Source organism: Sphingobacterium sp. lm-10 (genome assembly GCF_023554555.1).
Classification (GTDB): domain Bacteria; phylum Bacteroidota; class Bacteroidia; order Sphingobacteriales; family Sphingobacteriaceae; genus Sphingobacterium.
Genome location: NZ_JAMJWC010000002.1, coordinates 576,717 through 633,745, shown reverse-complemented (window position 1 = coordinate 633,745; position 57,029 = coordinate 576,717). Strand labels below are relative to the sequence as shown.

At 43.2% G+C, this 57,029-nt stretch carries 65 protein-coding genes and 1 riboswitch (1 of these 66 only partly in view); of the genes, 16 read left to right on the top strand and 49 right to left on the bottom strand.

The genetic code is table 11. The features are described 5' to 3' along the window. The 28 genes from M8998_RS12800 to rplC all read right to left on the bottom strand — a co-directional run. Positions 1–243 carry the beginning of a DNA-directed RNA polymerase subunit alpha gene (locus M8998_RS12800; RefSeq protein WP_249993472.1) on the bottom strand. The gene continues 750 nt to the left of window position 1, outside the view, so the window shows 243 of its 993 coding nt (coding positions 1–243); its start codon is at positions 241–243; its stop codon lies off the left edge, out of view. Positions 244–329: 86 nt separating this feature from the next. After that, positions 330–938 carry a 30S ribosomal protein S4 gene (gene rpsD / locus M8998_RS12795; RefSeq protein WP_249993470.1) on the bottom strand — a complete coding sequence of 203 codons (609 nt, stop codon included), beginning with the start codon at positions 936–938 and terminating at the stop codon, positions 330–332. Between the two features lie 67 nt (positions 939–1,005). Then, entirely contained in the window at positions 1,006–1,395 is a 390-nt protein-coding gene (gene rpsK, locus M8998_RS12790; protein ID WP_249993467.1) for a 30S ribosomal protein S11, read from the bottom strand. Positions 1,396–1,405: 10 nt separating this feature from the next. Then, a complete protein-coding gene (rpsM, locus tag M8998_RS12785) occupies positions 1,406–1,783 on the bottom strand; it encodes a 30S ribosomal protein S13 (protein WP_249993465.1) in 378 nt (125 codons plus the stop codon). Between the two features lie 26 nt (positions 1,784–1,809). Next, the gene (gene ykgO / locus M8998_RS12780; RefSeq protein ID WP_082784980.1) at positions 1,810–1,926 is read right to left on the bottom strand and encodes a type B 50S ribosomal protein L36; all 117 of its coding nucleotides are present in this window, start codon (positions 1,924–1,926) and stop codon (positions 1,810–1,812) included. A gap of 47 nt (positions 1,927–1,973) precedes the next feature. Next, the gene (gene infA / locus M8998_RS12775; protein ID WP_002997456.1) at positions 1,974–2,192 is read right to left on the bottom strand and encodes a translation initiation factor IF-1; all 219 of its coding nucleotides are present in this window, start codon (positions 2,190–2,192) and stop codon (positions 1,974–1,976) included. 75 nt (positions 2,193–2,267) lie between these two features. Continuing rightward, a complete protein-coding gene (gene map / locus M8998_RS12770) occupies positions 2,268–3,050 on the bottom strand; it encodes a type I methionyl aminopeptidase (RefSeq protein WP_249993462.1) in 783 nt (260 codons plus the stop codon). Positions 3,051–3,058: 8 nt separating this feature from the next. Further along, positions 3,059–4,402: a preprotein translocase subunit SecY gene (secY, locus tag M8998_RS12765; protein WP_066754781.1), complete on the bottom strand. Its 1,344-nt coding sequence runs from the start codon at positions 4,400–4,402 to the stop codon at positions 3,059–3,061. Positions 4,403–4,483: 81 nt separating this feature from the next. Then, positions 4,484–4,930, bottom strand: coding sequence for a 50S ribosomal protein L15 (rplO, locus tag M8998_RS12760; protein ID WP_249993460.1), 447 nt, complete (start codon positions 4,928–4,930; stop codon positions 4,484–4,486). 118 nt (positions 4,931–5,048) lie between these two features. Further along, the gene (gene rpmD / locus M8998_RS12755; protein WP_249993458.1) at positions 5,049–5,228 is read right to left on the bottom strand and encodes a 50S ribosomal protein L30; all 180 of its coding nucleotides are present in this window, start codon (positions 5,226–5,228) and stop codon (positions 5,049–5,051) included. Between the two features lie 4 nt (positions 5,229–5,232). After that, entirely contained in the window at positions 5,233–5,751 is a 519-nt protein-coding gene (gene rpsE / locus M8998_RS12750; protein ID WP_249993455.1) for a 30S ribosomal protein S5, read from the bottom strand. Between the two features lie 12 nt (positions 5,752–5,763). Further along, positions 5,764–6,117: a 50S ribosomal protein L18 gene (rplR, locus tag M8998_RS12745; RefSeq protein WP_249993453.1), complete on the bottom strand. Its 354-nt coding sequence runs from the start codon at positions 6,115–6,117 to the stop codon at positions 5,764–5,766. Positions 6,118–6,122: 5 nt separating this feature from the next. Beyond that, on the bottom strand, positions 6,123–6,677 hold the full coding sequence (gene rplF, locus M8998_RS12740) for a 50S ribosomal protein L6 (protein ID WP_249993451.1): 555 nt from the start codon (positions 6,675–6,677) through the stop codon (positions 6,123–6,125). 20 nt (positions 6,678–6,697) lie between these two features. Beyond that, the gene (rpsH, locus tag M8998_RS12735) at positions 6,698–7,096 is read right to left on the bottom strand and encodes a 30S ribosomal protein S8 (protein WP_284040427.1); all 399 of its coding nucleotides are present in this window, start codon (positions 7,094–7,096) and stop codon (positions 6,698–6,700) included. A gap of 139 nt (positions 7,097–7,235) precedes the next feature. Next, positions 7,236–7,505, bottom strand: a complete 270-nt coding sequence (rpsN, locus tag M8998_RS12730; protein WP_066754762.1) for a 30S ribosomal protein S14 — start codon at positions 7,503–7,505, stop codon at positions 7,236–7,238. Next, positions 7,498–8,067 carry a 50S ribosomal protein L5 gene (rplE, locus tag M8998_RS12725; protein WP_249993449.1) on the bottom strand — a complete coding sequence of 190 codons (570 nt, stop codon included), beginning with the start codon at positions 8,065–8,067 and terminating at the stop codon, positions 7,498–7,500. Before rplE ends, rpsN begins: the two co-directional genes overlap by 8 nt. Beyond that, complete coding sequence (gene rplX / locus M8998_RS12720) at positions 8,067–8,411, bottom strand: 50S ribosomal protein L24 (RefSeq protein ID WP_284040425.1); 345 nt, start codon at positions 8,409–8,411, stop codon at positions 8,067–8,069. The genes rplE and rplX overlap by 1 nt, the downstream gene beginning before the upstream one ends. Positions 8,412–8,413: 2 nt before the next feature. After that, positions 8,414–8,782 carry a 50S ribosomal protein L14 gene (rplN, locus tag M8998_RS12715; RefSeq protein WP_066754756.1) on the bottom strand — a complete coding sequence of 123 codons (369 nt, stop codon included), beginning with the start codon at positions 8,780–8,782 and terminating at the stop codon, positions 8,414–8,416. Then, a complete protein-coding gene (rpsQ, locus tag M8998_RS12710) occupies positions 8,782–9,036 on the bottom strand; it encodes a 30S ribosomal protein S17 (protein ID WP_066754754.1) in 255 nt (84 codons plus the stop codon). Before rpsQ ends, rplN begins: the two co-directional genes overlap by 1 nt. A gap of 13 nt (positions 9,037–9,049) precedes the next feature. Then, positions 9,050–9,271 (bottom strand): 50S ribosomal protein L29, encoded by a 222-nt coding sequence (gene rpmC / locus M8998_RS12705; RefSeq protein ID WP_249994135.1) that lies wholly within the window; start codon positions 9,269–9,271, stop codon positions 9,050–9,052. A gap of 90 nt (positions 9,272–9,361) precedes the next feature. Then, positions 9,362–9,784, bottom strand: a complete 423-nt coding sequence (gene rplP / locus M8998_RS12700; RefSeq protein WP_116776328.1) for a 50S ribosomal protein L16 — start codon at positions 9,782–9,784, stop codon at positions 9,362–9,364. A gap of 63 nt (positions 9,785–9,847) precedes the next feature. Then, positions 9,848–10,645: a 30S ribosomal protein S3 gene (rpsC, locus tag M8998_RS12695; RefSeq protein WP_249993447.1), complete on the bottom strand. Its 798-nt coding sequence runs from the start codon at positions 10,643–10,645 to the stop codon at positions 9,848–9,850. Between the two features lie 13 nt (positions 10,646–10,658). Next, on the bottom strand, positions 10,659–11,090 hold the full coding sequence (rplV, locus tag M8998_RS12690; RefSeq protein WP_284040420.1) for a 50S ribosomal protein L22: 432 nt from the start codon (positions 11,088–11,090) through the stop codon (positions 10,659–10,661). A 6-nt stretch (positions 11,091–11,096) separates the two neighbouring features. Next, entirely contained in the window at positions 11,097–11,363 is a 267-nt protein-coding gene (gene rpsS, locus M8998_RS12685) for a 30S ribosomal protein S19 (RefSeq protein ID WP_002997495.1), read from the bottom strand. Further along, positions 11,363–12,190, bottom strand: coding sequence for a 50S ribosomal protein L2 (gene rplB, locus M8998_RS12680; RefSeq protein ID WP_249993445.1), 828 nt, complete (start codon positions 12,188–12,190; stop codon positions 11,363–11,365). The genes rpsS and rplB overlap by 1 nt, the downstream gene beginning before the upstream one ends. Positions 12,191–12,196: 6 nt before the next feature. Then, on the bottom strand, positions 12,197–12,487 hold the full coding sequence (rplW, locus tag M8998_RS12675) for a 50S ribosomal protein L23 (protein WP_249993443.1): 291 nt from the start codon (positions 12,485–12,487) through the stop codon (positions 12,197–12,199). A gap of 2 nt (positions 12,488–12,489) precedes the next feature. Beyond that, positions 12,490–13,119: a 50S ribosomal protein L4 gene (rplD, locus tag M8998_RS12670; RefSeq protein WP_249993441.1), complete on the bottom strand. Its 630-nt coding sequence runs from the start codon at positions 13,117–13,119 to the stop codon at positions 12,490–12,492. Positions 13,120–13,125: 6 nt separating this feature from the next. Continuing rightward, a complete protein-coding gene (rplC, locus tag M8998_RS12665; protein WP_249993439.1) occupies positions 13,126–13,743 on the bottom strand; it encodes a 50S ribosomal protein L3 in 618 nt (205 codons plus the stop codon). Between the two features lie 298 nt (positions 13,744–14,041). On the opposite strand from rplC, the gene M8998_RS12660 reads away from it, so the two are divergent. After that, on the top strand, positions 14,042–14,509 hold the full coding sequence (locus M8998_RS12660; RefSeq protein WP_249993437.1) for a DinB family protein: 468 nt from the start codon (positions 14,042–14,044) through the stop codon (positions 14,507–14,509). 81 nt (positions 14,510–14,590) lie between these two features. Here the strand turns inward: M8998_RS12660 and M8998_RS12655 are convergent, their stop codons facing one another. The 9 genes from M8998_RS12655 to M8998_RS12615 form a co-directional block, all read right to left on the bottom strand. Next, the gene (locus M8998_RS12655; protein WP_249993435.1) at positions 14,591–15,559 is read right to left on the bottom strand and encodes a helix-turn-helix transcriptional regulator; all 969 of its coding nucleotides are present in this window, start codon (positions 15,557–15,559) and stop codon (positions 14,591–14,593) included. 353 nt (positions 15,560–15,912) lie between these two features. Next, positions 15,913–16,272 carry a CoA-binding protein gene (locus M8998_RS12650; RefSeq protein WP_249993433.1) on the bottom strand — a complete coding sequence of 120 codons (360 nt, stop codon included), beginning with the start codon at positions 16,270–16,272 and terminating at the stop codon, positions 15,913–15,915. Positions 16,273–16,289: 17 nt separating this feature from the next. Next, positions 16,290–17,465, bottom strand: a complete 1,176-nt coding sequence (locus M8998_RS12645) for a serine hydrolase domain-containing protein (protein WP_249993431.1) — start codon at positions 17,463–17,465, stop codon at positions 16,290–16,292. Between the two features lie 78 nt (positions 17,466–17,543). Further along, on the bottom strand, positions 17,544–19,253 hold the full coding sequence (locus tag M8998_RS12640) for a dihydrolipoyl dehydrogenase family protein (RefSeq protein WP_249993430.1): 1,710 nt from the start codon (positions 19,251–19,253) through the stop codon (positions 17,544–17,546). Between the two features lie 45 nt (positions 19,254–19,298). Then, positions 19,299–20,294 carry a pyruvate dehydrogenase (acetyl-transferring) E1 component subunit alpha gene (gene pdhA, locus M8998_RS12635; protein WP_249993427.1) on the bottom strand — a complete coding sequence of 332 codons (996 nt, stop codon included), beginning with the start codon at positions 20,292–20,294 and terminating at the stop codon, positions 19,299–19,301. Positions 20,295–20,383: 89 nt separating this feature from the next. After that, the gene (gene hisS, locus M8998_RS12630) at positions 20,384–21,784 is read right to left on the bottom strand and encodes a histidine--tRNA ligase (protein WP_249993425.1); all 1,401 of its coding nucleotides are present in this window, start codon (positions 21,782–21,784) and stop codon (positions 20,384–20,386) included. Between the two features lie 61 nt (positions 21,785–21,845). Beyond that, positions 21,846–22,583: a ribonuclease III gene (gene rnc / locus M8998_RS12625; RefSeq protein WP_249993423.1), complete on the bottom strand. Its 738-nt coding sequence runs from the start codon at positions 22,581–22,583 to the stop codon at positions 21,846–21,848. Between the two features lie 82 nt (positions 22,584–22,665). Then, positions 22,666–23,919: a beta-ketoacyl-ACP synthase II gene (gene fabF / locus M8998_RS12620; RefSeq protein WP_249993421.1), complete on the bottom strand. Its 1,254-nt coding sequence runs from the start codon at positions 23,917–23,919 to the stop codon at positions 22,666–22,668. Positions 23,920–23,945: 26 nt separating this feature from the next. Further along, positions 23,946–24,182: an acyl carrier protein gene (locus M8998_RS12615; RefSeq protein ID WP_066754720.1), complete on the bottom strand. Its 237-nt coding sequence runs from the start codon at positions 24,180–24,182 to the stop codon at positions 23,946–23,948. Positions 24,183–24,466: 284 nt separating this feature from the next. Here M8998_RS12615 and M8998_RS12610 point away from each other — a divergent pair, with 284 nt between their 5' ends. The 6 genes from M8998_RS12610 to M8998_RS12585 all read left to right on the top strand — a co-directional run bounded on the left by M8998_RS12610 (position 24,467) and on the right by M8998_RS12585 (position 32,166). Then, on the top strand, positions 24,467–24,967 hold the full coding sequence (locus M8998_RS12610) for an IPExxxVDY family protein (RefSeq protein WP_249993419.1): 501 nt from the start codon (positions 24,467–24,469) through the stop codon (positions 24,965–24,967). Between the two features lie 114 nt (positions 24,968–25,081). Next, on the top strand, positions 25,082–26,515 hold the full coding sequence (gene pyk / locus M8998_RS12605; RefSeq protein WP_249993417.1) for a pyruvate kinase: 1,434 nt from the start codon (positions 25,082–25,084) through the stop codon (positions 26,513–26,515). A 169-nt stretch (positions 26,516–26,684) separates the two neighbouring features. Next, entirely contained in the window at positions 26,685–28,562 is a 1,878-nt protein-coding gene (locus M8998_RS12600; RefSeq protein ID WP_249993414.1) for a sensor histidine kinase, read from the top strand. 26 nt (positions 28,563–28,588) lie between these two features. Further along, a complete protein-coding gene (locus tag M8998_RS12595) occupies positions 28,589–29,278 on the top strand; it encodes a response regulator transcription factor (RefSeq protein ID WP_249993412.1) in 690 nt (229 codons plus the stop codon). Between the two features lie 66 nt (positions 29,279–29,344). Beyond that, positions 29,345–29,461: riboswitch (SAM riboswitch) on the top strand. 72 nt (positions 29,462–29,533) lie between these two features. Next, entirely contained in the window at positions 29,534–31,846 is a 2,313-nt protein-coding gene (gene metE / locus M8998_RS12590) for a 5-methyltetrahydropteroyltriglutamate--homocysteine S-methyltransferase (RefSeq protein ID WP_249993410.1), read from the top strand. 161 nt (positions 31,847–32,007) lie between these two features. Next, positions 32,008–32,166, top strand: coding sequence for a hypothetical protein (locus M8998_RS12585; protein ID WP_249993408.1), 159 nt, complete (start codon positions 32,008–32,010; stop codon positions 32,164–32,166). A 94-nt stretch (positions 32,167–32,260) separates the two neighbouring features. On the opposite strand, the gene M8998_RS12580 is transcribed toward M8998_RS12585, so the two are convergent. Continuing rightward, positions 32,261–34,987, bottom strand: coding sequence for a cation-transporting P-type ATPase (locus tag M8998_RS12580; protein WP_249993407.1), 2,727 nt, complete (start codon positions 34,985–34,987; stop codon positions 32,261–32,263). A gap of 184 nt (positions 34,988–35,171) precedes the next feature. Between M8998_RS12580 and mtgA the strand changes: the two genes are divergently transcribed. Further along, positions 35,172–35,900 (top strand): monofunctional biosynthetic peptidoglycan transglycosylase, encoded by a 729-nt coding sequence (gene mtgA, locus M8998_RS12575; protein ID WP_249993405.1) that lies wholly within the window; start codon positions 35,172–35,174, stop codon positions 35,898–35,900. A gap of 68 nt (positions 35,901–35,968) precedes the next feature. Here mtgA and M8998_RS12570 read toward each other — a convergent pair whose 3' ends face one another. From M8998_RS12570 to M8998_RS12535, 8 genes are all read right to left on the bottom strand, one after another. Next, on the bottom strand, positions 35,969–37,297 hold the full coding sequence (locus tag M8998_RS12570; RefSeq protein WP_249993403.1) for a DUF5125 domain-containing protein: 1,329 nt from the start codon (positions 37,295–37,297) through the stop codon (positions 35,969–35,971). 8 nt (positions 37,298–37,305) lie between these two features. Continuing rightward, positions 37,306–38,790: an endo-1,6-beta-glucanase gene (locus tag M8998_RS12565; RefSeq protein ID WP_249993401.1), complete on the bottom strand. Its 1,485-nt coding sequence runs from the start codon at positions 38,788–38,790 to the stop codon at positions 37,306–37,308. 18 nt (positions 38,791–38,808) lie between these two features. Beyond that, on the bottom strand, positions 38,809–40,329 hold the full coding sequence (locus M8998_RS12560; RefSeq protein WP_249993398.1) for a RagB/SusD family nutrient uptake outer membrane protein: 1,521 nt from the start codon (positions 40,327–40,329) through the stop codon (positions 38,809–38,811). A gap of 11 nt (positions 40,330–40,340) precedes the next feature. Next, positions 40,341–43,313, bottom strand: a complete 2,973-nt coding sequence (locus M8998_RS12555) for a SusC/RagA family TonB-linked outer membrane protein (protein ID WP_249993396.1) — start codon at positions 43,311–43,313, stop codon at positions 40,341–40,343. A gap of 209 nt (positions 43,314–43,522) precedes the next feature. Next, positions 43,523–45,157, bottom strand: a complete 1,635-nt coding sequence (gene susR / locus M8998_RS12550) for a SusR family glycan utilization regulator (protein ID WP_249993394.1) — start codon at positions 45,155–45,157, stop codon at positions 43,523–43,525. Positions 45,158–45,159: 2 nt separating this feature from the next. Then, entirely contained in the window at positions 45,160–46,539 is a 1,380-nt protein-coding gene (locus M8998_RS12545; RefSeq protein WP_249993392.1) for an MBL fold metallo-hydrolase, read from the bottom strand. A gap of 17 nt (positions 46,540–46,556) precedes the next feature. Next, a complete protein-coding gene (locus tag M8998_RS12540) occupies positions 46,557–47,354 on the bottom strand; it encodes a sulfite exporter TauE/SafE family protein (protein WP_249993390.1) in 798 nt (265 codons plus the stop codon). Positions 47,355–47,444: 90 nt separating this feature from the next. Next, on the bottom strand, positions 47,445–47,855 hold the full coding sequence (locus tag M8998_RS12535; RefSeq protein ID WP_249993388.1) for an RNA-binding S4 domain-containing protein: 411 nt from the start codon (positions 47,853–47,855) through the stop codon (positions 47,445–47,447). Positions 47,856–48,121: 266 nt separating this feature from the next. Here M8998_RS12535 and M8998_RS12530 point away from each other — a divergent pair, with 266 nt between their 5' ends. From M8998_RS12530 to M8998_RS12510, 5 genes are read left to right on the top strand one after another with little or no spacing between them, the layout of a single operon-like run. Further along, positions 48,122–48,940, top strand: a complete 819-nt coding sequence (locus tag M8998_RS12530; protein ID WP_249993386.1) for a 2,3,4,5-tetrahydropyridine-2,6-dicarboxylate N-succinyltransferase — start codon at positions 48,122–48,124, stop codon at positions 48,938–48,940. Between the two features lie 7 nt (positions 48,941–48,947). Further along, positions 48,948–49,535, top strand: coding sequence for an L-threonylcarbamoyladenylate synthase (locus tag M8998_RS12525; protein WP_249993385.1), 588 nt, complete (start codon positions 48,948–48,950; stop codon positions 49,533–49,535). A gap of 22 nt (positions 49,536–49,557) precedes the next feature. Further along, positions 49,558–50,040, top strand: coding sequence for a DUF4920 domain-containing protein (locus M8998_RS12520; RefSeq protein ID WP_249993383.1), 483 nt, complete (start codon positions 49,558–49,560; stop codon positions 50,038–50,040). A gap of 3 nt (positions 50,041–50,043) precedes the next feature. After that, positions 50,044–50,886: a dihydropteroate synthase gene (folP, locus tag M8998_RS12515; protein WP_249993381.1), complete on the top strand. Its 843-nt coding sequence runs from the start codon at positions 50,044–50,046 to the stop codon at positions 50,884–50,886. Positions 50,887–50,917: 31 nt separating this feature from the next. Then, positions 50,918–51,634 (top strand): 3-ketoacyl-ACP reductase, encoded by a 717-nt coding sequence (locus M8998_RS12510; protein WP_249993371.1) that lies wholly within the window; start codon positions 50,918–50,920, stop codon positions 51,632–51,634. Positions 51,635–51,679: 45 nt separating this feature from the next. Here M8998_RS12510 and M8998_RS12505 read toward each other — a convergent pair whose 3' ends face one another. From M8998_RS12505 to M8998_RS12495, 3 genes are all read right to left on the bottom strand, one after another. Continuing rightward, positions 51,680–52,792 (bottom strand): toxic anion resistance protein, encoded by a 1,113-nt coding sequence (locus M8998_RS12505; protein ID WP_249993369.1) that lies wholly within the window; start codon positions 52,790–52,792, stop codon positions 51,680–51,682. Positions 52,793–52,804: 12 nt separating this feature from the next. Continuing rightward, positions 52,805–53,587, bottom strand: coding sequence for a hypothetical protein (locus tag M8998_RS12500; RefSeq protein WP_249993367.1), 783 nt, complete (start codon positions 53,585–53,587; stop codon positions 52,805–52,807). Positions 53,588–53,777: 190 nt separating this feature from the next. Continuing rightward, on the bottom strand, positions 53,778–54,152 hold the full coding sequence (locus M8998_RS12495; RefSeq protein ID WP_066754661.1) for a DUF3127 domain-containing protein: 375 nt from the start codon (positions 54,150–54,152) through the stop codon (positions 53,778–53,780). A 70-nt stretch (positions 54,153–54,222) separates the two neighbouring features. Here M8998_RS12495 and M8998_RS12490 point away from each other — a divergent pair, with 70 nt between their 5' ends. The 3 genes from M8998_RS12490 (at position 54,223) to M8998_RS12480 (ending at position 56,937) form a co-directional block, all read left to right on the top strand. Further along, entirely contained in the window at positions 54,223–55,380 is a 1,158-nt protein-coding gene (locus M8998_RS12490; protein WP_249994131.1) for a THUMP domain-containing class I SAM-dependent RNA methyltransferase, read from the top strand. Positions 55,381–55,482: 102 nt separating this feature from the next. Then, the gene (locus tag M8998_RS12485; RefSeq protein WP_249993365.1) at positions 55,483–56,127 is read left to right on the top strand and encodes an HD domain-containing protein; all 645 of its coding nucleotides are present in this window, start codon (positions 55,483–55,485) and stop codon (positions 56,125–56,127) included. A gap of 51 nt (positions 56,128–56,178) precedes the next feature. After that, a complete protein-coding gene (locus M8998_RS12480; protein WP_249993363.1) occupies positions 56,179–56,937 on the top strand; it encodes a glycerophosphodiester phosphodiesterase in 759 nt (252 codons plus the stop codon). Positions 56,938–57,029: the final 92 nt, after the last annotated feature.

The following is a 57,029-nucleotide window of genomic DNA, read 5'->3' as shown; positions in this document are numbered from 1 at the left end:
TAAGATGATATCGGTAACGTCTTCAACAACGCCTTTGATCGTCGAAAATTCGTGCGAAACGCCTGAAAATCTTATTGACGTAATTGCATATCCTTCTAGTGAGGACAATAAAATACGGCGCAAAGCATTACCAATAGTTACACCAAAACCTGGTTCAAGTGGACGAAACTCAAAAGTACCATCAAAATCAGTCGATTTCTGCATGATTACCTTATCCGGTCTTTGAAATGCTAAAATTGCCATTTATCTGCTTTTAATTTTGTTACAAATTATATACTTATACAACAGCATTAGGATAGTGGTATTCACTATCCTAATGCTATCATTTCTTATTTAGAGTACAACTCTACGATTAAGTTCTCTTTGATATTTTCAGGGATATCCGATCTTTCTGGATAAGACATGAAAGTACCCTGTAAATCGTTTGCGCTCCACTCTAACCAACTGAATTTGTTGATTTTGTGACCAGCAACTGAATCCGTGATTGCTTCAACTGATTTTGAACGCTCACGTACAGCTACTACATCACCTGGACGTAAACTGTATGATGGAATGTTAACGACTTCGCCATTAACAGTAATGTGCTTGTGGGATACGAATTGACGTGCAGATGAACGTGTTGGCGCGATGCCTAAACGGTACACTACATTATCTAAACGCGCTTCCAAAAGTTTCAGGAAGTTTTCACCTGTAACCCCTTGTTTAGAGGAAGCTTTGACAAATAGGTTAGAGAATTGGCGCTCCAAAACTCCGTACGTGTATTTTGCCTTTTGTTTTTCTAACAACTGAATAGCGTATTCAGATTGTTTTCCTCTTCTTTTTGATGGTCCGTGCTGACCAGGAGGATAATTCTTTTTATCTAACGCTTTATCCGGGCCAAAAATAGGCTCTCTGAATTTACGTGCAATCTTGGACTTAGGTCCTGTATATCTTGCCATTTTCTTATCTGTTTGAAGTATCAATCAGCCTATAGCTGATGAATCTTATCTTAAACAATTCTATTAATTAAACTCTTCTACGTTTTGGAGGGCGACAACCATTGTGTGGAAGTGGCGTAACATCTTTAATAAGCGTTACATCGATACCCATCGTTTGTAGTGTACGGATAGCGGATTCGCGACCTGATCCAGGACCTTTTACGAAAACCTCTACTTTACGCAATCCCAAATCGTGTGCGACTTTACCGCAATCTTGAGCTGCTTGTGATGCCGCATAAGGTGTGTTCTTTTTAGAACCTCTGAAACCCATTTTACCGGCAGACGACCAAGAGATCGTTTGTCCTTGGTTGTTTGTTAAAGTTACGATAATGTTGTTAAAAGTAGCGCTAATATGGGCTTGACCCACTGGCTCCACAACAACAATACGCTTTTTAGTAACTTTTTTAGTTTTAGCCATTTCTTAATTCTTATTTAGTAGCTTTTTTCTTGTTTGCAACAGTCTTACGTTTACCTTTACGGGTACGAGAGTTGTTTTTAGTACGCTGACCACGAAGTGGTAAGTGCTTACGGTGACGAAGACCACGGTAACAACCGATATCCATCAGACGTTTGATGTTCAACTGCACCTCAGAGCGCAATGCACCTTCTACTTTAATCTCCTCGTTGATGATTGTACGGATAGTCGTCAATTGATCATCATCCCATTCTTGGACTTTTACGTCGTGACTGATGCCTGCTTTATCTAAGATATATTCAGACGTCGAACGACCAATCCCGAAAATGTACGTAAGGCCGATAACTCCTCTTTTGTTTTTAGGTAAATCTATACCTGATATCCTTGCCATATAATACTTTAGCGATTATGTTAATACTACCCTTGGCGTTGCTTGAACTTAGGGTTCTTTTTGTTGATTACAAATAGTTTTCCTTTGCGGCGGATCACCTTACAGTCCGCACTGCGTTTTTTAATTGATGCTCTAACTTTCATGTTTAATAAGATTTTTAAAAGCTGTAAAACCAAATGGGAATTACCCGCTATTTGTAACGGTAGGTAATCCTGCCTTTGGTTAAATCATATGGGGACATCTCCAATTTCACCTTATCCCCAGGCAAAATCTTGATATAATGCATCCGCATTTTGCCAGAAATATGGGCGATGATTTCATGCCCATTCTCCAACTCCACACGAAACATAGCGTTGGAAAGTGCTTCCCGGATAATTCCGTCTTGTTCTATTGAGGCTTGCTTAGCCATATATCCCTTGTAATTTACGTGTTAAAAGCCTGCACAAACAGGAGTGCAAAGATAAACAAAATAATTGAAAACCAATTACTTTTTACTCAAAACCTCTTCAATCTCCTGAAAGTCTAGCAGTACATCCGGACGCCCTTTTCGGATCGCCACCATTTGCTCAAAGTGAGCAGAAAGCTTTCCGTCGATCGTACTAACCGTCCATCCGTCGTCCCAAAATTTGATTCCTGCCTTTCCCGCATTGATCATGGGTTCAATACAGATCACCACGCCTTCTTCCAACTTAGATCCTGATCCTCGTCTTCCATAATTAGGCACCTCTGGTTTTTCATGCAATTCGAAGCCAACTCCATGCCCTACCAGTTCACGTACGATACCATATTTATAAGGAATCACGTGATCTTGCACAGCCGCAGAAATATCACCAACCCGCTTGCCCACTACCGCTTGCTCTACTCCTTTCACTAAAGCTGCTTTGGTTACATCCAGTAACTGCTGCGCTTCAGCGGAAATAGTGCCTACTGCAAATGTGTAAGCAGAATCACTAATAAACCCATTCAGATTCACGCCACCATCTACCGATACAATATCGCCCTCTTTCAAAATGTACTCGCTTGGAAAGCCATGCACAATCTGATCGTTGACAGAAATACATAAAGAGTAAGGGAAGCCTTGATAATTTAAAAAGGCTGGCGTGCCGCCATGATCCTTAATAAATTCGAAAGCAAGCTTATCAAGAGATAGTGTGGTAATACCTGGTTCGACACGACCGGCGATTTCAGCTAATAAATGCGAGAGTACCTTAGCGGACTCTCGCACTTGTTCAATTTCTTCGTCTGATTTCAGAAAGATCTTCGACATGTACTAACTTATAATGCCGACTGATCTACGCCCTCTACTGCAGCTGCTGAACGACCTTTTACACGGCCGGTTTTCATCAACCCGTCGTAATGACGCATCAATAAATGACTTTCAATCTGTTGCAATGTATCCAATACCACACCAACCAAGATCAATAATGACGTACCTCCGAAGAAGTGGGCAAATTGATTGTTGACGCCGAATAGCGCCGCAATAGCCGGCAGGATCGCAATAATTGCTACAAATACAGCACCTGGGAACGTGATATGCGAAATCACATTGTCAATGAAAAGATTGGTGTCGTGTCCTGGCTTAATGCCTGGGATAAAACCACCGTTCTTCTTCATATCTTCCGACATCTGCTGCGGATTCACCATGATTGCAGTATAAAAGAATGTGAATGCAATAATCAGGATGGCAAACACCATGTTGTACGTGAATGACGTATAATTACTCAATGACCGAAGGAATTCGGATTGAATATCCGGAAAGAACTGAATCAGCGACATTGGTAAAAACATGATGGCTTGTGCGAAGATGATCGGCATTACACCCGCTGCATTTACTTTCAACGGAATGTATTGTCTAACTCCACCCACCTGTTTGTTTCCAACGATTTTTTTAGCATACTGTACCGGGATTTTCCGCACACCTTGTACAACCAAGATGGTAAAGATCACCACAAACAATAATGCTACAAACTCGACCAATAAAGCAATCGGACCACCTTGGCCTCCCATACGGGATACCGTTTCTGCCGAGATACCGGCAGGAAGCTGGGCGATAATACCCGACATAATGATCAAGGAGATACCGTTTCCTATTCCTTTATCTGTAATCCGTTCACCTAACCACATGACAAATAACGTACCCGCTGTCAAAACAATCGCTGCCAAAATAGTGAACATCGGATCAGCAATCAATTTTGCATCAGGAGTAATTTGCGTTCTGACGTAAGCAATAGCCTGCACCACCGTAATTGCTACCGTTAGGTAACGGGTGATTTGGGTTAGTTTCTTACGGCCAGATTCTCCCTCTTTCTGCATTTTCTGAAAAGAAGGGACTGCTATTCCCAAAAGCTGCACAACAATGGATGCGGAGATGTACGGCATCACGCCTAACGCGAAAATGGCCGCGCTCGAGAATGCTCCCCCAGCAAACATGTTGATGATATCAAGTATGTCTGTCCCGTCTCTACCACTTCCTATCATCAATTGAGCTGGATTTACTCCAGGCAATACAACGTGACATCCTACACGGTAGATAAAAAGCAACAAGAAGGTATACAAGATACGCTTACGAAGCTCTTCAATCTTCCATATATTGGTTAATGTTGTGATTAGTTTATTCATATGTAAATATTCGATCGTTAATGGCCATATGGAATATCCAGAGATTTCAACCTAAGCTGAAGAATCTGGATATTTCATGAATTAAATTTTTTCGATAGAACCACCGGCTGCCTCAATAGCTTTTTGAGCGGCAGCGGAGAAAGCGTGTGCTTTCACCTCTATTTTCGCCGACAATTCACCACGACCTAGGATTTTCACTAAATCGTTTTTAGAAACAAGACCATGCGTTCTCAAGATTTCGAAATCTACTGAAGTTAGGTTATGCTTAGTAATTATTTCCTGTAATACATCCAAGTTTACACCTACGTATTCTACGCGGTTGATGTTTTTGAAACCTACTTTAGGAACACGACGTTGCAAAGGCATTTGTCCACCTTCGAAACCAATTTTCGTTTTGTGACCAGAACGAGAACCAGCACCTTTGTGACCACGTGTTGAAGTACCACCGCGTCCAGAACCTTGACCACGACCAATACGTTTTTTGTTTTTTGTGGATCCTTGAGCCGGTCTTAAATTACTTAAATTCATTTTTGTTAAAAATTGTGTTATGCCTTCGCTCTCACTAAACAGGCTATAACGATAAATACTAGATAATAAACTATAAATGGAAAGAACAGTGAGTTGTTCTTTCCATAGATGTCCTTACTTAGACGGTCTCTACTTTTACCAAGTGGTTGACCTTTCTTACCATACCGATGATAGACGGTGTGGCTTCGATTTCAACTGAGTGGTTGATTTTACGCAATCCCAATGCCTCAATTGTTTTCTTTTGGCGCTCGCTTCTGTCGATAACGCTCTTTATCTGGGTGATTTTAATTTTTGCCATGATATTAACCGTTAAATACTTTATTTAAATCGACTCCACGTTGTTGTGCTACTGTATACGCATCACGCATGCTACCCAAAGCTTCAATAGTTGCTTTTACCACGTTGTGTGGGTTGGATGAGCCTAATGATTTTGCTAATACGTCTGTAATACCAGCGCTCTCTAATACGGCACGCATAGCACCGCCAGCTAGTACTCCTGTACCACTTACTGCCGGTTTGATCAAAACAGATCCACCAGAGTATTTGCCCAATTGCTCGTGAGGTACAGTACCATGTATGATAGGAACTTTTACTAAGTTCTTTTTCGCGTCATCGATTCCTTTAGTAATCGCTTCTGTGACTTCTTTTGCTTTTCCTAGACCAAAACCTACGATGCCATTTTCATCACCTACAACAACGATAGCTGAGAAACTGAAGGTACGACCACCCTTAGTTACTTTCGCTACACGCTGAATGCTTACTAAGCGATCTTTCAATTCCATCTCGCTTGATTTTACTCTTTTAATATTGCTTGTTGCCATTTCTTCGTTTGATTAAAAGTCTAAACCGCCTTCGCGAGCACCCTCAGCCAATGACTTGATACGGCCATGGTACAAATACCCATTACGGTCAAACACTACTTTTTCTACACCTGCTGCTTTCGCTTTCTCAGCAACCATTGTACCTACGGCTTTGGACTGATCCACTTTGTTGCCTGTCGTAGCGAATTCTTTCGAAATGCTAGATGCAGACGCCAATGTTTTACCAGTGGTATCGTCGATTACTTGCGCGTAGATTGCTTTATTGCTTCTGAATACGGTCAAACGTGGACGTTCAGTTGTTCCGGTCAGGTGTTTTCTAATTCCTTTTTTGATTCTCGTTCTACGAGATAATTTACTTCCTGCCATCGTTATTATTTTTTAGCTGATTTACCTGCTTTTCTTCTTAACACTTCGCCAGCAAACTTGATACCTTTACCTTTGTACGGCTCTGGTTTGCGTAGGCTACGGATCTTAGCCGCTACTTGTCCGATCAATTGCTTGTCGATAGATTCCAACGTGATGGTTGGGTTCTTACCTTTATCGGCAGTAGTCGTTACTTTGATCTCACTTGGCAGTACGAAAACAATCTGGTGAGAGAAACCTAAAGTTAACTCTAGTGTGTTACCATTGGCATTGGCACGGTAACCCACACCAACCAATTCTTGTGTAGTTTTGTACCCTTCAGTAACACCAAAAACCATGTTGTTAATCAATGCGCGGTATAAACCATGCAATGCTTTGTGTCTTTTTTGTTCAGTAGGGCGAGTAATTACGATATTACCATCTTCTTGACCAACGGTAATGTCGCTGTCTACCTGCTGTAGTAATTCTCCTTTTGGCCCTTTAACTGATACCAGATTCTTATCTGATACAGATACCGTCACTCCCGCAGGAATGGCGATAGGCGCTTTTCCAATTCTTGACATTTCTTCGTGTTTTTCCTAGATTAATAAACGTAACATAAAACCTCACCACCTACGTTCTGAACGCGAGCTTCTTTATCTGTCATCACTCCTTTAGAAGTGGATAAGATGGCGATACCCAAACCGTTCAATACACGAGGCATGATGTCAACACTTGCATACTTTCTCAAACCAGGTTTACTCACACGTGTCAAAGTGCGAATAGCCGAGATTTTGCTAACTGGATGGTACTTCAAAGCTATTTTGATAGCTCCTTGAGGACCTTCCTCTACGAATTTGTAATTAGCAATGTAACCTTTATCAAAAAGAACTTTAGTGATCTCTTTTTTAAGGTTCGATGCAGGAATTTCAACAACCCTGTGGTTGGCCTTGATGGCATTCCTTACTCGTGTAAGGTAATCCGCTATTGGATCTGTATTCATTATATAATTAAAATTGTGACAACGGTTTCCAGTACTAACTCTAGCGCCGGACCTGTTATCGGTTCATAAAATTGCAAAGCAAATGCCCTGATAAGCTATTTATAAGCTTATCGGGGCAAAAGTAAAGATTTTTTTTAAATTACCAAGAGGCTTTTCTCACTCCCGGGATCTTGCCATCTAATGCCATCTCACGAAAAGTTACACGAGAGATACCAAATTGACGCATATATCCTCTAGGACGACCAGTCAATTTACAACGATTGTGCAAACGTACTGGAGAAGCATTCTTAGGCAATTTGTCCAATGCAGCGTAATCTCCGGCAGCTTTTAGCTCTGCGCGTTTATCAGCATACTTTGCGACTAACTTTTGACGCTTAATTTCGCGTGCTTTTACTCCTTCTCTAGCCATTGTTGTTGGTATTTTGATTTTTGAATGGTAAACCGAATTGTTTCAATAACTCCAATGCTTCGATATCATTGTTAGCAGAAGTCACGAAAGTGATGTCCATACCTTGGATCTTGTTGAGTTTATCAATGTTGATCTCCGGGAAAATGATCTGCTCGGTGATACCCAAGTTGTAGTTACCTCTACCGTCAAAACCTTTATCATTGATACCGCGGAAGTCACGGATACGAGGTAATGATACAGCGATCAAGCGGTCAAGGAATTCATACATATTGTTGTCACGTAGTGTTACGCGAGCACCAATAGGCATGCCTTTACGCAATTTGAAGTTGGAGATATCTTTCTTAGATTTAGTTGCTACTGCTTGCTGACCAGTAATCATTGTCAACTCTGCTAATGCATTGTCGATTAATTTCTTGTCTGCTGTGGCAGCACCTACACCCTGAGATACAACAATCTTCTGCAGCTTAGGAACTTGCATCACGCTTTTGTACTGAAATTTTTCTTTCAGCGAATTACGAATTTCATCCGCATATTTCGCTTTTAATCTTGGTGCGTAAGTCATTATTTAATTTCCTCCCCTGATTTTTTTGCGTAACGAACAATTTTACCTTCTTCATTGACCCGACGACCTACGCGAGTAGGCTCTCCTGTTTTAGGATCGATCAAAGTCAAGTTAGAGATATTGATGGCAGCTTCCTTCTCGATGATACCACCGTTAGGGCTTGCTGCGCTAGGTTTAGTGTGTTTTTTTACGATGTTAGCGCCTTCTACGACAGCTCTACCAGAGTCCACATTGATTTGTAATACCTTACCTTGAACACCTTTAGAGTTACCAGCGATAACTTTCACTAAATCTCCTTTTTTAAGTTTGATTTTGTGCGTAGTTGTTTTTTTCTTTTGTGCCATAATTATAAAACCTCCGGTGCTAGTGATACAATCTTCATGAACTGCTTCTCACGTAACTCTCTAGCAACTGGGCCAAAGATACGTGTGCCGCGTGGCTCATCGTTGTTGTTTAACAATACTGCAGCGTTATCGTCGAAACGAATGTAAGAACCATCTTTACGACGAATTTCTTTTTTCGTACGAACTACTACTGCTTTAGATACTGAACCCTTCTTCACATTTCCAGAGGGCATCGCGCTTTTTACGGTAACAACAACTTTATCACCGATAGATGCATAACGCTTACGCGTACCGCCTAACACACGGATTACTAAAACTTCTTTAGCTCCAGAGTTGTCGGCTACATTTAGTCTTGATTCCTGTTGTACCATTATTTAGCTCTTTCTAAAATTTCTACCAATCTCCAGTTCTTTGTTTTACTCAGCGGACGAGTTTCCATGATTAATACCGTGTCGCCGATACCGCAGGTATTTGTTTCGTCATGAGCTTTAAATTTAGTAGTTTTTTTCACGAACTTACCGTAGATAGGGTGTTTCACTTTACGTTCAACGGTTACTACGATAGACTTGTCCATCTTGTTGCTAACTACTAAGCCGATTCTTGTTTTTCTTAAATTTCTTTCCATTTCGACTTTTAATTTATGCCTCAGAGGCTGTTTCTTGTGTCTTCGCTTCGTTTTTACGCTTAGAGATCTCTGTAGAGATACGCGCAATATTTCTGCGAGCTGCTTTGATCACGTTAGGGTTTTCAACAGCAGAAACAGCATGTGCAAATTTCAATTTGTTAAGGGCAGCTTTCTCTTCTTTGAGTTGAGCTACTAGATCCTCTTTTGATAATTCTACGATTTCTGAATTTTTCATCATTTCTAATTTTACCGGGTTATCGCTGATTTATAGTGTGGCTTGTGGGTAACGGCCACAAGCCTGAATCGTTGACATTACCGATGATTATTATGCTTCTACGTAATCTCTACGTATCACAAACTTGGTTTGAACCGGTAATTTCTGAGCAGCTAGGCGTAACGCTTCTTTGGCAATTTCCAAAGATACACCTTCTGCTTCGAATAACATCCGGCCTGGGCGTACAACTGCCACCCAATACTCAGGAGCACCCTTACCTTTACCCATACGTACCTCTGCAGGTTTCTTGGTAACAGGCTTGTCAGGGAAAATGCGGATCCATACCTGACCCTCACGTTTCATGAAACGAGTCACGGCGATACGCGCAGCTTCGATCTGACGGCTAGTGATCCATGCTGGCTCCAATGATTTGATACCAAAAGATCCGAAAGCCAACTCTGCTCCACGAGTAGCGTTGCCTTTCATGCGGCCTTTCTGCATCTTTCTGAACTTCGTTCTTTTTGGCTGTAACATGTTCGTATTCTGTTTAAGTCTGCATCACGCAGACACTTACTTTAATCTAAATCAAATTATTAATTATCCTCTTTTAGCACCTGCGCCACCGCCGCGGTTGTTGTTGCCACCACGTCCGCCATCACGACGTCCGCCACGAGCACCACCACGATTGTCACGACGATCGCCAGCACCTTCGTTGCCGCCGCGTGTTTTGGTGTTAGCACCTTGTCCAATGTTTGGAGAAAGATCACGTTTACCATACACTTCGCCTTTACAGATCCACACTTTTACACCGATCTTACCGTAGGTAGTCAAGGCTTCAGCTAGTGCATAATCAATATCTGCACGTAACGTGTGTAGAGGAGTTCTTCCTTCTTTGTACTGCTCGGTACGCGCCATCTCAGCACCACCTAAACGACCAGAACACATAATCTTGATACCTTCGGCACCCATACGCATCGTAGCTGCAATCGTTGTCTTCATGGCGCGACGGAAAGAAATCCTTGCTTCCAATTGTTTAGCGACACCTTCGGCAACTAATTTCGCGTCAAGCTCCGGACGTTTGATCTCGAAAATGTTGATTTGAACATCCTTTTTAGTCAGTTTTTTCAACTCTTCTTTGATCTTATCCACTTCCTGACCACCTTTACCGATAACGATACCTGGACGTGCTGTATGGATCGTAACGGTGATGCGCTTAAGTGTTCTTTCAATCACCACTTTTGCTACGCCACCTTTGGCGATACGTACAGAAAGATATTTTCTGATTTTTTCGTCTTCAACTAATTTATCGGAATAGTTGTTGCCTCCGAACCAATTAGAATCCCATCCTTTGATGATTCCTAATCTGCTACCTATTGGATTTGCTTTTTGTCCCATTCTTGCTTATCAATTAGTTGTTAACGTTGTTTAAACTATCTACTACCAAAGTCACGTGATTCGAACGTTTACGAATTCTATATCCACGACCTTGTGGAGCTGGGCGCAATCTTTTCAATTGACGACCACCACCTACAGATACTTCTTTTACATACAAAGCGCTATCTTCTACTGTTGTACCTTCATTGCTAGTTTCCCAGTTTTTGATGGCCGACAATAATAGTTTTTCAACACGAATAGCAGCTTCTTTACCTGTATGTTTCAAGATGTAAAGAGCGTTTTCTACTTTCTCGCCGCGGATCAGATCCACTACCAAGCGCATTTTGCGCGGAGAGGTAGGGCAGTTCAACAATTTGGCAGTAGAAGCTCCTCCTACTTGAGCTTTTTCCTGCTCTTTGCGCTGTCTAATTAAGACAGATTTTTTGAGTTTTTTTGTTGCTTCCATTACCTATTATTTTTTCTTTTCTGCGTGGCCTCTGAATGTACGCGTAGGTGCAAACTCACCAAGCTTGTGACCAACCATATTTTCCGTTACATAGACAGGAATAAATTTATTCCCATTGTGCACTGCGAAGGTATGGCCCACAAAATCAGGTGAAATCATAGATCTACGAGACCAAGTTTTGATAACCGATTTTTTATTTGTTTCATTCATAGAAAGAACTTTTCTTTCTAAGTTGTGATCGATATAAGGACCTTTTTTAATTGAACGAGCCATTATTTTTTCCTTCTTTCAATGATGTAACGATTCGATGTTTTCTTTTTGTAGCGTGTTTTGTAACCTTTCGCTAACACACCCGTACGTGAGCGTGGGTGACCTCCAGATGAACGGCCTTCACCACCACCCATAGGGTGATCGACTGGGTTCATAGCTACACCACGAACGCGAGGACGACGACCTAACCAACGCTTACGACCTGCTTTACCTAATACCTCGTTTGAACGCTCGGCATTAGATACCGAACCGATCGTAGCAACACAAGTAGAAAGAATCATACGTGTCTCACCAGAAGGCAATTTGATAATTGCATATTTGCCGTCACGCGCAGATAGTTGTGCGTACGTACCAGCCGAACGAGCGATCGAACCGCCTTGACCTGGATTCAATTCAATGTTGTGGATGATTGAACCCAAAGGAATTTTTGCCAATGGCAATGTATTTCCAATTTCCGGGGCAACTGATTCACCTGCTACTACTGTCATGCCTACTGTTAAGCCAGCTGGAGCAATAATATAACGTTTCTCACCATCCGCGTAGTGCAACAAGGCAATACGTGCTGTACGATTTGGATCGTACTCGATAGTAGCTACATTTGCAGGGATATCTTTTTTATCGCGTTTGAAATCTATTAATCGGTATACTTTTTTATGTCCCCCACCGATATAACGCATAGTCATTTTACCGGATTGATTACGACCGCCTGATCTTTTGTTCGTTCCTACTGTTAACGACTTTTCAGGGACGTTAGTAGTCACATCAGAGTAGTCTGCACCAACTCTGAAACGTGTACCAGGGGTTACCGGTTTGAATCTTTTAACTGCCATTTCTTATTATAGTGTAGTGTAAAAGTCAATAGTATCGCCATCCTTCACTGTGATGACGGCTTTTTTGTACTTAGGAGCTCTTCCAGATACATTACCCGCTTTTGTAAAACGGCTTTTTGCTTTACCTGCTACTACCATCGTGTTTACACCGACAACAGTAACACCAAACATAGCCTCTACAGCTTCTTTGATCTGAATTTTGTTAGCTCTATGATCTACTTTGAAAGCATAACGGTTTTGTTTCTCCGTCCAGATGGAAGCTTTCTCAGTTAAGACTGGTTTTTTGATAATTTCCATAATTACTTAGCGAATGCCTCCTCCAAAGTTTTTACAGAATCTGCCGTCAACAATAGTTTCGTTGCGTTCAATACATCGTATGTATTCAACTCAGAAGCTACGATTACTTTTGCTTTCTTCAGGTTTCTGCTTGATAAATAAACATTGTTATTATATGCTGGCAATACCAATAAAGTCTTGTCATCAGCAATGTTCAACGCGTTTACTAAAGCCAAATAGTTTTTAGTTTTGATGGTATCGAAGTTCACTTCGTCCAACACCACTACGTTATTCTCTTGTGCTTTGTAGCTCAACGCTGATTTACGTGCCAATTGTTTCAATTTTTTGTTCAATTTGAAAGAATAGTCACGTGGTTGTGGACCGAATACACGACCACCACCATTAAACAATGGAGATTTGATAGAACCCGCACGGGCGCCACCAGTACCTTTTTGCTTGTGTAATTTACGCGTAGAACCAGCGATCTCATTACGTTGTTTTGATTTGTGTGTTCCCTGGCGTTGGTTCGCTAAGTACTGTTTCACATCCAAATAGATCGCATGGTCGCTAGGCTTAACACCGAATACCGACTCAGGAAGCTGCACCTTGGCACCTGTTTCTTTTCCTGATAAATTAAATACGTTAATTTCCATCTCTCTCTACTTGTCTACGATTACATAAGAACCTTTGGCTCCAGGAATGGAACCACTAACCACAATTAGGTTTTGCTCAGGGTAAACTTTCAATACCTGAAGGTTTTGAACTTTTACTCTCTCACCACCTGTACGACCCGCCATACGCATCCCTTTGAATACGCGTGAAGGCCATGATGAAGCTCCCAATGAACCTGGTGCACGTAGTCTGTTGTGCTGACCGTGAGTCGCACCACCTACACCACCAAAGCCATGACGCTTCATTACACCTTGAAAACCTTTACCTTTAGAAGTACCGACTACGTCGACAAACTCGCCTTCTGCAAATAAAGTTACATCAATAGTGTCTCCTAGTTGTTTCTCTTCCTCGAAGGTTTTGAATTCAACTAGTTTACGCTTAGGAGCCACTCCCGCTTTTGCGAAGTGTCCTTTTAGAGGAGCCGACGTATTCTTTTCCTTAGCATCATCATAGCCAAGTTGAATAGCAGAATAACCGTCCTTCTCTACCGTACGTATCTGCGTTACCACGCACGGCCCAGCCTCGATTACTGTACATGGGATATTCTTTCCCTCTGTACTGAACAGGCTGGTCATTCCTACTTTTTTACCAATAATTCCTGACATGTTATAAAATAAATTAATTAAACGTCCATCGAAGCAGTAGGGCTTCGCTCAAGACACACTTCTCCCATTTAGGGTTTGCAAAGGTATACATTTTGTTATAACTATCAAATAGTTAGTCTATTATTTTTTAAAAGTTATTTCATACACCTTATTTAATTCACTCACATATTAAAGAGCTGGTAAGACATATTTAGTTGATAAATGTAAAAAACGTTTTTACTCATGACATACTGTTGTCATTACATCAACCTATGTTTGTGACATAGATAATTATATATACACTATTAAAAATAACATCATGAGTACATCACTTATCTCTAAACACGATCTATTAAAGCATTGGCTAGGACATCGTAACTTGACCCGCCACGTATTGGAAAAGTTTCCAGAGGATCAATTATTCACTTTTAAGGTCGAAAAGATGCGTACTTTCGCTGACCTTGTCAAAGAATTATTAAGCTTGGCGGTACCGGGGCTACATGGTATCGTACATCAGGAGATTACTCCGTATGATCATGATTTGCCTTACGACAGTAAGGAAGCCTTGTTGCAGGCCTGGGATGAAGCGACGCCTCAAATTGAAAAGTTATTTTTGCAGATTCCAGAAGAACGCTTTCATGAAGACTACAACTTATTTGGTCAATACAACTTCCCAATTCTTCACAACATATTGTATTTTATCGACAACGAAGTACATCACCGCGGACAGGGTTTTGTGTATTTAAGATTATTAGGCATTGAACCGCCTTTTTTCTGGGAACGCTAGTAATATGCAATTGAACTAAAGGATATGCTACCATGGTAATTAACTGGATTGCCATGGTAGTACATCACTTGATTGAAAGCACTAAGTGTCATTACCCAGCTTTTTCAAGCTGGCATTGCATAAATCGCGAATCCTGTCGCGAAGTTGTACGGGTTCTATAATCTGTGCGCTGTCGGCAAACATCATAAACCAACGGGCAAACCCTTCCTCCGGCACGGTGGTTTCAAAATGCATTTCTACTTCACTGCCGACGACTTGTTCACTTAGGTACCCATAATGCTGACGATCCCAGTGCAGGTAATGTGCTATCGTACGATCTACCCGAATAGTGATATACGTTTTCGCCACTTCCTCTTTCTGTTCCAGAAAATAAGCCAATTCTCGATGCTGCGTGGAAAATCCTTCATTAGTTAACCTGATGTACTGAATACGATCCAGACGAAATTGCCGATAATCCTGACGAAGCTGACAAAAGGCCATGACATACCAAAACCTTCCTTCTACAAATATGCCGACAGGCTCAATGGTTCGAGCATCTGCCGCGTCACTGCGAGGCTTTAAATAGGTTAGGTATACCGCTTTTCTAGACACGATGCTCTCTAATAATATACTTAGCCCTTCCGGTAGCGCCTGATTGAAGGTGTTCCTTTCCGCACGAATCAAAACTGACGGATAGGCATCCTGTAAATTCTCCTTCTCAGAAGATCGTAAAGAGGCCTTCATTTTGCTAATGGCAGAATGGAACTGCTCGCTCAAATGCTTGTCTGTATACTTAGCAACCAATTTTTCTGCCGCCAAAAAGCTCAACGCTTCTTCTCTTGTAAATGGAAGCATCGGTAGTCTATACTCGGATACAATGGCATATCCGGAGCCCGCTTCTCCATATATGGGTATTCCCGCACCGATAAGCGATTGTATATCTCGGTATATGGTACGTGTACTGACAGCATACTTGTCGGCAAGCGCAGCCGCTGTGACCAGCCGACTGGATTGGAGCTGGATAAAAATGGAGAGGATGCGATTAAAACGCTTTTTTATATCAGTAGACATACACAAACAAATATACAGCAATTGCTACAAGACCTAATAGCAGAAAATCGGTGTTATGACGTGTGTTAAATTTTGTTAAACGGTAATATGCTTTTCAAAATGGCACAGATGTTGAAGATGTACAAGTATTCATAATTTAGGTTAATAATTGGTTAGTTAGTGAAACACCTGAAGTTCCCCGCTTCAGGTGTTTCTTTTTTATGACTTTTAGCACCGCTTTGACCTAACAAACCTCCTACCCAATTCCTCAAACACTTTATATAAGCTCGAAGATCTATCCTACATAAAACAAGTAGCGGCGGCATCCTAGATGAATACCGCCGCTACTTGTTACTGTATTTTCCTATGCCTTTTTAGAACTGGCCTGTATTCAGCATTACTAAAGTGCATGCTTCTACGACCTCAATACCAGCAGCTGTCGCTTTTTCGCTCAGTTCCGGATTTTCCGTTCCTGGATTTAGAATCAATCGCTTCGGCTTGGTTTCAAGAATATAATCGTAATATACAGATTGGTTTCTAGGCCCTACATACAGTGTAATGGTATCGATATCTGTATGTATTTTTTCTGCGGGTTCAATGTCTACTCCTGCTACCGCTCCTTGTTTCAATCCAACGTTAACGATGGTATGCCCTTTGCGCGTCAGTTTATTCGCTACTAAGTATGAGTATCTTGCTGGGTTGGTGCTCGCGCCTAAGATCAATGTCTTTTTCATATCGTATCCGAGTTTATTTAGTTTACCAAATCGCCATTTGAATTGTAGGCGTTTTGTCTCAAAATAGGCATTTTCAGAATTTTATACAAGTCGTCTAACTGATTTAAACTTCCGTTTGCCATATTAGTTAACAAAACTATGGTGATATCGTTTTTAAGGTCGCGCACATAAAGGCTTTTAAAGCCATGCCACCACCCAGTGTGGTACACAATTGGATTATCTGCCGGATTGAAAGTACGCCAGCCGTAGCCATAGCTAAATAGACTACGACGTGCATCGCTACGCGCTACATAACTGGAATCTTGGGTTTCTTGCTTTAGCAAGCGACCATCGCGCAATGCACGATCAAATAAAAACAAGTCTTGCACCGTACTGTACGCCCCTTTATCCCCTACTGGGCCATCCAAATAATTTTGCACAACGGATCTTCTCCAGGTCTTGTCGTGCCCGATAACATCGGTAGGGATTTTTTCATAAACCGCGCGAGAAAGAATGGCTGTGTTTTTCATTCCGGCAGGCTTGAACACATGTTCTTTCATATAGACTGCAAAATCTTGTCCAGTGACCTTTTCTACAATAGAGGCCAAAACCATGAAATTAGAATTATTATAATGGAAGCGCCCATCTGGTGCCCCGTAGCGATTAGGCTTGTGCTCGGCCAGCAAAGCCATGGCATCCATATTGCTCATACCTTTTTTACGATCCTTCCAATGGTCTTCGGAAAAGTATACGTAGTTGGGCAAGCCAGACCGGTGAGACAACAATTGTTGAATGGTAACGCCGGGAAATGGAAATTCTGGAAAAAACTCCGTTACTGTCTGATCGAGGCGAAGCTTGCCGGCTTCTACCAACTGCATCACGCCGACACCTGTTAATGGCTTGGAAACGGATGCTAGCTCAAACTTCGAGTTTACATTCAAACTGTCTTTCAGCAAATAGTTTGCCCAGCCGAAGGCATTCTGATAAATGATTTTCCCTTTCTTTGCCACTAACACATTCCCGTTGAATCCCTTCCTGTGGAGATTACGCATAAACTGATCAATTTCAGGATCGGCATTTGCCGGATCATATACTAACGCAATACTGTCGAGGTTAGCTTGCTGTTGCTCCGCTTGCGCCTGCTTTTCTTCGGAAGATGCGCAGGAAACACAAATTAATACACTAAATAAGAAATAGGATAATATAAACTTCACGCTACTGTGTTTGCTAAAAAAATCGAGGTAATAAAAAAGCCACTTCTATTGAAGTGGCCTTAAATATAAGAAATCGGGTTACGCCAACAAACGAATTGGCGATTCGATCAAACTTTTTACAGTCTGTAAGAATGCAGCGCCGGTTGCGCCGTCTACTACTCGGTGGTCACAGCCCAATGTCACTTTCATCACATTGCCTGGCACTACTGCGCCATTCTTGACGACAGGGACTTGCTGTATCGCGCCTACGGATAGGATCGCGCCATCAGGTGAGTTGATAATAGATGTAAATTCATCAATACCAAACATTCCTAAGTTAGATACGGTGAAGGTAGAACCCTCCCAATCCGAAGGCTGTAGTTTTTTCGCTTTTGCTTTACCGGCGAAATCTTTCACTTCTGCAGAAATGTGTGACAAGGACTTGCCATCCGCAAAACGTACCACTGGTACTAAAAGACCATCTTCAACCGCAATCGCTACACCAATATTCGTGTGCTCATTGTATCTCACTTTGTCTCCTTGCCAAGAAGAGTTCACCGCTGGGTGTTTTTTCAAGGCTACAGCTACCGCTTTGATTACGATATCGTTGAAAGATACTTTCACTGGAGCTACCTCGTTGATTTGAGCACGAGCTGCCATTGCATTGTCCATATCCAAACTAATCGTTAGGTAGAAATGTGGTGCAGTGAATAATGATTCTGCCAATCTGCGTGCGATAGTTTTGCGCATTTGATTGACAGGTTTCTCTGTATAACGCTCTTCTCCGATGTATTGAGGAATACTGATCGTTGTTTTTTCTGAAGATGCCGCTGGCGCCGAAGCTTCTTTAGCAGGAGCAGACTCTTTCGCCGAAGGCGTGAAATCTTCTACGTCTTTCTTCACGATGCGGCCGCCTTCTGCAGATCCTTTCACCTGAGCCAGATCAATACCTTTATCTTTTGCAATTTTGCGGGCCAAAGGAGAGGCTTTCACACGAGCGTCATCAGATGAAGACGCGCTTTCCGAGCCTTCTTCTTTTGCAGTAGTATCGTCTTTCTTTTCTGTTGGCTTATCTTCTTTCTTGCTGTCCGAAGAAGCAGCTTTTGATCCAGAAGATTTCTTGTTTAACAACGGCTTGATGTCTGTTCCTTCAGGTCCTACGATCGCAATAATCTCATTCACCTGCGCTGCATCACCTGCCTCTACACCGATGTACAATAAAGTACCGTCTGCATAGGCAGTAACTTCCATTGTTGCTTTATCGGTCTCTACGTCTGCAATGGCGTCATCAGATTTGATGGCATCACCTACTTTGAAATTCCATTGCGCGATAACACCTTCTTTCATGGTATCACTCAACAAAGGCATAGTTACTACGGTTACACCAAGGTCTTCTGCCGTAACATCATCACCTGCTGTATCGCCTTCTTCTTCCGTATCCTGTTCTTCCGTATCTTCTTGTTTATCGGATGATTCGGATTTTTTTTCTTCCTTATCGTCGGATTTCTCTTCCGATTTGCTTTCAGTCGAAGCAGAACCACCGTCTTTCAACAAGGCTTCATAATCTTCTCCTTCTTCACCAAGAACAGCAATAACAGCATCGATTGCTACTGCTTCGCCTTCTTTGGGGCCAATATAAAGGAGGGTACCTTCTTGGTAGGACTCGAAGTCCATGGTTGCTTTATCGGTCTCGACCTCTGCGATCAAATCGCCAGAGTTTACTTTGTCGCCCACTTTTTTGTGCCATTTTGCGATAACCCCTTCGGTCATGGTATCGCTCATTTTGGGCATTTTTACTACTTCAGCCATTTGGTAGGATTCTAATCTATTTAGTTAAAGTAATTATCTTATTTATTAATCCATTATGAATGGATAGTCTTCCTGTACGTAGACATCCTTGTAGATTTCAGATGCATCTGGGTATTCAGATTCTTCTGCAAATTTTACGGACTGCTCTACTTCTTTCTTTACACCATCTTCTATTTCTTTAAACCACGCTTCGTCGGCGTATTTGTTTTCCAAAATAGCATGCTTTACCGTCATCAATGGATCTCTTCCTTTGTACTCTTCCAATTCATCTTTTGTACGGTACTTAGCTGGGTCAGACATAGAGTGTCCTTTGTAACGGTACGTACGGATCTCCAAGAAAGTTGGGCCTTCTCCAGCACGTGCGCGTTGTACCGCTTCGTCCATAGCATTGTGTACAGCCACTACATCCATTCCATCTACTGGAGCACTTGGCATATCGAAGCCTAATCCCATTTTGTAGATATCTAGCATGTTCGTGGTACGCTGTACGGAAGTTCCCATTGCATAGCCGTTATTTTCACAGACGAATACTACTGGTAGTTTCCATAGCATTGCCATGTTTAAAGTTTCGTTGAATGCGCCTTGACGAACGGCACCATCACCCATGTAACAAATGTTTACATTATTTGTGCCTAAGTATTTTTCCGCGAATGCGATACCTGCACCTAATGGAATTTGTCCACCAACGATACCATGGCCACCCATGAATTTGTGTTCCTTAGAAAAGAAGTGCATGGATCCGCCTTTACCTTTTGAACAGCCTGTTGCTTTACCAAAAAGCTCTGCCATACAGGCATCGGCTGATATCCCTTTAGCCAAAGCGTGTGCGTGATCACGATAAGCCGTAATCATAGAATCTTCCGGATTGATTACCGACATAGTACCCGCAACTACCGCTTCCTGACCAATGTACAAGTGACAAAAACCACGAATTTTCTGCTGTCCATATAGCTGGCCTGCTTTCTCTTCAAATTTACGCATGAGCAGCATGGATTTATACCACTCTAGATAAGTTTCTTTCGTTATAGGTGTTGAACTCATTTCTAAGTATTGAATTTCTTATTATTCTGACTACAAATCTAATAATTAATCATGACATATGTGCCATGGCTTGTGCCGATCGGACGATATTATCCCAGAGATATCGAAGATCGTATTTTTTCGATGGCAGCAACCTCATCGAGGATCACTTGCTCACCCGTATGCATATCTTTGACGGCGATGGTATTTGTCTTCACCTCTTCTTCTCCCACTAGCCAGACAAAAGGAATTCCTTTGCCATTGGCATAGCTCATTTGTTTTTTGAGCTTGGATGGCTCGGGGTACATCTCTGCAGCGATTCCCTGAGCGCGCAAACGGTGTACAAGAGGTAAGGTATGCATCTCTAAATTTTTTTCGAAGTTACTGATAAGTACCTGTGTGGATGCCGCCGATTTTTCAGGAAACAAGCCCAATTCTTCCAGCACGTCGTAGATACGATCTGCACCAAATGATACACCTACACCTGTTAGGTTTTTTAAACCAAACATTCCCGTCAGGTCATCATAGCGCCCGCCTCCGCCAATACTGCCCATTTGCACTTCATTGGTTTTTACCTCAAAGATACAGCCCGTGTAGTAGTTGAGCCCACGTGCTAGCGTAATATCCACTTCTACAGACCGAGCAAGCACCTCACCTGTGGTATCCAAGGCACTGATGTACGCAAAAACTTCTTCGAGTTCTGTCACTCCATCCAAACCTACAGCCGAAGAAGCCAATACCGTCTTCAAGGCGTCCAGCTTTTCTACATTGGTACCGGCCAACAAAATGATAGGCTCCAACACGGTCAGATCGTGATCTGTAAAACCGCGGTCCAATAGCTCTTTATTGACACCTTCCAGTCCAATTTTATCCAACTTATCGATCGCTACGGTCATATCCACAATCAGTTCCGGTTTGCCAATGACTTCGGCGATACCAGAAAGGATTTTTCGGTTGTTGATTTTAATCGTAAAATCAGACAAACCCAGTGCACGAAGTGCTTCATGATAGATAAGCACGAATTCTGCTTCATTGAGCAAAGACGGGGAACCCACCACGTCCACATCGCATTGATAAAACTCACGGTACCTACCACGCTGTGGTCGGTCTGCACGCCACACTGGCTGGATTTGAAATCTTTTGAAAGGTAGCGTGATATCATTTTGATGCATCACGACATAACGCGCAAAGGGTACCGTAAGGTCGTAGCGCAATGCCTTTTCGGAAATTTGCGGAATGAGTTTGAGTGAATTTTTCTCGGATAGTAGCACCTCGGATGCTTTGGCCAAATAATCTCCCGAGTTCAATATTTTAAAAATCAACCGATCGCCTTCTTCACCATACTTACCGGTTAAGGTTGTTAAGTTCTCAAAAGAAGGAGTTTGGATCTCATTGTACCCATACTTGCGGAAGATAGCGCGTAGCGTATCGAAGATATGATTACGTTTCTCCATCTCAGCAGGAGAAAAGTCGCGCGTACCCTTTGCCAGGGTAGGTTTTACTTGTGCCATGGGGCAAAGGTAATAGAAGAAAATGATATGTAAAAAGGTTTAGGCACCCAAGATGGTCGCTTTATACTACATCCAGAATCTTAAGATGTTCGCAAGCCTTTTCCGCGGCTAATTTTTCCGCACTTTTTTTGTTAAAATCGCGACCAATTCCACATTCTTCTCCATCCACCATCACGCGTACCGAGAATAGTTTGGTTGTTTCACCAGCAGGATTTGCTGTAGGTTCAAATGCGACTTCCTTATTATTATGTTGACACCATTCGATCAAGCGACTTTTAAAATTAGTCTCCGTCATTTCCAATGTGTGAATATCCACATGCGCCTTCACAATTCGCTCCAATAAAAATTCACGGGTAAAAACATAACCTTTATCTAGATAGACAGCACCGATCAGGGCTTCAAAAGCATCTCCAAGTAGAGAACCCTGTTTGGCGGAAAAATGAATTAGACGTTTATCGTATTCTATCAGTTCGTTCAGCCCTAACTTGCGAGACAGCTGATTTAAATTCGCTCGAGATACAATTTTAGAACGCATCTCGGTAAGAAATCCCTCCCCTTTGTAAGGATACAATTTAAACAACAGCTCTGCTATTACAGAACCTAATACGGCATCTCCCAAGAATTCCAACCTTTCGTTGCTATTCTTCACCCCTTCTTTGATAGCTATCGCGACCGACTTGTGCCGGAACGCCATCTGATAGAGTTTGATATTACCGGGTACAAATCCCAGTATATTCTTCAACTTCTTGTAATATTTCCGTTTGGGAGAGAGGTATAATTTATAAACGTTGAGCGCCATGCACGATCCTTAAAAGAAATAGGTAGTCTCTTTACGAAGACTACCTACCCAATTCTTTATTACTTGTATAATACAATAACCATTACGCTTTATACTTTTTGACAATTACGGTCGCATTGTGACCGCCGAAGCCAAATGTATTACTGAGTGCGGCATTCACCACACGCTTCTGCGCTTTGTTGAAAGTAAAATTCAATTTACTGTCGATCTGCGGATCGTCTGTAAAGTGATTGATAGTCGGTGGGACAATATCATTCTTTACAGCCAGGATAGAAGCAATTGTCTCTACCGCACCTGCAGCACCGAGCAAATGACCTGTCATTGACTTCGTCGAACTGATGTTCAAGTTATACGCATGTTCACCGAACAGGTCTACAATCGCTTTCGTTTCGCTGATATCACCTACCGGTGTAGAAGTACCATGTACGTTGATATAATCAATATCCGAAAATTCCATCTGTGCGTCTTCTACCGCCATAGTCATGGCCAATTTAGCGCCTAGTCCTTCTGGATGAGAAGCGGTAATATGGTATGCATCGGCACTCATGCCGCCACCTACTACTTCCGCATAGATCTTGGCTCCACGAGCCAAAGCGTGCTCTAAGCTTTCTAAAATGATTGCTCCAGAACCCTCTCCTGACACAAAGCCATCACGATCTTTATCGAACGGGCGTGAAGCCGTTGAAGGATCATCGTTGCGTGTGGATAAAGCATGCATGGCGTTAAAACCACCGATACCCGCTTCGTTCACAGTCGCCTCCGAACCACCTGTAATAATCACATCCGCTCTACCCATTCGAATATACGTAAACGCGTCAATTAGGGCATTCGTTGATGAAGCACAAGCGGAAACCGCAGAGAAATTAGGACCCCGCAAGCCGTACCGCATAGAGATATGACCAGGCGCGATATCTACCAACATCTTTGGAATAAAGAAGGGATTGAATCGCGGTGTACCATCTCCTTTGGAATAGTTAACTACTTCTTCCGTGAAAGTTGTAAGTCCGCCTATACCTGATCCCCAGATTACGCCAATTCGATTTCTGTTTAAATTTTCAAAATCAAGATTTGCATCTTTGACCGCTTCATCCGTAGAAGCAATAGCATATTGCACAAACGGATCTACTTTACGTGCCTCTTTCCGATCCATAAATTCATGCGGATCGAAGCCCTTTACTTCACAAGCAAACTGGGTCTTGAACTTTGATGCATCGAAATGCGTAATAGGAGCAGCGCCACTTACACCATTTATCAAACCATCCCAGTACTCTGAGACGGTATTGCCAATAGGTGTAAGTGCGCCTAATCCTGTAACAACTACTCTTTTAAGCTCCATTAATTATGCTTGGCCTAATACAAATGTTAGTTAACGTTTTTCTCTAAATAAGTGATAGCTTGACCAACTGTACTGATGTTTTCTGCTTGATCGTCTGGAATAGCAACGTTGAATTCTTTTTCAAATTCCATGATCAACTCAACAGTGTCAAGTGAGTCTGCACCTAAATCGTTAGTGAAAGAAGCTTCAGGTGTAACTTCATTTTCATCAACACCTAATTTTTCAACGATAATAGCTTTTACTCTTGATGCGATATCTGACATGATTCTCTAATTTAATTGTTTAATAAATCTGTGCAAAGAAAAATAAATTTACTCAAAAATCAAACTGCGATTTTGAGAAATACAAATAAAGAACAAATCAGCTGCGCTGTTGTTTTGCAGAAGTACCTTTCACAGACTATATACAACCAATATTAGGCATTATTACACGACTTCGCAACTTTAAATTGCCTAAACAATCAAATAATATAAATTTAAACCTACATCACGAAAGGGGTTCTATCCGAAAACACTAACTTTGCCTCTGCAACAACAGCCGATCGCGTGTGAGTAAAATTACTTTTAAGCTGGAAACAGATTTTGATCTCGAGTTGGATTTTGTGCTGATAGGCATTAGTTCCTCTCTTCGGGATTATCGCCTTTGCCATTTTGTAAATAAACACACCAACCTACAGCTTACCCACGGAAAAGAAGACTACATTGATCATAAGGGTATCCCAAAAGATAAGTCTCGGAATGAAATGGACTACCACATTATCTATGAACAAAAGCGTGGCAAGGCGGCAACAACTCAACATTTCACGACTTTCCGGTATGTCAATGCTACGTACGATCACGAGTATTACTTGATCAGCAATCGTAGTGAAGAAGGTGGTCTGCTTATATCTGAGGCACCCAATTTTGACTACTTTATCCTGATTAAACACTTTATCGATCAAGACGATTTAAAAATATTAATCGAAAGCTTAAAGAGTGTCGCAGATATACTTCTAGCAAAAGAAATCGACCCAATAGTATTGAAATCCAAAGAAAATCTGATATTTTAGCGATTTATTAAAGTGTAATTGGTACACTTACATAGTGATTGGCAGAAAGGCATTTCCCTAATTACCACCACTATATTACAAGAATTGATTTAAAGAAACATAAATATAAAGTAAATGGAAAAGCTCAAAAAGCGGACCAAGATTGTTGCGACAATCGGCCCCGCTTCAGCCAATAAAGAAGTTTTGACTCGTTTGATTGCTAAGGGTGTCGATGTATGCCGTCTTAACTTTTCTCACGGTGCTCAAGAAGATCACCTGAAAGTAATCAAAACGATTAATGAGATAAATCAGGAAAATCCATACAATGTTGGCATCCTTGCGGATTTACAAGGTCCAAAAATCCGGATCGGAAAAATGAAAGAAGGTGGTGCTATCTTGGTGAATGGCAGCCGTGTAGAAATTACAACGCACGAGAAAATCGGCGACGAGAGCAGCATCTATATCACCTACCAAAATTTCCCTAACGATGTGAAGGAAAACGAGGTTATCTTGCTAGATGATGGTAAACTTCAACTTCGTGTCATCTCTACCAACCGTAAAGATACTGTTACCTGTACTGTAGTACATGGAGGCATATTGACTTCTCGTAAAGGCGTAAACCTTCCTAACACAAAAGTTTCTATTCCATCGCTTACCGAAGAAGATCTAGATAACTTGGATTTTGCTTTGGATCACGGTGCAGACTGGATCGCGATGTCGTTTGTCCGTTCGGCAGAAGATATCGTGCAGTGTAAAGAAATCATTGCTAAAAAAGGCTCTCAGGCAAAAATCATCGCTAAAATCGAGAAACCAGAGGCGATCGAGAATATCGATGCTATCATTGCAGAAACGGATGCGATTATGGTAGCACGTGGTGACTTGGGGGTTGAGCTTCCAATGGAGGAAGTACCCGGATTGCAAAAAATCATTGTACAAAAATGTCGCGACCTTTCTAAGCCAGTGATCATCGCTACCCAAATGTTGGAAACAATGACTACTACTCCACGTCCTACGCGTGCCGAGGTAAATGACGTGGCTAATTCTGTGTTGGATGGTGCAGATGCTGTGATGCTTAGTGGAGAAACTTCTGTGGGTGAATTTCCAGAGATCGTTATCGAGACCATGGCGAAAATCATTACACACGTAGAATCCACTTCTTACCCCTATTACAGCGAGAAAGAAAATGGCGAATCAGTAAACATCACCAAGGTAGCCGATGCGATCTGTAGTAGTTCTGTTTTCTTGGCTGAGAAGACAAATGCTTCTGCTATTGTAGCTATGACATCATCCGGATATACTGCACTAGAAATCGCAAGTTACCGCCCGAATGCAGATATTTATGTGTTTACTGGTAATAAAAAACTATTGACTATGCTAAGCTTGGTATGGGGTGTGCAGACATTTATCTACGATAAATTCGAAAGTACAGACGGTACCATTCAAGATGTAAATGAATTATTGAAGATGCACAAATTGGTGAACCCAGGCCAAATAGTGATTAACACAGCTTCTACACCATTGCACGCTAAAGGTAGAACGAATACGATTCGTGTTTCTGAAGTGCAGTAATCTGACACTTTAGCGTTTTAAAACCCTATATTTAGACAGTCACCAAGGTTCTCCTTGGTGACTGTCTTGGTTTAATGCCCATCGAGAAGCAGACAACCTATAGGGCAAAGGGCTGTTAAATTGTGTTAAAGTCCCTGTAGACCGCATTTGCCTAATTATTTTTGCACATATGAAGAAGAGAAGTATTACCTTAATTATCTGGTTTATGTCTATCGCGCTACTCGGTGTGATGGCCATGCAGTACTACTTCATTCGCCAATCCTATATTCAGAAATCTCAAATCTTTGACGAGAGCGTAAACGCCTCGCTATCAGTAGTGGCCAACAAAATAGAGCGCCATGAGGTATATGAATTCACTAGAAAACAAGCAAAATTAAATCAGGTAAAATTTGCTAAAGATCAAAAGCTTCAGCGGGAAAAAGAAGTTATTCTGGCAGAACAAATTGCCTTGCAAGATGAGATCAATAAGCTTAGGGTGAAAAACTTCGATGCGCGAGATCGCTATAGAAACGAAGAAGAAGACCTAAAAAGAAATTTTCCAAATGCGGCCTACGTCAGTAACGCATTCTTCGAAACGTATGTACGAAGGAAGGATTATCACCAACTGATTACTTTTTCTATTGAGAAAAGCTACGATATTCAAGACCCTACTTTACCCACTATATCTACGGTGGTAGGCGCCAGTAAACGTGTTTCCGAAATTTCTGCTCGAGATGACAGCACACGCTTCATCATTCCTATTGTGAATGATGCTACACTCCAAGTGCACTCATTTGCCTGGGCTACCTTGCCTCCTACCGAGGATAAATCTACTCTAATACGCTTACAAGAAGTAGAACAAGAACTGAAAAACCTGAATTTCAGAAAACTCTCTGTAGCCACTAACCTCTATGATACCGTAGCCATCTTAGGGGGTAAAGACAGTAAAGTTATCGAAGATATTACAGCGAGCATCGCTATGTCGAAGCGCCCGTTGAAAGAAAGGATTAATGCAGACTTGGCTATGAGTTATTTGGAGGAAGAATTACACATTCGCGGGATCGTGTCTCCTTTTTTGATGCAGATCAGACCCAACCCTAGTGCTGCGCTTATCATTCAGGCTGGTTCGCATTTAGAAGACCCGGTACGTTTGACAGATGCTATGGAATACAGCACTGCTTTGTTCCAAGGCGATCAAGGAAAATCTCCCGGTTTATTGTCTATATACTTCCCATACAAAGAGAGCCATATTGCCGGGAACATGAGTTTTATGGTGATTGCCGTGCTCGCTTTATTGTCGTTACTAGTTGGCTGCTTTGCCTACACACTCACGATCATTTTTAGGCAGAAGAAAATATCGGAGATGAAGACAGACTTCATCAACAACATGACGCACGAGTTCAAAACACCGGTGGCTACGATCATGATTGCGAGCGAATCGCTTCGAGACAAAGAAATTGCCTCCAACGAAAACCGGGTCAATAAGTTGGCTAATATCATCTATGATGAGAATATACGGTTAGGTTCACATATTGAGCGTGTATTGAACATAGCACGCCTTGAGAAAGAAAACCTGAATATCGAGCGTACTAAAGTACCTATTAACGCGCTTATGTCTGACGTGCTGGAAAGCATGCACCTGCAATTGGAGAAAGCTGGCGGAAACTTACAGGTGGACTTATCCGCTACGCACGATGTGGTGATTGGTGATGAGCTGCATCTTTCTAATGTGATGTTCAATTTACTAGACAATGCCATTAAATATAGCAAAGACACTCCGGACATAACCGTTCGTACCTACAGCACCAAAAACAGCATAACCTTATCCGTTGCAGATAAAGGAGTCGGGATGTCGAAGGATCATCAGGAAAAAATATTTGATCAATTTTACCGAATACCAACAGGGAATATTCACAATGTAAAAGGCTTCGGGTTGGGGCTAAGTTATGTCAATAACATCATCAAGATCCTCAATGGCAAGATCTCTGTAAAAAGCGAACGAGATAAAGGCACACAATTTGAGGTGACTTTACCACTCCACAGTACCGATAGCACAAGCAGAGCTTGATTATTAATATACATTAAAACAAATTTATGTCTCAAAAAATACTACTAGCAGAAGACGATCCCAATCTTGGCGATCTCTTGAAAGATTACCTCGAACTCAAGGGTAAATTTGATGTCGTACTGTGCAAGGATGGCATGGAAGCATTGGAAGCATTCCGCAAGGATGAATTTGATCTGTGCATTTTCGATGTTATGATGCCAAAAAAAGACGGCTTCTCTTTGGGGAAAGATGTGCGCAAAGTGGATCAAACAGTGCCAATTATCTTTGCCACAGCCAAAGGAATGATGGAAGACAAAACCCAAGCATTTGAATTGGGTGGTGATGACTATATTACGAAGCCGTTTCGTGTAGAAGAGCTGTTGTTGCGCATCAACGCCCTGCTTAAACGTTCGTCTCGCGATAAAGATGATGAAACACCAGACAAGTTTGAGATTGGTGGTTATTTCTTTGATTATACCAGTCAAGTGATCTCCTATAAGGGGCAGCAGCAGAAGTTATCTACTAAGGAGGCCGAACTGTTGCGTCTGCTTTGTCTCAAGAAGAATGATGTGTTGACGCGCGAAGAAGCGTTGGTGAAGATCTGGCATGACGACAACTATTTCACCGGTAGAAGCATGGATGTATTCCTGAGTAAGCTTCGGAAATATCTTAAAGAAGATCCGAATGTGGAAATCGTAAATGTGCATGGCAAAGGATACAAGCTTTTGGTCAGCTAGCTGATTATTTGCGTCCTCTTTTCTCTAGAAATTTGGATTTTATACTTTTGTTATCTAAGTTTGTGATGCTTATAGAGAAAGGCAGAGGGAATAGACCCGTTGAAGCCTTGGCAACCTGTCACTTGGACAAGGTGCTACATTCTACTCTTACCCTGTACGGGAACAATAAGAGAAAGATAAGCTGAAGTCACTGTTTCTGGTGCCATTCTCTAATAGCAAAGTATTACATCCGAAAAAAATTAGAGAAATAAAACTATGTTAACGACAAACAACTTAGGTTATCCAAGAGTAGGACCATTCCGCGAATTGAAAAAGGCGAATGAAGCTTACTGGGCTAAAAAAATCACCCAAGAGGAACTTCTAAATACAGCAAAAAGCATTCGTGAAGCTAACTGGAAATTACAACAGGAGAATGGCTTTACCTTAATCCCGTCCAATGATTTTTCCTTTTATGATCAAGTATTGGATTTATCCCTTACGATCGGAGCAGTGCCTGCGCGCTATCAATCGCTTTTAAATAAGATTGACGGAGAATACAGTTTAGATCTATATTTTGCGTTAGCAAGAGGTTTCCAGGCAGAAGGTGTTGATGTGACGGCCATGGAAATGACGAAATGGTTCGACACCAACTACCATTACATGGTTCCCGAATTCACCAAAAATCAGGAATTCAAATTAACTTCTGAAAAATTCTTAAAAGAATACAACGAGGCGAAGTCATTAGGCATTGAAACGAAGCCAGTATTAATTGGCCCCATCACCTACCTTTTATTAGGAAAAGAAAAAGAAGAGGGTTTTGATCGTATCGATCTAATCGAGCGTTTATTGCCAGTATACGAAGAGATCGTTTCCAAATTGGCGGCGGCTGGTGCACAATATATCCAAATTGATGAGCCGTACCTGGCGTTGGATATCGACGAAAAAGTAAAAGGTTTGTATAAAATGGTATTTGAGAAATTAAATGCCGCAGCGGGCGACACCAAACTGATCGCAACAACGTATTTTGAAGCGTTAAAAGATAATGAAGATTTGGCGTTGAACCTTCCAGTACACGCCTTACATATCGACTTGGTACGCGGTGAAGATCAATTGGATACCATCTTGGCAAAAGTTCCTGCTTCTCTAACTCTTTCATTAGGTGTGGTAGAAGGCCGTAATATTTGGAAAAATGATTACGAAAAATCATTAGGCAAAATCCAACAAGCAGTAGATACATTAGGGAAAGACCGTGTTTGGATAGCACCAGCGTCTTCTTTATTGCATGTACCATTTGACTTGGACAATGAGAAAAACGAAGAATCTCTTCCTGCCGAGGTTAAAAATTGGCTAGCATTCGCTAAGCAGAAATTAGCAGAAGTAAAAGACCTAGCTGTATTGGCTGACGGGGAGGTAGATGCAGAGACAGAAAAACGTTTCGAAAGCAACAAAGCGGCCGCAGAAAGCCGTCGTACTTCTCCATTGATCCACAAACCAGAGGTAAAAACACGTACCAGCAACATCACAGACGATGATGCAAAACGTACTTCCTTATTTGCAGATCGGAAATCAGCACAACAAGAAAAATTCAATCTTCCTGCTTTCGCAACCACGACAATCGGTTCATTCCCACAAACAAAAGACGTACGTAAATGGCGTGCTGATTTGAAAAAAGGAGCCATTTCTCAGGAAGAATACGATAAAGCTATTGCGGAAGAAACCGAAAACACCATTCGTCTTCAAGAACAATTAGACATCGACGTATTAGTACATGGTGAGTTCGAGCGTAACGACATGGTGGAATATTTCGGTGAGCAATTGGCGGGATATGCTTTCACGCAGTACGGCTGGGTACAATCTTATGGTTCACGCTGTGTGAAACCTCCAGTTATCTATGGTGATGTGTACCGCCCGCAAGATATGACAGTTCGTTGGTCTTCTTATGCACAATCCTTGACAGAGCGTCCGGTAAAAGGTATGTTAACAGGTCCGGTAACGATCTTGCAATGGTCATTCGTTCGTAACGATCAACCGCGCTCTACGACAACCTATCAAATCGCCTTAGCAATCTTAGATGAAGTGCAAGCTTTGGAAAAAGCAGGGATCAAAATTATCCAAATTGATGAGCCTGCTATTCGTGAGGGATTGCCTTTGCGTAAAGCAGATCAAAAAGATTACTTGAACTGGGCGGTACGTGCTTTCCGTGTTTCTTCATCCAACGTGGAAGATGATACACAGATCCACACACACATGTGTTACTCTGAATTCAATAATGTGATTGAAGATATCGCGGCAATGGATGCAGACGTAATTACGATCGAGACTTCCCGTTCTCAGATGAAGTTGTTAAACGCCTTTGCCGGTGATTTCAAATATCCGAATGATATCGGTCCAGGTGTTTATGACATCCATTCGCCTCGTGTGCCTAGCACAGAAGAAATGGTGGAGCTCTTGCGTAAAGCGAAAGCTGTAGTGCCTGCAGCACAATTGTGGGTAAATCCTGACTGTGGATTAAAAACACGTGCTTGGCCAGAAACCAAAGCAGCGTTGGAATCTATGGTAGAAGCTGCAAAGATTTTACGTGCAGAATAACGCACGGCTAATCAAAATATAAATAACCCCGAAACGTTTCCGTTTCGGGGTTATTTATTATACGCTTCTAAAAGTGCTCAATCTAATCGCTCTTCACAAACATTACGACGCGAATGTTGTTCGTATAGGTAAACAAAACTATTATGAAAAGATTTATACCTATGGCGTTACTATTCACGTTAGCCGCCAACCTTTTGACAAGTTGTCAAGTGATTGAAGGAATTTTCAAAGCAGGCGTGTGGGTTGGAGTAATCGCAGTAGTTGCGGTAGTCGCCTTAATTGTTTGGATTATCTCCAAAGTTGCCGGCGGAAAAAAATAACTATCTATTCAGTTAGATAGCCATATTTTAAAGTGTAATGGCCTTACCAATTGAATTGGTAAGGCCATTCTTAATATACAAATAGTTGCCGATATTAAGCTGTCTGCTCCTCTTTCTTGGTTAGCACAAACTTACGCACCACCCACTTCTCTATTTCCACAATCACAAAAACTGCAATACCTAAGTAAACCGGATATTGCCAAAATGATAAGGCAATAGGCTCGGTGTCAAAGATATTATTCATGAACGGCAGATAGGTAATTGCCGCTTGCAGGATAAATAAAATGATCGCAACGATGTAAATGGCTTTATTGGAGAAGAACTTGCTGTCGAACGCGGTACCGTGGATACTTCGACAATTAAACAAGTGAAATAGCTGAGAAATTACAATAGTTTGCATCGTAATCGTACGAATAGTACCGTTGTCTACGCCCTGTGCGGTAAGGTATTGCACGAGAAACAAGGTTCCGCCTCCGATTAACACAGATACGAATATAATACGCCAAATGAAGTAACCGCTTAGTAGGGGTTCTTTTTCTTTTCGCGGTGGCCTTTTCATAGTCCCATCTTCAATCTCTTCAAAGGCTAACGCCAAAGATACTGTCACAGATGTCACCATGTTTACCCACAGAATCTGCAGGGGAGTCAACGGCATAATATAACCAAACAGAATACTTGCCATAATCAACAAGCTTTCCGCCCCATTGGTCGGCAAGATGAAGAGAATGGTTTTTTTCAAGTTGTCATAAATACGCCTTCCCTCTTCTACTGCATCTACGATCGTACGGAAATTATCATCAGCTAATACCATTTCTGAGGCATCTTTGGTCACCTCGGTTCCTTTAATACCCATCGCAATCCCCACGTCTGCTTTCTTCAACGCAGGCGCATCGTTCACACCGTCGCCCGTCATTGCACAGATACGTCCTTCTGCTTGTAAAGCCTCTACCAAGCGCAATTTGTGTTCTGGGCTCGTACGGGCAAAGATATCGTACTCTTTTACCGCTTTACGCATTTCCTCGTCACTCATCTTTTCCAGATCGGCACCACGGCAAGCTTTTTCTCCATCACCAATACCCATTTCTTTGCCAATGGCTTTAGCGGTATCCACATGATCCCCAGTAATCATTTTTACGCGAATGCCTGCATCTGTACAGATTTTGATCGCTTCGATCGCTTCTTCGCGCGGCGGATCAATAATACCCGCTAAGCCAATCATTACTAGGCCATCTTCTAAATCGTCGTGATCGATCTTAGACCCACCCGATGACATCTTTTTGTAACCGGCAGCAATCAGCCTTTTACCCTGCTTGGCCAATTTGGTCACCTGTTCTTCCCAATAATCGGCATCCATATCCACCTCTTCGCCGTCTTTCCCCAGCTGCTTTGTTGCCAATTCAATGAGTCGATCCGGCGCACCTTTTACGTACATTATTTCCTCACCATCCTGTTCGATTAGGGTAGCCATATATTTATAATCTGAGTCGAATGGTATAGTAGATTCCCTTTTTGGTTTCTCTTTATCCAAGCCACTTTTTTTGTATACGGTTACCAAAGCCCCTTCAGTCGGATCACCTTTTATGGCCCAATCTCCATTTTTGTCTTTGTCCAACGAAGCTTCATTACAGATATAAATACAGCGTAATAGCTCTTTCAGGTTAGCATCATCATCAACGTCGACTTCTTTCTCCTCTTGTTGTATTTCACCTTCCTCTGGCGAATAACCTATGCCTGTTACGTCGTATTTTTCTTCGGCTAGCACAATGTCTTTCACAGTCATCTCATTCCGCGTCAAAGTACCGGTTTTGTCGGAACAGATTACCGAAACGGAACCCAAAGTTTCTACCGATGGTAGGTTGCGGATAATCGCATTGCGTTTGGCCAAGTTTTGTACACCAATGGCCAAGATAATAGAAAGGATGGCCGGCAAACCTTCCGGGATGGCTGCTACCGCTAAGCCGATCACCGATAACAGCAGTTCTTCTGTATCATAATCTCGCAAGTAATAGCCATAAGCAAATGTTGCTGCAGCCAATACCAGCGTAGCTAATGCGACTGTCTTCCCGAATTGGCCGGTCTGGCGAAGTAATGGAGTAGTCAATTGTGTCACATCCGACATCATTTGATTGATCTTACCAATCTCCGTATCTTTTCCGATAGCGGTCACTACTCCTTTTCCAGTACCGTTACTTACCGTAGTACTGGTGTATGCCATATTTTTGCGGTCACCGAGATCTACATCCTTCTCCAGTTTTTCTGTATCCTTTTCCGAAGATTCGGATTCACCGGTTAGGGCAGACTCTTCGATCTTGAGGTTATCCGATTCGAATAAGCGCAAGTCGGCAGGAACTTTATCGCCGGCCGATAGCAGCACGACGTCACCAAGCACGACTTCCGTGGCATCGATCTCTTTACGCTTACCATCGCGTAGCACGGTTGCTTTGAGAGATAATATCCCTTTTATACTTTCTAGCGCCTTCTCCGCTTTTCCCTCCTGTACAAAACCGATCGCCGCATTGATAATAGCCACCAGGATGATGACAATCGTATCGGTATAATGCCCTAATATGGTTGTAACAACCGCAGCCGCGAGCAATACATAGATCAGCACATCATGGAAATGCTTTATAAAACGTATAAATGTACTTTCCTTTTTCTTTTGTGGGAGTTCATTGCGTCCATGCTTATCCAGCAGTTCCTTTGCCGTGGCCTTACTAAGGCCATCGGAGGTATTTGTATCGAGAGTAGACACGACGGTATCAACATCCTGAGCATGCCAATGCTCGGTCTTACGCCCTTCTTCCTTGGTAGAATTTGTCATGTAAAATAATAGTATGGTTTGTTTAAAATATTTTGACCACCGATTAAACAAATAAATCCACCCAACTGTTTTAGGATTTTTTTACTAGAAAAATTCTGTTTACCATCATCAAAAAAAGCCGATTAGGAAATATGTCTGCTTTGATCGTAGCTTTGCAAAATTATTTCGGTTCATAAGATATAACATGGCGATCAAGCGAAGCACAAAAAATAGGAAAAAGAAAAAGACAACGAAAAAGCAAAATAAGGTTCTATGGTGGGCTGGTCGGGTCTTACTAGGACTGGTTGCCTTTAGCTTCCTTTGGGTTGTTGCCTTGCGCTTCATCAATCCGCCAATCACCTACCTGATGATAAAACGAGGCTTCGAGTGGCAGTCGCAGGGCAAAGGTTTTAAAATTGATAAAACCTGGTTAGCCTACGACGATATCTCTGACAACTTGAAAAAGGCAGCCCTGGCTGGTGAAGATGCTTTTTTCATGACGCATCATGGCTTTGATACGAAGGCGATCGAGAAAGCATTGCAACGAAACCAATCGGGTGGAGCGCTACGGGGTGGTAGTACCATCAGCCAGCAGGTGGCCAAAAATGTATTTCTGTGGCCCGCAAGATCTTGGTTTCGCAAAGGTTTGGAAACCTATTTCACGGTGTTGATTGAGTTTTTCTGGCCTAAGAAAAGAATTCTGGAGATGTACCTTAATGTGATTGAGATGGGACAAGGCGTGTACGGTGCCGAAGCGGCATCACATTATTATTATGGCAAATCAGGCAGGAGCTTGAGCCGTAAAGAAGCCGCATTGATCATCGCCATATTGCCTAATCCGCGCAAGTGGGATGCTCGAAGACCTTCTGCTTATGTGAATAGACGTGCCAATAGCATAGTTCGATACCTCAACCATTACACGATTCCCGAATAAAAATAGCCTGCTATTGCATGACCTTGAGACCATGCAATAGCAGGCTATATCCTATTTTGGTTTGCGCTTTAGCGCTTCTCCACAGTAAGCATGGCCGCTTGGTTACCGGCACTTAAATCTACCGTTAAAACGTAAGTAGTGCCCGCTTCCAAGGATGCTCCGGTAATAATGCCAAGATTACCAGAATCTCTGCCATTGGTACCATCCCCAATAAAAATAAGATCGCTTTCGGTCGCGATGTGTGACCCACCAAACTCGCCACCCCAACCTTTTTGATGAAAGAACTTGAAGTTGATATTGTTCGCACGCATGGACTCTCCTCCTACCACCGTCACGCGATAGCGTTTATTGCCGATAGGCGCCATACACAAAGCCTTCTCGGTCGTCCAGCCTACTTGATTATCTAGATTCGGTTTTCCTATCCCTTCACCAATAATCCAGATCGCTCCTGTGCCGTCGGCATTCAGCTTCGCTAACTGCCCAGCTTGTACGGCTTCAATGATAAAATACTTACGAACAAAATCCGCGGTAATCCGGTAGTTTCCATTCATCGCATTAAACCGGTATTCGCCATCGACCTCCCGGATAAAATCCGAATCGATCCACCAATCTGCCAGATCGGCAATGCCATCGATCCGTAATACCTGATCTTTTTGTAAAGACAAGTCGGCGGTATACAGCTCCTCACCGGATAGTAGAAGATCCACATCATTAATGCTATAACTTAAGAAAGGACCCGCTTCGTAACTCAACGTATTGAAGGTAATCGGATACACACCATCAGATAAGTAAGAGAAAGATATTAGACTACTATTTCCTTCTGTAATCTTGTCGCCCGTGTATCCAAATCGGACGACGTTCCCGTTCTCTCCAAAAGCAGGCGCTTCGATGTATCCTTTGATCTTCATTGGAAATTCTTTTTCTACCGTGTACTGATAGAGAGCGGTTCGGTTCATCTCATGCCGAGTGCTATCTTCTGCTACAAAAGTAAGATAAGGGTAATCCGGACGCTGCAATGGAACACCCACTTGTTGCTCGCTTTTCGATTGATTAATATTCTGTAAGACCAACCTTATCGTCGCAGATCCATTAGGGATCTGCGCATAATAAGGTGCATAAAGCTTCCCATCGTACCGACCATATTCTTTCGTGCGAATCGTCGTTTCCGAAACCACTTCGTCGCCATAATACAGATAAGCCTTCAAGGTAGATAAGGGAACCCCATTGCCATCACGCACATCGACACTGAATTGTAGACTGTCGGCAAAATAGGCCGTTTCAAAAGTAGTATGTAGGGTCATTTCCGGACTGCCATCCATGGCAGACTGTTCCTTCTTACAGCCCGCTGTAGCCAAAATGGCCAACATGCATCCGATAAAAAAGAGGTGTTTTTTCATACGAGCCATTATTTATTCCAATGATAAGAGACAACCGAATTGGCTGGCACTAGGTGTGTGAAATGCTTGTCGCCATCACTGAATGTGACGGAGGTATCAACCGAATTGCTGTTGGCCAATACAATGGCAAAGCTATTATCCGGATTGCGGAATGCGCTGTGTACAACTCCCTCTGGCATCGTACCTTTTGAACCAATACGTACAGCGCCCGATTTCACCACCGCTGAAAGATGGCCTACGACAAAGTAATGGGAATTCTTACGAATGGTACGATAGTCTGCCGCAATATCCACGGCTCCATAACAGGTAGTACACCCACCTTCTCGTGTAGGGCCACGATCGGCATCCAACATCAGATTCCACACGATCACCCCGCGACTCCAGTTATTGATGGTACCTAAGCCTACTTCGCGCATGTCTGCAATTAGTTGGCTGCTTAGAACATTGCCATTGTTCCAGGTGCCAATAGAAGTCTCCGAGAAAATCAACTCCTTGTCTGGTGCCTTGGCATGGATCTCTAACAACTCGCTACGGTCTCCACCGTAGTTATGATAAGCCGCTCCTGCAATGTATTGAGAGGCTTCTGCATCTTCATAAATACGCACGGGGTAACCTTGCTGATCGGCCATATTATCATAATTGTAGTTATGGTCATAGGCATAGATCTTTGTTTGTAAGCCGGCACCACGCAACTTAGGACCTAAAGCTTGCTTAATAAAATCGCGTTGCTCTTCCCACTTCATCACCATGGACGCGGAGTTCAAGTGATTCAACGGCTCATTTTGTGGCGTGATGGAATGGATATGGATACCTTGCGATTGCATGGCCTGAATCCATTTCACAAAGTAAGTCCCATAATCCTGATAATGGGCTGGATTCAAATGACCTCCTGTCCAGGATGCATAAGGTGCTCGTTCCTGTAGGTTGTTGACTTTCATCCACAAAGGAGCCGTCCATGGCGATCCCATGATTTTAATATCCGGATTAATGGCTAGAATCTCTTTCATCACCGGAATCACATATTCTAATTCTTCTTTTTGCAGGGCAAAGTTTTCGATACCAGGTTTGTCATTGAGTGTGTATTCGCTCAGCGAGAAGTCAGAACAGCCAATCGCAATACGGACATAATTTTGTCCCATCCCTTCGGTAGTAGAAAAGGTTTCCGTTAGAAATCGTGCACGATCTGCCGCAGACATTTTCAACAGATTGTAGGCTGACGATCCGGTAATGGCTGCGCCAAAACCATCCATCGTTTGATAGGTTTGCTGCGGATCTAAAAATACGGTCTTAGTCGACAGATTGTCATTGGCACTGAAATTCAGGTAAGTTTTCTTAAATTCCTGAATACGATAACCGGAGGTCACATACAAAGTAACATCACCGGAGGTAAGCTCCGGTTCCGGCACAGAGGTCGTAAAAGAGCTCTCGGAACCGCAGGAAAGCATCAGCAAAAAGCCTAAGGAAAACTGTAACATCATATTTCTCTTTATCATAGTTGTCATCATTTTCGGTTAATAACCTGGGTTTTGATTTAATTTTAAATTCTGATCCAACACACCTTGCGGGATGGGCATCAGGTAAGAGTTGGGAGTGAAAGGATACACTTGTGGTCTTCGCCCCGTGTCTCTACCAAATACGCCATTCATCACCTCTTCTACTTTTTCCCAACGTACCAGGTCGAACCAGCGCTCGCCTTCAAAAGCCAGTTCGAGGCGTCTTTCTTTCATCAAAGCCTGTATGAGTTGGTCGCGGTTGTTGCGCACCGCAGCAGGCAATACTGGTAGTTCCACGCGTTGCCTAATCTGGTCGATGATTGCCGCTGCTTCTGTCAAGTTGGTTGAAGGCCCAAACAAAAGTGCTTCGGCTTTAAGCAGCAATATATCTGCATAGCGGTATTTGATAATGCTATTAAAAGCTGACCGCGTTTTAAACATAAAAGGGTAATTACTGGATGGATAATAGTTACTCCAACCTGCCTGATAATACACCACAGATTCTCTGAAACGGACTGCATCATTCTCTGCCTGAAACACACGAATCAAATCCCGTGAAGGCGTGATCCATTTGGCCCACGCGAACTGATTATTATAGTTGGAAAGATCACGACCCAACATCCAGGTCACCCAGTTACCATTGCCCGCAAAGAATTGTGCTTCGAGAATAGATTCCCGGGTGTTACGCATCTTGGCATCGGTATTATTACTGTTCATTCCAAACAAGTTGGTAAAATCTGGCTCCAACGCAAATCCGTCTGCCGTGAGCTGATCGGCATATTGTACCACTTTGGCGTAATCACGCATTGGCTGTTCCGCGTACACTTTCGCCAATAAAGCTCTTACCACAGATTTTGTAAAGCGAGTTTTGTTAGCTGGATCGTTCGTTGGAGCATATTCTAGGGCTTCCAGTAAATCTCTCTCAATTTGCTGGTACACTTCCAACTGCGTATTTTGATCCGGGAAATAGTCATCATAGACATCGGTAATATTTTCTGAGGTAATATCACGCCCCTCTCTGGTCAATACCGGTACATTTCCCCATAAGCGTACCATATCGAAGTACACCATAGCACGGAAGATCTGCGCTTCTGCTTTGTACTGCCTCCTCAATGCCGTAGTGAGTGCCACATCGCTTACAGAGTCGATATTAACAATGAGGCGGTTGGCACGTGCCACATCGACCATATAGCGATCCCAGTCCCTGCTCAGTACGGAGTTAGCGCCATCAATGGCATTGTTCTCGAAAGGCAACACCTCTGCGCCGGTAGTTCCGGCATACGCGTTATCGGCATGACTTTCTGCAATCAACAATAAATCCAGATACCAGTGCTCCTGCCTGTCGCGCATTTGCTGATAAATAGTTTGCAGGTGGCTTTCTACGGCCGCCCTATCCCTAAATACGACCTCGTTTCCACGTTCGTCTACGCCTTCGGTAACTTCGGAGTAGCTATCCAGCGGATCCAGCCCAAGCGAACAACTGCTGATAGCAAATATGAATACACTTGCTATGCTTATATTTTGTATGATTCTTTTCATTTTTTTATTCTTTAAAAATCCAGATTAACACCCAATACATAGGATTTGATTTGTGGGTAGGTACCCCAATCAATGCCTTGCACGGCGCCACTATTTCCCCATTGGTTTACTTCTGGATCCATTCCGGTATAGTTCGTCCAGGTCAGTAAGTTAGTGGCAGATACAAAAGGTTGCAGTCGCGTCACTCCAATACGTTTCAAAGCTTCCGTCTGAATATTATAGGACAGAGATAGGTTCTTCAGGCGCAGAAAACTTCCGTTTTCCACAAAATAGGTGGAGTTGCGCATGGTGTAGTTGGCACGCGGCACATCGGTAATTTGTCCAGGCACCTGCCAACGGTCTAGCACACGCGTGATTTGATTCTTGCCATCGTACATCCCCTCCATTTCCATACGCGATGCATTGAACACATCGTTTCCATAGGAGCCTTGCAGGAATACCGAAAGGTTGAGTCCTTTATAGCTGAAGTTATTGGTCAAGCCAAAGGTAAATTTTGGGTTTGGGTCACCAATAAACGTACGATCGCTCGGCGATATTCGACCATCTCCGTTCAAGTCCCGGTAAATCATATCGCCTGTTTCCGGGTCTACGCCATCGGCAATATAACCGAAGAATCTACCCAAAGGCTGTCCGGGTGTGTTGCGCACAACAGGTTCATTCACCACTTCCGCCGTGTTGGCGGTATTATAGATTTGCTGCAGTTCCAACTTCTCCAAACGATTTCTGTTGAAGGAGATATTGAAGTCCGTAGTCCATACAAAATTCTGCACGAGGTTTCTGCTGTTGACATTTACCTCTAAACCACGGTTCAGCATTTCTCCTTCGTTCCTTACCAGTGAGCCTGCCACGGATGCGCCGGAAGGTAGTGTGACGTACATCAACATATCGCGTGTATATTTGTGGTACACATCTAAATTTACCGTCAACCGGTTGTCAAATCCGGTAAAGTCTACTCCAAGATTTGTCTGCGTGGTTGTCTCCCAGGTCAAATCACGCGTACGAAGGTTAGACTGGTTGATAAGGGGCAGGGCGTTCTGCTGCCCGGTCTCGAACCAGGGTTGCCGTTGTATGCTATACAACTCCAGGTAAGCATAATCGCCTACGCCTGATTGATTACCGGTTTGTCCCCAGCCACCACGGATTTTAAGATCATTCAACCAGGTTACGTCCGACAGGAAATCCTCTGCCGACAAACGCCAGGCCGCCGACATGGATGGAAATACGCCCCAACGATAATCTGGGTGTAACTTAGACGAACCGTCTGCCCGGACGTTACCGGTTAAGATATAACGGCCATCGTAGTTATAGGTGGCTCGCGCAAAATAGGACATGATTGACCATTGGGAAGCACCCGTACCGGTATTGTCCCAAGCGATGCGGTTAGCTGCATTGAGTGTCTGAATGTAATCGTTGATAAAATGTGATCCGTTGATCCAACTGTTTTGGTATTGCGAACTGGTCCACGAGCTTCCACCCATGGCTTCGAACTGATGTTTGTCCCAACGCTTGTCATAGGTTAATATATTATCGAAGGTCAATACGGTGTTCATATTTCGCGCATCGGAGGCGGTACCAAACTGGCTACGTCCCCAATCTGTTGTGATGGGGTCGAGGAATGTGGTGATCATTCCATTCCGACGATCCACAGCAAAGAGGGATTTAAACGTCAAATCGGGAGTAAAAAGGATCGTGGCACTACCCGATCCTACCAAGCGGTTTTCCCGACTTTTGTTGTTGCGTGTACGCTCCATATTTTCCAATGGATGCGTGATATTACCTACCCCAAAGAAGTTGTTGTAATATTGGTTTGGAAAGTCCGGATTCCAGATTGGTGCATACGTCGGCGTATTAATAACCGAGAGAACTACTCCTCCCCTGTTAGCGCCAGTACCACCAATAATGCCGTTATCGGTATTGTCCGAATAGCTCATGTTAGCATTGATCTTTAACCAATCGCGTACATTATTCTCGATGTTTGCCCGAAAGTTATACCGCTTGAAAAAGGCTGTATTGAGCACACCATCTTCGCCTACATATCCACCTGATAGATGGTATCGTAATTTTTCTGTACCATCGGAAATGGATACCTGATAATTTTGCGTCAAGCCATTTTTATAGGCTTCGTTGAACCAATCTGTTTGATCTGTTAATCCTGCAGGCACGTTGACAATTCCGATTTCTTGTTGTAGGTCGCGGTATTGCTGTGCGTTGAGTACCTGCATCCGGCTGGTCACCTGGTTAATTGTTCCTAATGTATTGATACCGATTTTGGCCTGTCCGGCTTTACCTTGCTTAGTCGTGATCAGAATCACACCATTCGCGGCTCGCGAACCATAAATAGCGGCAGAAGAAGCATCTTTCAACACCTGCATGTCCACAATATCGGTTGGTGCCAGAAAGTTAATATTATCTACAGGCACGTTATCTACGACGTACAATGGATCATTACTTCCGTTGAACGAAGTAGCACCACGTATCCTGATAGATGTTTGTCCGCCTGGCGTACCACTGGTCTGCACAACGGAAACTCCCGCAGCTCTACCTTGAATAGCTTGCGCTGCGGAAACAATTGGTCGCTCTTCTACATCTTCCAGAGATACCGAAGAAATGGCTGTTGTGACGTCTTTACGCTTCACTGAGCCGTAGCCGATGACCACAATATCTTCCAATGCGGTTTCCCCTACGGATAGCGTAATGGTCATCATATTTCCGGAGATAGGCAACTCCACAGATTGGAATCCCATCGCGGTGATGGATACACGCTGAGCGCTTCCCGGACTGGTAAAACGGAAATTGCCGGACTCGTCCGTACTGGTGGATCTTCCACCAGGCAGCAAAGACACTGTGGCACCGGAAATGCCACTGCCATCTGCCGCGGAGACTACCCGCCCTTCCAATGCTGGACGATCCTGCGCTTGCACGGATAGGAATATCCATATCCCCAAAAAGGAAAGAATAAGTCGTGTTACTTTGAACGATAACATAAGTATGAATTAAATGGTCTTGTAGTTTATAATGTGAAAAGCTCGTGTTGCCACTTTCCTTTTCTGGTTATCACAAAGGTATCTACAAAAGCAGGCAGGTATTACTCATCTGGAAGGCACCTCTAACAAAAAGTAACCAAAATATCAATAATTACAACTGATTATCAGTTACTTGAAAAACAAAGGAGGTTTAAAAAAGTAAAGGGATTCTAGCGCGAGGAGTCGTTACTGACCTCTTCGTTACCGATATTCATCAGCATTTTTTCGAAATTATCCTTATCACCAGCTACTTTGTTTCTGGTCTTTACCCGATAATTGTATACCGTGCGGAGTGAGTAACGAAGGAAGCCCGCGATCTTAGTATTGTCGGTAATACCTAAGCGAATTAAAGCATAAATGCGCAGTTCTGAATTGAGGTGCTCATTATCCTTTAAGACGATGTGTTCTTGGGGGAGAAGCAATTTGTTAAATTCAGCCACAAAAGTGGGATATAAGTTGATAAAAATAATATCAAAGTTGGCATAGAGGTCTTCTAATTCCCTTTTGAGATAATCGCTTGACTGGAGCTCGTTTTTCAGATCTCTGGTATCCTGCTGCACCACCTTTTTCAGAATTTCTTTTCGCATCACATCCATTTTATGAATGTAGGTGGAGCAGATGTCGAAAAATTGAGCGATATAAGCCTCTTTAATATGATCCGACTCTTGAAGGCGGGTATTGGACGATAGTAGTTGAAGATTGAGCTCCCGCAATCGGTCGTTGGTATGATCTAGTGCTTTTCGTACTCGTCGCAGGCGGATCATTTGCTGGTAAATGAATAAGACACCTCCGAGCAGCACGACAGATAGTAAACTGATCGCCATCAATAAGTGGAGCAATTGCTTTTGTTGTTCCTTCTCCTTTTCGATGAATGCCGCGTGAATGATGGGATAAAAGGTGGAGCTTTCTATGGTGCGGAAACGCACATTACTAAATACCGCATCATTAATAGCTCGTTCAATATACAATCGGGCACGATCTACATCGCCTTGCTCATAATAACTTAACGCAAGGCTTTGCATGGAAGCATTATCGCGTATCGTATTTTTTATGTCGGCAATACCAGACATCGCAAAATAAACTGTTTGTGCTTTTATATCTCCTGTTTCCCTGTAAATAAGCCCCAGCAGGTAAGTAACAAGCCCCCGATCGGGATGGGCATCATCCAAACTATCACATAGGCGATGCAACACGGGCTTTGCCGAGTCGTAATCCTTAGCGTACACCGTTTTGGTAACCCAAGCAACTTGATACGGGAGCGATTGCGGATCCATCGCAGACAGCATAGAGTCGCGGTATCTTTCGCTCTCCTGGAAGTATGTCCGGTTATTGCTACTCAATCCATAATTACTGTAGAAGGTAAGCATGGCTTGGTAATAGCGACCTTTCAAGCCATGCAGCACATCGCGTAGGGATAAGTCATCCAGTAGCTTCTTTGCCTCCACAAACTTTCCACCGGCCGACAACAGGTTGGATAGGGCAATTTGCGATTCCTGCCACTTAAATTCATCCTCTAATTTCCCAGCAATCTCCACATTTTGCTTTATATATAAAGCCGCGGAATCTATCTGATATTTCTGGTAGGCTTCATACAGTCGCATATGGTAGGCATAGCGCTTCGATAAATCGTTACCTGCCCCTGCCAAACGCTGTTGGATATCCTGAATGTGCTTCTTCTTTATGGCCTCATAATGGTCGGCCCGTAACATCACTTCGTCCAACACCGCCTGTACAGAATCCAGATGCTGACTTTGCGCGGGTATGCCGAGTAACACGAATAGAAAAACACACCAAAGCCTTTTCATCACTAATCTTCGATTTTTGCCCAATCATTCATCCCACCGAAATATACTTTCACGTTTGTAAACCCCTTTGCCTGCAAGAGAGATGACGCAATTGCTGCACGATCCCCACTTTGGCAATATACCGCAATAGGCTTTTCGTTCGTAATTTTATCAAGCTTCTTAGGCATAGTGCCTACAAATAGGTTTTGCGCACCGGCTATATGTTCTTTGTGGTATTCATCGGCACTGCGTACGTCTAGTAGCTGCAAGTTTCGTTCGCTGGCGATCAATTCCTTTAGCTCCGCTTTGTCTACCACTTGGGTGTGTTCAACACAAATATCAACTATATCCGATGGTGTAATAAAGCCGACGATCTGATCCATGCCGATACGCATGAGCTTACGTAAAGCGTCTTCTAATTGTGCTTCTTCTATGATTAACACGATTGGCTGCTCATAATTCAGCATCCAGCCGCACCAAGTCGCGAAGGAATTATTTAGCTGTATATTCCAGGTACCTGGCACGTGGGCAGCAGCAAATTCTTGCTTATTGCGAACGTCGACTATTTGTGCGCCTTCCTGTTGATGCGTTTCAAATTCGTGCAAAGTAAGATGTGGAATGGCGGGCACCTGCAATAGCAATGGCCGATCGCTCTTATTGCGCATCTTCATTTCTTTGAAATAGGTTGGCGCCTCTGGTTGCCCATCCAATAATTGTTGCACAAAGTCTTTTTCATTGGATTCTTCCAACGCCCAGTTTCTCAATTTTTCATAACCTACGGTGCTGCTTGGCACAGCGCCCAATGCTTTTCCGCAGGAAGAGCCTGCACCATGACCTGGCCAGACCTGTATATAATCGGGCAAATCAAGAAAATGTTGCAAAGAAGCGTACATCTGTGCGGCACCCCATTCTTTGGTTCCGGCAATGCCGGCTGCCACTTCGAGCAAATCTGGTCGCCCAACATCACCCACAAAGACAAAATCTCCGGTGAATAGCATGACAGGGTGGTCCGTAGCCGGATGATCGGTTAGCAGCAAGCTGATGCTTTCCGGTGTGTGGCCCGGCGTATGCAGTACGTCGAACGTTAGGTTTCCCAGTGTTATTTTATCTTGATGTTTCAAGCCGTGATGCGGAAAATCATACTGCCAGTCTGCACCACCTTCATCGGATAGGTAGATCGTGGCGCCGGTGATCGCAGCGAGCTCCCGCGTACCGCTTAAGAAGTCGGCATGAATATGCGTTTCTACCACTTTGGTAATGCGAAGATTATTTTGAGCGGCTATCTGTATGTACGTGTCTACATCGCGCTTCGCGTCGATCACAATGGCTTCGCCCAATGCCTGACACCCTATTATATAGCTGGCTTGAGCCAAACTTTTATCATAAACCTGTTGAAAAAACATACCTTATTTGCAGTTATTTATAAAACTATTTCCCGAACAAATATATAGATGCCCATGCAGAGTACGAACCATCCGAAGCCTACTTTCAATTTTTTACCGTCGATCTCTTTTGCAATGCGCGCTCCTACAAAAATACCCAGAATCGAGAGCAAAGAGAACAGTAATAATAGCGGCCAATTGATGGGATGATCATCTATCTCCCAGTAGCCCAAAAATCCGATTAAGGAATTGAAAGCCACAATAAACAATGAAGTACCTATCGCGCGCTTCATCTCCATTCTTGCCGACACCACCAAAGTAGGAATAATGAGAAATCCGCCACCGGCACCGACCATTCCGGTCACTAGACCTAACACGATCCCTTTGAGAAAAACGCTTGTATAATTAAACTTATCGTGTTGTACAAAATCTTCCTGCGGACGATTGCGAATCATGGAAAACGAGGCCAGCAGCATGACCAGAGAAAACAAGACCATCACGAAGGTTTCCTTTGATAGCGCGCATAGCGTATCTGGAAATAATACGGCCGGAATGCTCGGCATGATAAACGTGCGCGTGGCTAACACCATGAAGATAGACGGAATGCCGAAATACACAACCGTCTTGTAATCCACCATTCCTTCGACCGCTTTGCGAACTCCGCCTACCAGCGCGCTCGCCCCAACAATAAATAGAGAATAAGCGGTAGCCGTAAGGGGATCTATTCCAAGAAAATAGACTAAAATAGGAATGGTTAAAATCGATCCTCCACTGCCAATAAGACCCAACGAAACCCCAATTAAAATAGCCAAAGCATACGCGAGCAACTCCATCATTGGAGACGAAGTTATCCCTTTTTTAAACAATCAACTAATTAAGTGTCAAATATTTAAAATGATAAACTATATAGATTTGGTAGCCAAAATTCATTCCGACGGATTATTTTCCTTCCAATCGTCCTGCAAATCATCGATTTCACGACGATCTTTTTTTGTTGGGCGACCTGTACCGCGATCCCGTTTTAGTACAGGCGCGTGAAAGGCCGATTTGTAGGCATAGGTTTCTTCTTCCGGCGTATGATCTTCATAATGCTGTTGAGCAGTAGGAGCATCGGCACGTCTCTCCAATAATCCGGTCACCAATATCACTTTCCGCTCTATCCCCTTTTGGATCGAGAAAGTCTCTCCCACTTTCACCACATACGAAGGCTTTACATTTTGGCCTTTTAGCTTCACGCGACCTGCTTTACAGGCCTCTGTTGCCAAACTTCTGGTTTTAAAAATGCGAATTGCCCACAAGTATTTATCAATACGTAATTTCTCCGGTGCTTCTGCCATATACAAACTTACCTATTAGTATTGAGATCTGCGTATCGAGATGTTAGACATGAGATATTAGACATTAGATATTAGTATTTAGATGTGAGTAGTGCGAACCGTCACCACGATAAGTCACGACCAAGCTGTCTAACTCTGTCACCATTATCAACCCTATCAACTTTATTGACGATCTCAACTCTCTTAACAAATTACCGCTCTACATTTCGGAAAATTTAACATCTTTGTAAGACGAGTAAATATATTGTTTTAGAATAATACAGTCCATGTTAGAGAATTACAAAAAATTAGTTGAGGAGGCTTGGGAAAACAGACAGCTTCTAGAGTATAAAGAGTATTTTGAAGCCATCCATACCGTGATTCAACGATTGGATTTGGGTGAATTGCGCGTAGCCGAACCGATTGGTACACGTTGGCATGTAAACGACTGGATCAAAAAAGCAGTCATTCTTTACTTCCCGATCCGGGAAATGAGTATCATCGAGAATACGCCATTTATCTACCATGATAAGATGGCGCTAAAAACGAATTATAAGGAATTAGGCGTTCGTGTGGTACCTGGTGCATCGGCTCGCTATGGTGCGTACCTAGCAAAAGGAGTCATTATGATGCCTTCTTACGTGAATATTGGTGCTTATGTAGACGAAGGTACGATGGTAGACACTTGGGCAACAGTAGGTTCATGTGCGCAGATTGGTAAACATGTACATCTATCCGGTGGTGTCGGTATTGGCGGTGTATTAGAGCCGGTACAAGCTGCTCCGGTAGTGATTGAAGATAACGTATTTGTCGGATCCCGCGCTATCGTGGTCGAAGGTGTTCGCGTAGAAAGCGAGGCAGTATTGGGGGCTAACGTGGTGCTAACTGCGTCCACTAAAATCATCGATGTATCTGGTGAAGAGCCGGTAGAATACAAAGGCGTAGTTCCTGCGCGTTCGGTGGTGATCCCCGGATCATACACTAAAAAATTCCCAGCAGGCGAATATCAAGTGCCATGTGCGCTTATTATAGGACAGCGGAAGGAATCTACCGACAAGAAAACGTCGCTTAACGATGCTTTGCGCGAGCACAACGTAGCGGTATAAGCATCACATGCGACAAAATAATACATACGTAGATCGGGATGATGTCTCCAAAGCATTGGAAACGCTGCACGCTGGCGGCATCATCTTGTATCCTACAGACACTATTTGGGGGATTGGCTGTGATGCCACTAACGCGGAAGCCGTCGAGAAAGTGTTTGCGTTGAAAGGCCGTGATCAGGCCAAAAGCATGATCTTACTGCTGCACAACGACAATCAACTGGCGAGCTATGTGAATGACATTCCGGATGTGGCGTATCAATTGATTGAAGTAACGGATCGCCCGCTCACTATCATCTATTCCTTGGCAAAAAACCTGCCGACGAATGTATTGGCTGCAGATGGTTCGGTTGGGATTCGTATCGCAGATCACCCTTTTTGTCAGCAATTATTGCAGCGCTTTCGTAAGCCAATTGTGTCTACCTCTGCTAACCTTAGCGGCCAACCTTCGCCACGCAGTTTCTTAGACATAGATCCAGAGATTAGCGCTGGCGCGGATTATGTGGCTCGGTTTGGGCAAGAGGACACCGAAGAGCGGGAGCCGTCGGTGATTATTAAGCTGGATCCCAGCGGTAAGTTTGAATTTATTCGCAAATAGTAACATATAAAACTATACACATATGAAAAAGCTATTCACGTTAGTAATAGGCATCATCGCCTTTACCCTAGTGGGATCCGCACAACAGGCCGATATTCCATCTGCAAATCCCGGCGTACAGTACGGCAAAAAAGTAGATGCGCAGGGTGCAATCTCTGTGAAAGCACTGGAGAGCGCTTTAGCTAAGTCCAATGACTTCAGCGGAAAAGTAACAGGCGAAGTAGTGCAGGTATGTAAGAAAAAGGGATGTTTCATTACCCTGAAACGGGAAGGAGATGCTGATCCGATTATGGTTCGCTTTACGGATTATGGCTATTTTATGCCACAGGATATCGTGGGTAAAACAGTGGTACTGGAAGGCAAAGGAAAGGTAAAAGAAACAACCTTAGCCAAATTGCAGCACGACGCTAAAGATCTCGGAAAAAGTGCATCGGAAATTGCTTCCATTAAAAAGCCAAAACGTGACATCACCTTTATCGCGGATGGCGTCGTGGTGGTGAAATAAATAATGAAGCATTTTTCTACACATCCGGCACCTAGTATTCGTCTGGGCGGTAAACTGATGAGCTTTGAGCTTCCCAAAATCATGGGAATCCTTAACCTCACAGCCGATTCATTCTACGATGGTGGGCAAAATACGACGCTAGATGCCGCATTGAAACACGTGGAACAGATGGTGCACGACGGTGCTGATATCATCGATATCGGTGGCCAATCTACCCGTCCGGGTGCAGCTCTTTCTCTCGAAGAAGAGGAATTGAACCGTGTCGTCCCGGTCATCTCAGCCATCCAAAAAGCTTTTCCCAACACCATTTTATCGGTAGATACGTATCGTGCACGCGTAGCGGAAGAAGCGATACGAGCCGGTGCGCACATCATCAACGATGTGTCGGGTGGGCAGCTGGATCAGCAGATGTTTGCCACGGTGGCCAAATTACAGGTGCCGTATATTTTGATGCATATGCGCGGCACGCCGGACACCATGCAACAGCATACGATTTATGACGACGTCGTTGCCGACGTAGCGGTCGAACTCGGACACCGGATTGCCACACTGCGTACTTTGGGTGTGCGCGACATCCTACTGGATCCGGGCTTTGGCTTCGCTAAAACATCCGCACAGAATTATGAGCTGCTGTTGCGCGTAACTGAATTACATTATCATGGACTTCCGATATTGGGCGGCATCTCCCGCAAATCCATGATCTATCGCAAGCTGGACATTTCTCCTGCAGAAGCACTACCTGGCACAATTGCACTCAACACGTTACTGTTAGAGCGCGGCGTACAACTGTTGCGAGTACACGACGTGAAGGAAGCCAAACAATTAGTCAATTTGCTCTATTCGTAGAGAAAAGTAAGTTCAATACGTTTTAACTATCATGGAAAATTTAACAGGAAAAAAAGCCCTCATTACAGGCGGAGCGCGTGGCTTGGGTAAAGCTACTGCCATCGCGTTGGCAAAAGAAGGGGTGAATATAGCGATCACCGGTCGTAATGAAGAAAACCTGAAGCAGGTGGTTGCTGAATTGAAAGAATTAGGCGTGCAAGCGACCTATCAGGTATTCGACGTTGCCAATTATACCGATGTGCAAAAAGGCGTCACTGCCATTCTTAAGGATTTTGGCAGCATAGATATTCTTGTCAACAATGCTGGTATTGCGGCATTCGGATCTGTGATCGAGATGGATGTAGAAACTTGGAAAAGCATTATCGATACCAACCTGATGGGAACCTACTATGTCACCAAAGAGGTATTGCCACATCTTATTGAGAAAAATGAAGGCGACATCGTGATTGTTTCCTCAACAGCAGGATTGAATGGATCCGCTACCGGCTCGTCTTATTCTGCTTCCAAATTTGGGGTGATTGGCTTTGCCGATTCCTTGATGCGGGAAGTGCGCAAGCACAATATCCGCGTCTGCACCTTGATGCCGAGCACCATTGCCAGTGATATGTCTAGAGAACTGAAGCTAACGGATGGCGATCCTGAAAAGGTATTGCAACCCGAAGATTTCGCAGAGCTTATCGTGGCCAACCTAAAACTACCGCGCCGAGCGATGCTGAAAAGCGGATCTTTATGGTCCACCAATCCATAACAACTAAAAAGAGCTCCTTATCAGGAGCTCTTTTTAGTTCTGTACTTAATTAATCAACCGATTTTCGTCGGAGGATTTTAAGATATGTGCTTTCAAGTCGTTTTCTGCTTGTATCAATTCGCCTTCGGCGACTTTACGCTTCTCACGGCCTTCGCGCTGAATACGCAACACCTCATCGATCGTAGCGATAATATCCTGATTCGCTTTTTTGATCGTATCTATATCCACGATACCACGCTCTGTCTCTTTCGCAATCTGAATAGTGGATTCTTTGAGCATCTCACTATTACGTCGTAGTAATTCGTTTGTCGCATCGGTCACCGCCTTTTGCGCCTCCAAAGCCCGTTGCGAATGCGCAATACCTAAGGTAAGCACCATTTGATTTTTCCACAACGGCAGGGTATTCACCAAACTGGATTGAATTTTTTCCATCAGGGCACTGCTGTTGCTCTGGATCATACGGATCTGTGGTGCATTTTGTAGCACTACCATGCGCGTTAGCTTCAGATCGTGTAGTTTACGTTCAAAACGGACGACATGCTGCTCCATGTCTTTATACTCTTGGATCTTGTGCTGATCATTGCTGCTTTCCGCCTCCTGTCTTAGCTGGGGCAAGGTGGTTTCATGCGCCTCACGCAACTTTTCTGTACCTGCCTGAATATGCATAGAAAGGTCTTTGAAGTACTGCTGATTTTGGGTGAACAGCTTATCGAAGATGACCACATCTTTTGCCACATTCTTGTAGTGGCCTTCCAGCTTCAACTCGATCTGGTGAATGTTCTTCTCTACCGACGCATATTCCGTTTTAATCCTTGTGATTCGCTTTTTCAAGTTATCCAAAAAAGGAATCATTGGTTTTTTCCGGGTATTTTCATCGAAAGATCGGATATCCGATCGTAAATTGATCAAAATATCTTCAGCACCACCCATATCTTTAGTACGTACTTGCTTGAGTATTTCGCTGGAAAAGTTACCAACCTGCGACTGACTACCAACACCAAACTGGATAATATCCATCGTTGATGTCATGTTAATTTTATCCTTGTACTGCGCGATCTTAGTGCGTTCTTCCTCCGAAAAGTTCACCGACAGATCCATCGATGTGTCTTTCGGTTTTTCGCTATCGCCACCATATTGTGCTAAATCCAATTCTGCCATAATTATACTCCTTTAATCTTTTAATAGATTTCTACTTTTCAATGTTTGTAAGTACACATCCGTTTCCGCAGATATTTCCAACATGCCCATCCGAAACTGCTCGGTTACCTCTTGTTCTATCGCTACTGCGGCCTGCCGCACCACGTGTACCAGTTTCTCTTTCGATTTATCCGTTACCGCATTGCGAAGATTCGAATTTTCCAATTCATCGTATTGAATCAATACATTCACTACGGTACTATGTCTTACGAGGAATTTTTCCGCTTCGCGAATGTCTTTCTTTTCCATCAAATGAAAGAGACGGATGATCTTGTCTATATCCTGGTGTAGCACCTTATTATTAATCTGCTTGCGCCAGTGCAATAATCGCTCAATAAACAGCTGCGGCGTATCTAACATAGGAGCTTTAAGCTCTTGACGCTTTTGCCCATTTGGGCTGGTAATCCATTTCAGCTCTCGTACTTCGCCGAGCTCCAATCGTTGTAAGAAAGGCTTCGCCTGATTCAGCAACATGCCATTCCCCACAATGTATGAAACGGACGATCCGGCAATGGTGAGCAGCATGCCACGGCTGAACGAGCCGAAAAAATAAATTAAAGAACCAAACAACGCCACTTCTACTGCCAACAGCACCCACGCCGTCACATACCAAATGCGCACCTTACTTTTGGACGCTTGGCTCATCATCACAAATGGATGGATGTGTAAGAAGGGTACAAACATGAGGATAGAAAGGAAGGTCAAAGTCATTTGCCTTAGCTCCCATACCCTACTCTTTTTTGTTGCCCATCCCATATTATTTGCTATTATTTTATATAAATATACTGGGTAAATGTCCAAGTATAAAATTTATGTTGATGCAAGATAATGCCTACAACTAGCTTAAAGGATGTCTAATCGGTCACACGGGGTAAAAGATCGGTGAAGCACACAAAAAAAAAGGCGAATATCCAGTGATATTCGCCTTTTTATGAAATAGCTTTCTTTAGAATGGTAAATCGTCATCATCCGAGCCAGAAGAGGAGATATCTACTGGAGGCATATCACCTACATTATGCTGCGGTGCTGCTGCTGCCGTACCTGCTAATTTCGTCACACGCCATGCTACCAAAGAGTTGAAGTAGGTGGTAACCCCTTCTTTATTTGTCCAAGGACGTCCACGTAGATTAAATGATACCTCAATGTCCTCTCCCACTGTCAGGTTGTCAAAGATATTTACCCGATCCTGTGTTGCTTCAAAACGTATGTATTCCACAAACTGTGGATTCTCCGCATGAGCAACGATCAAATCTCTCTTCTTAAACGACTCCGTTACTTGCTGAATGCCACCAATTTCGTGAACTTTTCCTCTTATTTCCATAGTCAAAATTATTAAACCCTAAAATTACACATTTTTTACGTCTTAGAATCCCTAACTTTGCACAAATATGATGGAAGTTTTCAACACACCGGCCAAGATAATCATTACCTGCAACAGAAGATTATCGCCCTATTTACAAGAAGAAGTAGAAGAATTGGGCTTCAAAGTAGTTCGTCCATTTAATACCGGAGTGGAGATCAAAGCCTCTATCAATGAATGTATTAAACTCAATTTAAACTTGCGCGCTGCCAGCCAAGTGCTGTACCAATTACGTTCTTTCAAAGCAAATGATCCAAAGGAACTGTACGATGGCTTGGTACAGATTGCGTGGGAAGAAATCCTTCCATTTGATGGCTATTTCACGGTAACCTCTCATGTACATAATGAGACGGTAACCACGCCTTTATTTGCCAATGTCAAAGTAAAAGACGCGATCGTAGATCGTATAAAAGATAAAAAAGGAATGCGCCCTAATTCCGGACCTGCTTTAGATAAAGCGGTGATCCACCTGCACTGGATGGAGGAGCGTGCTGAAATCTTTATTGATACTTCTGGCGAAACATTAGCTAAACATGCCTATCGCAAAATTCCCGGAAAAGCACCGATGTTGGAAGCATTAGCTTATTCCACCATCGCCGCGAGTAAATGGGATGGAAAATCACCATTTATCAACCCCATGTGCGGATCGGGTACCTTGGCCATTGAAGCTGCACTGATTGCACAAAACCGCAGACCTGGATTATTGCGTATGAATTATGCGTTCATGCACCTAATAGGGTACGACGAAGAAGTATTTTTTCAGGAACGTCGTGTGCTAAAAGAACAATCGGATAAAGCCGTGACTCCGCTGATTGTCGCTTCAGATATCTCGGCCGACGCCGTGGAAGTATCCCGTCAAAATGCGCGCACTGCGGGCGTAGAGCACCTTATACAATTTGAAGTAGGCGATTTTGAAAAAACAACTGTGCCCGAAGAAGCTGGTGTTATTATGTTTAATCCAGAATATGGTGAACGACTAGGTACACATTTTAAATTGGAGGCTACGTACAAGCGGATCGGCGATTTTCTAAAACAGTCCTGCAAAGGATACCGAGGCTATATATTCACCGGAAATCCGGACCTAGCTAAAAAAATCGGTTTAAAGGCTTCGCGCCGATTCGAGTTCTTTAACGGAAAATTGGATTGCCGCTTATTGCAATACGAATTGTACGAAGGCTCTAAAGATTAACATCCTTCTTTCTATTTTTGTAACGCCCAAGCTCCTGAGTTTGGGCGTTTCTCATGAACAGATATTTTATCAAGAAGAGTATCGGTTCCTTAATTATTTTTTATGGAAATTATAGCACGTACCGCATCTTTTGTAAAAGAAACCCTCGCAGGAGCCGAATCCGGACATGATTGGTGGCATATTCTTCGCGTGTGGAACAATACAAAGCTTATCTTAGAAACCGAATCGGCAGACCGATTGGTATGCGAATTGGCGGCCTTACTGCACGATATCGCGGATAGCAAGTTTCACGGAGGCGATGAGTCTATCGGGCCGCGCATCGCCGGAGAATTCCTAACAAAAGAGGGCGTAGATACTGCTGTCGTGGAGCACGTTCAGCAGATCATCTTAAATATGTCTTTCAAGGCATCATTAGGCGAGGTTACGTTTGATTCTCCCGAATTGCATATCGTGCGCGATGCCGATCGCCTGGATGCCATCGGAGCTATCGGGATCGCACGGGCCTTTAACTACGGCGGGTATAAAAACCGAGAAATCTACAATCCCGAGATTCCGGCACAACAAAACCTAAGCAAAGAAGCATACAAAAACACCACGGCACCCACTATTAACCATTTTTACGAGAAGTTGCTGCTGCTGAAAAACAAGATGCATACCGAGGCTGCACGCGGCATCGCCGCCGAACGGCACCAGTATATGGAAGGATTTTTGCAACAATTTTATGCAGAATGGGATGGCAAAGCGTAGTATCGTGGTCGATTTAATCTATTCTTAATATCAGATGGTTATATTAGCCACATGAGAGCATTTCTATTATCTATATTCGCCATGACCGTAATTGGATCATCAGCGATGGCGCAAACCAAGGTAATTGCCCATCGTGGAGCCTGGAAAAAGAACGAACTTCCTCAAAATTCTATTGCCTCGTTGCAGCATGCAGCAGAGCTGCAGGTTTGGGGTTCTGAATTCGATGTGCACCTCACCAAAGATGGACAGCTAGTGGTAAACCATGATGCAGATTTCTATGGTATGGATATCGCTGAAGCTACACATGCCGATTTACGCAAAAAAACGCACCCGAACGGTGAACATATCCCGACATTAGAAGAATACCTACGCTTTGGCCTTAAGCAGCAAGGTTTGAAGTTGATTTTGGAGCTAAAGCCAAATAGCTTGGGGAAAGACCGTACGCTGGAGGCTGTACCGATGGTATTGGCATTAATTGATCAATTGGAAGCCGCAGAACATGTGGAGATTATTTCATTCGATTACGATGCTTGCTTAAAGTTTCGGGAGTTGAATGCGACCATTCCAGTGCACTATCTCAACGGAGATAAATCACCTCAGGAAATTAAAGCCGCTAAACTTTCTGGAGTGGATTATCACTACAGTTTATTTCAAAAGAATCCCACATGGATTGCAGAATTTAAAGCATTGGGTTTAAAAACGAATGCGTGGACGGCCAATAAAAAAGAAGACATGAAATTTTTAATTGATCAGCAAATTGATTTTCTGACCACCGACCAGCCAGAATTGGCTTTGGAATTAGTAAAGTAATCTGAATTTTATTTCAACAAATCGCGATAGTTTGCCGATTGCGAGACACTAGTTTAAAAGCTGCCTGAATAATTCTTGGCAGCTTTTTTTAT

Excerpts from the sequence above, each read along its gene's own strand:
- rpsD (WP_249993470.1), bottom strand. The coding sequence starts at position 938 with ATGGCAAGATATACAGGACCTAAGTCCAAGATTGCACGTAAATTCAGA.
- rpsK (WP_249993467.1), bottom strand. The coding sequence starts at position 1,395 with ATGGCTAAAACTAAAAAAGTTACTAAAAAGCGTATTGTTGTTGTGGAG.
- rpsM (WP_249993465.1), bottom strand. The coding sequence starts at position 1,783 with ATGGCAAGGATATCAGGTATAGATTTACCTAAAAACAAAAGAGGAGTT.
- ykgO (WP_082784980.1), bottom strand. The coding sequence starts at position 1,926 with ATGAAAGTTAGAGCATCAATTAAAAAACGCAGTGCGGACTGTAAGGTG.
- infA (WP_002997456.1), bottom strand. The coding sequence starts at position 2,192 with ATGGCTAAGCAAGCCTCAATAGAACAAGACGGAATTATCCGGGAAGCA.
- map (WP_249993462.1), bottom strand. The coding sequence starts at position 3,050 with ATGTCGAAGATCTTTCTGAAATCAGACGAAGAAATTGAACAAGTGCGA.
- secY (WP_066754781.1), bottom strand. The coding sequence starts at position 4,402 with ATGAATAAACTAATCACAACATTAACCAATATATGGAAGATTGAAGAG.
- rplO (WP_249993460.1), bottom strand. The coding sequence starts at position 4,930 with ATGAATTTAAGTAATTTAAGACCGGCTCAAGGATCCACAAAAAACAAA.
- rpmD (WP_249993458.1), bottom strand. The coding sequence starts at position 5,228 with ATGGCAAAAATTAAAATCACCCAGATAAAGAGCGTTATCGACAGAAGC.
- rpsE (WP_249993455.1), bottom strand. The coding sequence starts at position 5,751 with ATGGCAACAAGCAATATTAAAAGAGTAAAATCAAGCGAGATGGAATTG.
- rplR (WP_249993453.1), bottom strand. The coding sequence starts at position 6,117 with ATGGCAGGAAGTAAATTATCTCGTAGAACGAGAATCAAAAAAGGAATT.
- rplF (WP_249993451.1), bottom strand. The coding sequence starts at position 6,677 with ATGTCAAGAATTGGAAAAGCGCCTATCGCCATTCCTGCGGGAGTGACG.
- rpsH (WP_284040427.1), bottom strand. The coding sequence starts at position 7,096 with ATGAATACAGATCCAATAGCGGATTACCTTACACGAGTAAGGAATGCC.
- rpsN (WP_066754762.1), bottom strand. The coding sequence starts at position 7,505 with ATGGCTAGAGAAGGAGTAAAAGCACGCGAAATTAAGCGTCAAAAGTTA.
- rplE (WP_249993449.1), bottom strand. The coding sequence starts at position 8,067 with ATGACTTACGCACCAAGATTAAAAGCGAAATATGCGGATGAAATTCGT.
- rplX (WP_284040425.1), bottom strand. The coding sequence starts at position 8,411 with ATGGCACAAAAGAAAAAAACAACTACGCACAAAATCAAACTTAAAAAA.
- rplN (WP_066754756.1), bottom strand. The coding sequence starts at position 8,782 with ATGGTACAACAGGAATCAAGACTAAATGTAGCCGACAACTCTGGAGCT.
- rpsQ (WP_066754754.1), bottom strand. The coding sequence starts at position 9,036 with ATGGAAAGAAATTTAAGAAAAACAAGAATCGGCTTAGTAGTTAGCAAC.
- rpmC (WP_249994135.1), bottom strand. The coding sequence starts at position 9,271 with ATGAAAAATTCAGAAATCGTAGAATTATCAAAAGAGGATCTAGTAGCT.
- rplP (WP_116776328.1), bottom strand. The coding sequence starts at position 9,784 with ATGTTACAGCCAAAAAGAACGAAGTTCAGAAAGATGCAGAAAGGCCGC.
- rpsC (WP_249993447.1), bottom strand. The coding sequence starts at position 10,645 with ATGGGACAAAAAGCAAATCCAATAGGTAGCAGATTAGGAATCATCAAA.
- rplV (WP_284040420.1), bottom strand. The coding sequence starts at position 11,090 with ATGGAAGCAACAAAAAAACTCAAAAAATCTGTCTTAATTAGACAGCGC.
- rpsS (WP_002997495.1), bottom strand. The coding sequence starts at position 11,363 with ATGGCTCGTTCAATTAAAAAAGGTCCTTATATCGATCACAACTTAGAA.
- rplB (WP_249993445.1), bottom strand. The coding sequence starts at position 12,190 with ATGGCAGTTAAAAGATTCAAACCGGTAACCCCTGGTACACGTTTCAGA.
- rplW (WP_249993443.1), bottom strand. The coding sequence starts at position 12,487 with ATGGAAATTATCAAAAAACCAGTCTTAACTGAGAAAGCTTCCATCTGG.
- rplD (WP_249993441.1), bottom strand. The coding sequence starts at position 13,119 with ATGGAAATTAACGTATTTAATTTATCAGGAAAAGAAACAGGTGCCAAG.
- rplC (WP_249993439.1), bottom strand. The coding sequence starts at position 13,743 with ATGTCAGGAATTATTGGTAAAAAAGTAGGAATGACCAGCCTGTTCAGT.
- M8998_RS12660 (WP_249993437.1), top strand. The coding sequence starts at position 14,042 with ATGAGTACATCACTTATCTCTAAACACGATCTATTAAAGCATTGGCTA.
- M8998_RS12655 (WP_249993435.1), bottom strand. The coding sequence starts at position 15,559 with ATGTCTACTGATATAAAAAAGCGTTTTAATCGCATCCTCTCCATTTTT.
- M8998_RS12650 (WP_249993433.1), bottom strand. The coding sequence starts at position 16,272 with ATGAAAAAGACATTGATCTTAGGCGCGAGCACCAACCCAGCAAGATAC.
- M8998_RS12640 (WP_249993430.1), bottom strand. The coding sequence starts at position 19,253 with ATGGCTGAAGTAGTAAAAATGCCCAAAATGAGCGATACCATGACCGAA.
- pdhA (WP_249993427.1), bottom strand. The coding sequence starts at position 20,294 with ATGAGTTCAACACCTATAACGAAAGAAACTTATCTAGAGTGGTATAAA.
- hisS (WP_249993425.1), bottom strand. The coding sequence starts at position 21,784 with ATGGCACAAGTAAAACCTACCCTGGCAAAGGGTACGCGCGACTTTTCT.
- rnc (WP_249993423.1), bottom strand. The coding sequence starts at position 22,583 with ATGGCGCTCAACGTTTATAAATTATACCTCTCTCCCAAACGGAAATAT.
- fabF (WP_249993421.1), bottom strand. The coding sequence starts at position 23,919 with ATGGAGCTTAAAAGAGTAGTTGTTACAGGATTAGGCGCACTTACACCT.
- M8998_RS12615 (WP_066754720.1), bottom strand. The coding sequence starts at position 24,182 with ATGTCAGATATCGCATCAAGAGTAAAAGCTATTATCGTTGAAAAATTA.
- pyk (WP_249993417.1), top strand. The coding sequence starts at position 25,082 with ATGGAAAAGCTCAAAAAGCGGACCAAGATTGTTGCGACAATCGGCCCC.
- M8998_RS12600 (WP_249993414.1), top strand. The coding sequence starts at position 26,685 with ATGAAGAAGAGAAGTATTACCTTAATTATCTGGTTTATGTCTATCGCG.
- M8998_RS12595 (WP_249993412.1), top strand. The coding sequence starts at position 28,589 with ATGTCTCAAAAAATACTACTAGCAGAAGACGATCCCAATCTTGGCGAT.
- metE (WP_249993410.1), top strand. The coding sequence starts at position 29,534 with ATGTTAACGACAAACAACTTAGGTTATCCAAGAGTAGGACCATTCCGC.
- M8998_RS12585 (WP_249993408.1), top strand. The coding sequence starts at position 32,008 with ATGGCGTTACTATTCACGTTAGCCGCCAACCTTTTGACAAGTTGTCAA.
- M8998_RS12580 (WP_249993407.1), bottom strand. The coding sequence starts at position 34,987 with ATGACAAATTCTACCAAGGAAGAAGGGCGTAAGACCGAGCATTGGCAT.
- mtgA (WP_249993405.1), top strand. The coding sequence starts at position 35,172 with ATGGCGATCAAGCGAAGCACAAAAAATAGGAAAAAGAAAAAGACAACG.
- M8998_RS12570 (WP_249993403.1), bottom strand. The coding sequence starts at position 37,297 with ATGAAAAAACACCTCTTTTTTATCGGATGCATGTTGGCCATTTTGGCT.
- M8998_RS12565 (WP_249993401.1), bottom strand. The coding sequence starts at position 38,790 with ATGATAAAGAGAAATATGATGTTACAGTTTTCCTTAGGCTTTTTGCTG.
- M8998_RS12560 (WP_249993398.1), bottom strand. The coding sequence starts at position 40,329 with ATGAAAAGAATCATACAAAATATAAGCATAGCAAGTGTATTCATATTT.
- M8998_RS12555 (WP_249993396.1), bottom strand. The coding sequence starts at position 43,313 with ATGTTATCGTTCAAAGTAACACGACTTATTCTTTCCTTTTTGGGGATA.
- susR (WP_249993394.1), bottom strand. The coding sequence starts at position 45,157 with ATGAAAAGGCTTTGGTGTGTTTTTCTATTCGTGTTACTCGGCATACCC.
- M8998_RS12545 (WP_249993392.1), bottom strand. The coding sequence starts at position 46,539 with ATGTTTTTTCAACAGGTTTATGATAAAAGTTTGGCTCAAGCCAGCTAT.
- M8998_RS12540 (WP_249993390.1), bottom strand. The coding sequence starts at position 47,354 with ATGATGGAGTTGCTCGCGTATGCTTTGGCTATTTTAATTGGGGTTTCG.
- M8998_RS12535 (WP_249993388.1), bottom strand. The coding sequence starts at position 47,855 with ATGGCAGAAGCACCGGAGAAATTACGTATTGATAAATACTTGTGGGCA.
- M8998_RS12530 (WP_249993386.1), top strand. The coding sequence starts at position 48,122 with ATGTTAGAGAATTACAAAAAATTAGTTGAGGAGGCTTGGGAAAACAGA.
- M8998_RS12525 (WP_249993385.1), top strand. The coding sequence starts at position 48,948 with ATGCGACAAAATAATACATACGTAGATCGGGATGATGTCTCCAAAGCA.
- M8998_RS12520 (WP_249993383.1), top strand. The coding sequence starts at position 49,558 with ATGAAAAAGCTATTCACGTTAGTAATAGGCATCATCGCCTTTACCCTA.
- folP (WP_249993381.1), top strand. The coding sequence starts at position 50,044 with ATGAAGCATTTTTCTACACATCCGGCACCTAGTATTCGTCTGGGCGGT.
- M8998_RS12510 (WP_249993371.1), top strand. The coding sequence starts at position 50,918 with ATGGAAAATTTAACAGGAAAAAAAGCCCTCATTACAGGCGGAGCGCGT.
- M8998_RS12505 (WP_249993369.1), bottom strand. The coding sequence starts at position 52,792 with ATGGCAGAATTGGATTTAGCACAATATGGTGGCGATAGCGAAAAACCG.
- M8998_RS12500 (WP_249993367.1), bottom strand. The coding sequence starts at position 53,587 with ATGGGATGGGCAACAAAAAAGAGTAGGGTATGGGAGCTAAGGCAAATG.
- M8998_RS12495 (WP_066754661.1), bottom strand. The coding sequence starts at position 54,152 with ATGGAAATAAGAGGAAAAGTTCACGAAATTGGTGGCATTCAGCAAGTA.
- M8998_RS12490 (WP_249994131.1), top strand. The coding sequence starts at position 54,223 with ATGGAAGTTTTCAACACACCGGCCAAGATAATCATTACCTGCAACAGA.
- M8998_RS12485 (WP_249993365.1), top strand. The coding sequence starts at position 55,483 with ATGGAAATTATAGCACGTACCGCATCTTTTGTAAAAGAAACCCTCGCA.
- M8998_RS12480 (WP_249993363.1), top strand. The coding sequence starts at position 56,179 with ATGAGAGCATTTCTATTATCTATATTCGCCATGACCGTAATTGGATCA.